Here is a 56834-nt window from a genome sequence, read left to right on the forward strand (position 1 = left end):
CCGATGTTACAATGTGGTTTTGTACGTTCAAATTTCTCTTTTGCCATAGTGTCCTCCGACTGAATGTGTAAATTAATTTGGAATTATACCAAAAAACAGCTGAAATAGCTTTCAAGCTTTCAAAAAAATTACAATATTATTACTGGAGCTCACGAGCGGATTTGAACCGCCGACCTCTTCCTTACCAAGGAAGTGCTCTACCCCTGAGCCACGTGAGCATAAAATAATGATAAAATGTATTTTGGAAGCTTAAAAACTATTTTACGTTTTAAGGTAATGATGAAGTAAATATTGCGAATTGTACTTCAGCTCCCAGTGGAGCGGGAAACGAGACTCGAACTCGCGACATTCAGCTTGGAAGGCTGACGCTCTAGCCAACTGAGCTATTCCCGCAGATGGTGGTGAGAGAAGGATTCGAACCTTCGAAGATAAAAATCAGCAGATTTACAGTCTGCCCTCGTTGGCCACTTGAGTATCTCACCACGGCCATAATCTGGTCTAACACTGATAAATGTAATGCGTTTCCGATTTCATTCAATGGTGCCGGCACGAGGATTTGAACCCCGGGCCTATTGATTACAAATCAATTGCTCTAGCCAACTGAGCTATGCCGGCATTGGTGAAATGGAGCCGAAATTATATACACTCTTTTCTAAAAAGTCAAGCCTATTTGAAAGAAAATCAAACAATCGAATAAACGACCTCTTTTTTCTTTTTCGTCTCTATGATTTCGCGTACAACTAAACCCTCGATATTCATTGCCAATAACCCGTTTATCGTCGATATTTGATGCTTTGCCGCTTCACGCAGTACGATTCCCCGATATGCCTTCGCCCAATGGCTTATGACTTTTCCCTCTTTGAGAAATTTGAGAGTGACACTCGGTTTACTCGGTGAATAGAACTTATCGTAAAACCCTGCGCGTAGATCAAGTATCTCCTGATCACCGATCATTTCATCCAATGCAGAGCTAAAATGCTCTTTATAATGTTTCTCGGGTATAAAAGCTCCAATCGAAGAGCCTTGTTTGAGTTTATAGTCGGGCAGTGCATCATCCGCACGGATTGGACCAAAAAGATTAGAAAAGAGTATTGTCATACTATCGATATAGCGCTGTGCATCTGTAGAGAGTGCTGAATAATTCAAATAATCATACGCTACTCCGTCATAACGCTCGATCGCTTTCATAGTCGGAACGGATGCGAATGAGCTTCTATAACGTTGATGTTCTTTGGGATCTTTGATTCCGAATAGCGCATAGAGCTGTTCGTCACTTCCGCTTTTCGTAAGATTTTCATACTGCTCAATCACTTCGAGCCGTTTTGAATAAAGATCCGGGAACATAAGGCTTTCTTGATTGAGCGGAGGGAGAACTCCCCCCTCCCGTTTTCCTTCACTCGGTGAAAAAAGGATAATCATCAGTAATAGGCGGCGATAATAGCGTAGCTGAGAAAGAACATCATATGTGATGCCCCTTCAAAATAGTTCGTCTCACCCTCATCGGTCGTTTTCCAAACTAATAAAATAGTTAGTAGTAATGCCCCGATTTGAAGCGGATTAAAATCAAGTGTGAGATTTATTCCGGAGAAGTATGCCAACATCATCAAAATCGGTACGGTAAGTATAATCGAAACTGTTGAGGCCCCCATAGCGATGTTAACAACGCGCTGAATCTGATCGTTCCGCGCCGCACGCACTGCCGTAAATATCTCTGGACTCACACTGATAATCGCGATAACCAATCCGGCAAGACCGGCTGATATCCCATATTCCCGTGCAAGAACAACCCCATTTCCAGCAAAAAGTTCCGCACCGAAGGCAATAACGGCAATAAAGCCAAATATGGCAATGAAGTTAATCGGGGTACTCAGATGCTCAAAAACATAATCACTTGAATCACTTTCATCAATTTCTGCGTCTTCCTCTTCTTGAAGTTTTCGTTTTAGACGAAAAAAGCGGCTTCGAGCCGTCGCTTTGAAAAAGTGAGTATGCGTACGGGTCTGGAAAATAAAAATGATGATATAAAAAAGGAGCAGTACCCCTGCGATTAAATGACTTACATGAGTTAGTGATTCAGTTCCGTGTTCGGTATGACTAAGAAGTCCCGGAACCAAAAGGGCACTGGAGGCAACAAACAAAACGGTGGTATAAGCACTCGATGTTTCTTTATTATGCTGTTGCTGGGTAAATGCTAGTCCCCCCAAAAAAACCGCAAGACCTAAAAGTACATTCAAGTCAACGATGACTGCAGAAATGATTCCCCCTTTGACCGTCTCTAACACATCAGGAGAGTGACGTACCTCCAATAAGATAACGTATAGGAGAATAATCTCAACAGCAACCGCACTGAAAGTTAGGACAAAACTGCCATAAGGTTCATGAAGACGCTCAGAGAGGATATCGGCCACTTCGGCAACCGTTAAAGAAAGTGCTGCAATCCCGATTGCGGCAAAGAGTGTTGAAAGTGAACCTTCGTGCTGTGCATTAAACATAAAAGCAAGTGCAATTGATGCAAAGCCGATAAAAATATCCCAATAATCTTCGATAAAGTAGCGTATCCGCCTGTCCAAAATTCAATCCTTTATAATTTAGCTATGAATAGCTTTTAATAAAATAGTACCACATTTTATCCGATTAATGGAGGGATGGTTAAATCCACCCTTTTCGTTTGAAAATATAAACCGGCAAAATCGATGAAGTAATCATCATTGCGATAGAGAGCAGATACCCGTATTCCCAATGCAACTCAGGCAATAGATCAAAGTTCATTCCATAAATACTTGCAATCAAGGTGGGAGGGAGAAATACGACATTTACGATTGTAAACATCTTGATTACTTTATTTTGTTCAATACTCAAAACACCGACGAAGATATTTTGAAGATAATCAAGCCGCTCAAAATTAAAATCGGTATAGTCAATCAACGACTTAATATCTTTAAGCATAACGGTAACATCATGTTTGAGAGAGTGCTTATATTTACTTGACTTTAAAAATGCACTCAGAATACGCTGTTTATCGTTGAGATTCTCCCGTATTTGCATATTCAAATCTTCTAACGACGAAATACGTTCCAATATCTCTTCGTCTTCATTCGTATAATCGGTCAAGACATGTTTGCGGACACGGGTAATGTCTTTTGATAGTTTTTCAATGATATCGGCATCGGCATCGATCCGAATATCCAAAATCTGGCAAAAAATATCATACCCTGTCTCAAACTGTTTCGGAGTCGCAAAAAACTTCCGATTAAATTCATCAAACGTATAGAGCGTTGTATAACGGATCGAAATTAAAAGATCCCGATAGAGGATAAACGATACGGTTTCATTGTGCGAATGGGGCGCGGAAGTCACCAAAAAGTAGCTGTTTATTTCAATACGATCGTTCTCTTCCCAATAACGCGAACTGATTTCAATCTCTTCCGTCTCTTGTTTGGTCGGAAATTTAATATTGAACGTATTCTCGATAAAAATAATCTCATCATACGTCGGCATCAGCATATCGATCCAGATGACTTTATCGATCACCTCTCCATCAAGCTCTGACATCGTATCGATAAACGCGATTGCGTTTTCATTGCGGACGTAACATTTAATCATTGGGGTGTCCTTTCCTAAATCGCTCTTTGTAACTGCATTTTTGACACAGCTCCTCGCTGCATTGCCCATTGGCAAAACCCTCTTTTATTGCAAGAGAGCGTTTCGATGTCAGAATTTTACCCAAATTTGTCGCATGAAGGTTACCGAGATCAATAATCCCTTCTCCATCCAAACAACACGGTACGACTCGACCGTCTGCTAAAATAGCAATTTGTTTGCTCAAACCGTGACAATACCCCTCACTATTGAGCATCGTGTTATTTAAACTTGGCCACTCAAAATAGTGATCAAAATGGAGCAATATTTTGGAAGCAAGTCGGATTGATTGACGGTCACCGCTGATATGAGACATAATCGTTCCTCCCTCAAGGGCGAAGTGGCCTTCCAAAAGAGCAAAAAGTTTTTTATTAAACTCTTTTTCACTCCCTTGTTCATCCAAATTCCAAAGTCGTAAATTGATAAAAAAATCGCTTTGTGTTGAGAGTTTTTCATCACACAACGCTAAAATCGGTTCCATATAAGATTCGAAGGCTCTGGAAACACTATTTTTATTAAAACTGTTCAATGAAATATTCACCTGTCGGATTGAGGGGTGAAAAAGTGCTTCACGCCGTAATGGGTCCAAATAAAATCCACTAGTGGTTATCATCACTTTAAAATTTAATTTTTGAGCAATGTCTAAATAATCTCTCAAATTTGACAATACCATCGGATCACCCATTACATGCAGTGCGATCTCATCAGTGTAAGGACGAAGTTCCTCTAAAACCGTTGCAAAAAAGGATAGTTCCATCGACACAGTCGGTTGATTTTTTGGTGGACAAAATGTACATGACAAGCCACATACATTCGTTACTTCAACATAGGCACGGAAAAACTTCACTATAATTCCTTTATGCAAACTCTAGAAACGATCAATCAAACATTACATTCTAACGATGCAGTAATGCTCTATTTTAGCGCGCCGACCTGCAATGTATGTCATGCACTCAAGCCCAAACTCACCGAAGCTATTATGGACGAATTCCCAACCTTTGTTATTGAGAGCATTGATATCTCTGAAACTCCTGAAATCGCATCCCATTTTACCGTTTTTACCATTCCGACGGTACTTATCTTTTTTCAGGGGAGAGAGTTTTTACGAAAAAGCCGACACATGAGCGTCGGTGAAGTGGTCGAAGATATCCGACGACCGTATAACCTTATGGTAGAAAACTAACAATCCCTGCCGTCACGGCGACATTGAGCGATTCCACTCCTCGATGCATTTCTATGGATACACTGTGAGTCGAAGCGCGCATCACGGCATCGCTTACCCCCTCAGATTCATTCCCCAGTACAAAAATAGCGCGAGACGGAATCTTCAGCGTATGAATATCTTCTTTTGCGTGCGAAGAAAGAGTGATGATCGCCGTATCTCTTAATCCTAATATATCAGACAAATCTTCACAATAATAGATGGGGATTTTAAACAGGGTTCCCGCAGACGCTTTCATCACCAAGGGTGAAAGTTTAGTGCTGTTGCGACGCGGCAAAATAATTCCGTCGATTTTACTCGCAGCGGCGGATCGGACAATCATCCCCAAATTTTGGGGGTTATTGATCCCATCAAGGGCTAAAAGACGAAAGGCACTCGGCAAATCGGTTTCAATATTGGAAGCACTGCGGTAATTACGTGATACTACATCGATCGCAACACCCTGATCCTGAGCACTATTTTTCGAAATGCGTGACAAAGATTCTTTGGTATGATATTTGATCTCCACACCGCGCATCTCTGCCAAGGCCATGATTTCTTCGATCGTATCATCGGTTCGGTTGCTTTTAGAGAGGTGAAGCTTATGAATCTGCACTTCATCATCCCGCAATACTTCAACCGCAACATTACGACCGTAAAGGGTAATCAGCGAATCAAAAAAGCGCTTTTTCTCTAAATATTCAGCAGAATCTTGCATTAAATTTTAGATGCGATTGCTTCCGCAGTGAATCCAAATTTTTCAAACAATTTATCCGCCGGAGCACTGGCACCAAATCCATCCATAGCAACAACCGTATCGGCAAATCGATACCATTCCAATCCTCGAGCTGCTTCAATTGCAAGACGCTTGGTTCCCGGTTTGATAATCGAATCGATATAACTTTGAGGCTGTTCCAACAACAAATCAAAACACGGAACACTCACAATATTGGCCGTAATGCCGCGCGATAAGAGAAGCTCAGCACTTTCAATTGCCAAGCCGACCTCCGAACCGGAAGCCATAATCGTTACGGTCGCATCAGAGTGCTCTATCAGTAAGTAACCGCCATTTTCAACATCACCGCGAACTGCAGCAGGCAGCAACGGAAGATTTTGACGAGAACATACAAAGGCTGAAGGAGAATGTTTCATCGCAAGAGCTTTTTGCCAACATTTGACATTTTCCGCTCCATCCGCCGGACGGTAAACATAGAAATTCGGCAATGCTCTGAATTGGCTTAAATGCTCGATCGGTTGATGGGTAGGTCCGTCTTCTCCGACACCGATACTGTCATGCGTCCAAATAAAGAAGTGTTGGATACCGCTCAACGCTGCAATACGTGCAGATGGTTTGAGGTAATCGCTGAAGACAAAGAACGTCGCACTAAATGGCATAATCGGTCCATATAATGCCATCGCATTAGTAATGGATGCCATTGCATGCTCACGAATACCAAAATGGATATTCTTCCCTTTAGGGAAATCGCCCATATTGACAAGTTCCGTTTTATTCGACGGACCTAGGTCGGCAGAGCCGCCCAAAAATCCTGGAATCGCTTTGGCAATTGCGTTCAAAATAATTCCGTTGGTGTTACGAGTCGCATCTGCCTTCTCGAATATCGGCCATATAATGCGGCTAAAATCTGGATTGAGAAGTTGCTCAAACGCTTCGTTTTGCTCAGAAAGAGGAAGTTCTTTAAGACGGTGATTCCATTCACGCTCTGCCAAGTCCCCTTTCTCAATTGCGCATCGGAAACGTTCCAATACATCCGCATCAACTGCAAAAGTTGCTTCAGGATCAAACCCCGCCGCAGTTTTTGACTCTTTAATGACATCATGTCCCAACGGTGCTCCGTGAGCATGGTGCGTTCCTTCCATTTTACCGCCCCCTTTGGCGATTACGGTATTCGCAATGATGAGTACAGGACGCTTGATGGTTTTAGCCTGAGTCAGTGCACTATCAATCTCTTCAAAATTATGGCCATCGATTTCCAACACCGCCCAGTTTTGAGATTCGAAGCGTTCGCGCATATTCTCGCTGAGACTCAGTTGCGTTGAACCCTCGATAGTGATGCAGTTTGAATCGTAAATCAGCACCAGATTATCCAGTCCCATATGTCCAGCGATCGAGCAGGCTTCATAACTGATTCCCTCTTCGAGATCCCCGTCACCGCACAGGCAGTAAACCTTATGATCGATCAATTCTGCCGTCTCAGAGTTCACCTTGTTTCCGACGTATGATGAAGCCATTGCAAAACCGACCGCATTGGCAATCCCTTGCCCCAAGGGTCCTGTCGTGATCTCAATCCCTGCCGTATGACCGTACTCAGGATGCCCCGGTGTTTTGGAATCGAGTTGACGAAAGTTTTTAAGATCATCTATTTCCAATCCGTATCCCCATAGATAATAGAGCGAATAGATCAGACCTGTTCCGTGTCCGCCTGAGAACACTAAACGGTCACGATTAAGCCACTTAGGATTTTTTGGATTGTGATTGAGATACTCAGAAAGAACTACTGCAATATCTGCCAATCCCATCGGTGCGCCTGGATGACCTGAGTTTGCCTGTTGAACCATATCTGCCGCTAAAAAGCGGATTGTGTCTGCCATTTTTTGGCGCATTGTATTGCTCATTGTTTAGTCCTTATGTCGGTTAATGTAATGGGTAAGTGTTGGTGACAATTCGCGTTGCAAGTTCTCATCAAAACTCTCCATCCCTTTGGTTATTTTATCGGCCAAAAGATCAGCTTCACTCATTGCCGTATCAAATCCAAGCAGAGTTACGAAACTATTTTTAGCTTCATCATTATGGGTTGTTTTACCCGCTTTTGCCTCATCGTGCGTAACATCAAGAATATCGTCTTGAATTTGGAACAATAATCCCAAATCAATCCCGAAATCATAAAGCTCGTTTGCAATATCATCGCGCCCGACGATAATGGCCCCCATCTGAAGCGATGCAGCAATCAATTTTCCTGTTTTATGAATATGAAGTATTTTTACTTGTTCTAGCTCTAAACGCTGATTTTCAAAATGACAATCAATCGCCTGACCCAAAACCATACCGTTTACCCCGCCGTTGTGTGCAAGTGAACGAACCAATTTAACAATCACACGATCCGATAACGGTGCGTTAGAAAGGACTTCAAACGCATAAGTGTTCAATGCATCACCGGCTAAAATGGCACTCACTTCGTCGTATGTTTTGTGAAGAGTTGGGATACCTCGACGCAAATCGGCATTATCCATTGCAGGTAGATCATCGTGAATTAAAGAGTAAGTGTGAAGTAATTCAACCGCTAATGCAACATGATAGGCGCTTTGAGTTAAAAGAGGATTATACGCTCGAACAACTCCGAGAAGAAGTGCCGGACGGAACCGTTTTCCACCACCGGTAAGCATTTGATGTAACGATAATTCATAATGGGGGTGAAAGCTCTCTACAGTTGGAAGGTGTGACCCCAAAAACGCTTCAAACTGTTCCATGAATATCCCACTATTTTTTAGTGAAATAGTACCACGACAGAGCTTATATCTTCTCGATTATTTCAGTAATACTGTTTTCATCATCAACCAAAACAACGGTCGGTTTATAATGTTCAAGTTCGGCATCATTATAGGTGGCATACGCAACAATAATGATTTTATCACCTTTATGCACTTTACGTGCTGCAGCTCCGTTAAGACAAATATCACGCTGACCACGCTCACCGAGAATAATATAGGTAGAGAACCGCTCACCGTTATTGATGTTGAGAATCTCCACTTTTTGGCCCACACGCATTTTAGAGGCTTCAAGAAGTTCTTCATCAATGGTGATGGAACCGACGTAATTGAGATTAGCGTCGGTGACCGTAGCACGGTGAATTTTACTGTAAAGCATTTCGATCAACATTGATCAGCGCCCCATCTGCTTCATCATGTCAGCAGGGCTGATCGGTGCATCCCATAAATCAGAAGGGATAACATATTCTTCCACCACTTCGCCGCCGATAATATGACGATCAATAATTTCATTGATTTTTTCTTTAGTAAGTCCCGCGTACATAACATGACCCGGTTCGACCAACATAATCGGTCCGACATTACAACGATTCATACATGAAGTGCGGATCGGTTGTACGGTTGCAATAAGACCTTTTTGCATTAATACTTGAGCCAAATGTTGGAACAAATCCTGAGTCTGCGGATTCACACAACTCGGTTTTGGCATGCCCGGGGGGGAACTTTGCTCACATTTGAAAATATAAAACGCTGGTTGAGGGATACCCATCTACTACTTCCTTGAAATCAGTGTGCTATGGACACCGCAAATTAATAACGGTATTATAGCCAAATCCTACTAGTGCATATTAAGCTCTAGTAAACAACTTATCGGTTTAAAGCTCTTTTAACAACTCTTTTGCCACAACGCGATCATCAAAGGGAAGATGCTGATCGTAAATAATCTGTGATGTCTCATCCCCTTTACCCAAAATCAATACCACTTCATCACCACTTCGTTCTTGAAGTGCCTGAGCAATTGCATTACGGCGATTGACATCTACAAATACATTGCTTTTATCTTCAATCCCTGCCAAAATATCTTCGATGATAAGATCAGGGTCTTCAAACCGTGGGTTATCGCTGGTAACATAAAGTTTTTTAGCATAGGTACTGGCAACTCGTCCCATCAACGGGCGTTTAGATCGATCACGATCACCACCAGCACCGAAAACGACAAGCACCTCTTTTTCTTTGAGGGCATTAAGTACCTGTTCCATTCCATCGGGGGTATGGGCAAAATCGACGATAACGAGAGGTGACTCGCTCACTACTTCCATACGACCGCTAACACCGCCAAAATTTTCAACCGCATCCGCAATTTTTTCCAAACTTTCATTCGTAACTAAATGAACAGCAGCCATTGCCGCAGTGATATTGTAGAGATTAAAAAAACCGTGAAGTGACGTGACAAACGGGACATGATCTTCGAAATGTTTCAACACACCGCTTACCCCGTTATTGAGCGAATACGCAATAATCTTGTAAGTAGCAGGATTTTCAACTCCATACGTATAAGCATTTTTAAAATTGAACTGAGCTTTAGGTTCATCTCTATTAACCAGTTTTTTTATCTCATCTTGGAAAAAGAGATTTTTAATTCGCGTATACTCTTCAATACTCTCATGATAATCAAGATGATCTTGAGTAATATTGGTCAAAATTTTTAATCCGAACGTAATCCCGGCAATCCGTTCCTGCTCAATCGCATGCGAACTCACTTCCATGATGAAATACTCACATCCCTGCGCTATCGCTTGAGCCATATGACGATATGTATTGAGTACGGTAGGTGTCGTCAGTGTTTTCCCCTCTACCGGTGCATCATTCATAAAAAATCCGCGCGTCCCCTGCATCGCCGTTTTATGCCCCAAATCAAGTAAAATGGAATATATAGCACTCGCCGTAGTCGTTTTACCGTTTGTACCGGTGATACCGATAACACAAATGCGATCAAGTCCAAAAAGTTTCCAGCACTCATCCGGAGTCACAATCGAATGAGCTCCGTGCGCATGGGCATCCTCTATGTATTTCTCATTTTGTTTCGTCAATAAAAAAGCACACTCAGCACTGCACTCACTGGAATTTTCACTGATATAACGGTACGGCTGAGCTTCAATCTCAATTTTCAATGCTTTTTCCTTTGGCTAAACGGCGTAACAAATTACGAAGCTGTCGATCATTCGGATAAACACCCAGTGCACTTTCCAAATAACTCAGAGCCATCTCATTGTAGCCATGATCAATCAAATTATCCAGAAAGTCAACGAAATCCTCTTTTTCAGTAATAATAACACGAGTTGAAAACATTATATTTTCAAAGATTCGGTTAAAATCATTTTCATCTTTGACCAACTCTTTAAATTCAGTATACATAATACCGTCTTCATAAGCCAAACGCTGTTTAATGGTTTCATCAAATAAACCTGATAGCTGGTCAAGGGTTCCGTCCATAGTCTCCAAAATTTCAGAGATAACAACATCTGCTTGCTCTACATCTTCATTGCGTAAGATTGTGTAGTAATCAAATAACGCCTCTCCGGCGCTTTCACCGCTCATTGCCATATCTGACAAAATGGCGCCGTTATAAGCCTCTTTCGAATCCGGATGATCCTTTAGCGCCAATGAATAATCACGCAATGCTTCATTGTATTGACCCGCCAAAAAATGTTCATTTGCTTGATTGAGGGTTTTTGATAAATTAATTGTTTTCATAGTTGTCCCTCCTATGTGTTTACCTAATATCGGCTCAATTTTCTTGAATTATAATGCATCGATTTGATGTTCCATGCCGTGAGGCACGTTTATAACAGTCAACTCCGGATGAATATCCATACGTAACTGGCGTTCAACGCCGTATTTCAATGTATTTCCGCTGCTTGAACATCCAATACATGCACCTTGTAGTTGTACATAAATCGTTCCATTCTTAACGGTTAGGAATACAATATCACCACCATCTAATGCTAAACTTGGGCGAATTTTATCAATGACGTTTCGAACCGGTTGCATCAGTTCTTCATCGCTAAATGGAATCATAGTTATTGTACCTTTTAAAGCTCAAATATCGTGTAATAATATAAAAAATGGGCTAAACATGCACTAATGCGAAAAGGATAGTTTTAGAGCGAAGCTCGATTTAAGGGGGTGATGGGTTATTGAACTCGTTAAACGAGTTCAATGTATGCCATCGGTGTAGCATCACCGCGGCGGATACGAGTTTTAACGATACGGGTATACCCGCCGTTACGCTCGTTGTATTTAGGGGCAACTTCGTTGATAAGTTGCTTAGTTGCTTCTTTATTTTGTAATACAGCAAACACTGAACGGTGTGCATTCGCATCACCGACACGTGCAGTTGTAATCAATTTTTCGGCAAATGAACGAAGTTCTTTTGCTTTAATCAACGTTGTTTCAATTTTACCGTGTTCAATCAACGCAATGCTAAGGTTAGTCAACAAAGCTTCACGATGTGCGCTCGTTCGACCTAGCTTGCGGTATCCGTGACGATGTCTCATGAGATACTTCCTATATTGTATTAAAGCTTATTCAGCTTCGATTTTCTTTTTGATTGCGCTGATGAGATCATCCGCGATATCTTGTCCAACAGAATAACCGTATTCAGTGATTTTTTCTAAAATCTCTTCAAACGATTTTTTTCCAAGGTTTTTAACTTCTTTCAAATCATTTTGGCTCATCATAACGATTTCACCAATGTATTTGATGTTTGAACGATCCAAACAATTGAAACTACGCGCACTTAGACCAAGGTCTTCGATGCGAGCACCCAAACGTTTGAGTTCTGGATGCTCGTCGCCGCGTTCAGTTGCTGCTGGAGCTTTGATACTCACTTCGCTGTTGAAAACAGCCATTTGAGCGTACATAACTTCCAAAGCGTTTTTAAACGCATCGACCGGTGAAATTTGTCCGTCAGTAAGAATGTTAATAACCACTTTTTCAAAATTAGGGTTATCTTCAACAAGGACGTTTTCGATAGCATACGTAGCACGGCGAACCGGCGTAAAATAAGCATCAAGAGCGATGTAACCATCACTTAATACGTCCCGTACATCTTCACTCGGTGCATAACCGATACCCTGATGAATTTTTACGGTGAAAGTTAACGTCGCATCTTCATTCAACGTTGCCAAAAATGAATTTGGCGTTACCACTTCAACATCGTCATTATCCAAATCACGTCCATGAATTTCACAAGGGCCTGCGAAACTGTAAGTGATCTCTTTCTCTTTGAGTCCGTTTTTCAATTTGAAACGAACCCCTTTGAGGTTAATGATAAAATCCGAAATGTCTTCAAGCATACCGCGCACAGAGTCAAATTCATGCTTAGCACCCTCAATTTTAATACCGATCGGTGCGTATCCAACCGAACTGCTTAACAAAAAGCGGCGAAGTGGATGAGCGAGTGAAACCGCAAATCCGGTTTCAAACGGATAAGCAATGATGTTTGCTTCATTCGCGCTGATTTGTTCGACGACAAACTCTTTCGGAAGAAGCGGTGATGTCTTAATTTTTTTCATGCTGAACGCCCTTTCTTTAATGATTATTTCGAGTAAAGCTCGACGATTAGACGTTCTTCAACAGGGATAACAACCTCTTCACGCTCTGGAAGACGTGTGAAAATACCGAACGCTTTTTCTTGATCGATGTCAACCCATGCCGCAAGACCGGTTTGGTTGGTCAACTCAATCGCACGAACGATTTGGTTGTTCTTTTTAGTTTTCTCGTGGATTTCCACTTTTTGACCCGGTTTTACGCGGTAAGATGGAATATCAACACGTTTGCCGTCAACCAATACGTGACCGTGGTTTACCAATTGGCGTGCAAAACGACGAGTCGTTGCAAATCCCATACGGTAAACAACGTTGTCAAGACGTTGCTCAAGAAGCATTACCAAGTTTGTACCGGTATTACCTGTACGACGTTTTGCTTCACCGAACAATGAACGCATTTGTTTTTCGCTCAAACCGTACATGAATTTCGCTTTTTGTTTTTCGCGAAGCTGTGTACCGTATTCAGAAATTTTTGTACGGCGTTGACCGTGTTGTCCTGGTCCGTAAGGACGTTTGTCAAGGGCACTTTTACCTGCAAGACGACGCTCACCTTTTAAACCAAGGCTAACACCGAATCTTCTTTCGATTTTTTCTACGGGTCCTCTATATCTTGCCATTGCTAAACTCCTTAGACTCGTCGGCGCTTAGGCGCACGACATCCATTGTGTGGTAGTGGAGTAACGTCTTTCATGAAAGAAACACGGAGACCTTCAATCGCACCAACACTTTTAACTGCTGTTTCACGGCCAGAACCTGGACCTTGAACTTTAATTCCCACTTCTTTAATTCCGTGGACCATTGCTTTTTCGAGCGCAGATTCTACTGCTTGTTGAGCAGCAAACGGAGTTGACTTTTTAGAACCTTTGAAACCAAGGGCACCAGCCGAACTCCATGCGATCATATTACCCATTTCATCTGTTACCGTTACAAGGGTATTATTGAATGATGCCAAGATATGAACGATACCTCGCGCAATATTCTTTTTTACAATTTTTTTACGGGTTGCTTTTCTTTTTGCCATACTCTAATCCCTTACTTTGTAACTGAGCCGACAGTTTTCTTCTTACCTTTGCGCGTACGTGCATTGGTTTTGGTTTTTTGACCACGGCATGGGAGACCTTTACGATGACGAAGACCACGGTAAGAACCAAGATCCATCAACGCTTTAATATCCATAGCGACTTGTTTACGAAGGTCACCCTCTACAGCGATACCGCTGCTTCGGATCTCTTTAGCAAGCGTTGCCGCTTCATCTTCGCTGAGTTCGAATACACGCTTGTTGTAATCGAGCCCTGTAGCATCCAAAATTTTGCGTGAAGTATGTAAACCGATACCATAGATATAAGTTAATGCATATTCCAAACGTTTTTTCTTAGGTAAGTCCACACCAGCAATACGTGCCATGCTTATCCTTGTCTTTGTTTATGTTTTGGGGTTTTGCAGATTACGCGAACGACCCCTTTGCGCTTGATGATTTTACAATCGTCGCACATTTTCTTCACTGAAGAACGTACTTTCATCGGTAGGCTCCGTTGATTTAAATCACTTGCTTCTCGTAGGTGGAAATTGATCACACCAATACTTGTAACTACGATTAAACGCAGTTATAAACATTCAATTCTATTTGTCCGAGAGGGCAAAGTGGACGCGTATAATACAGTATATAAGGTTAAATTTTTATTAAGGTATGAAATAGAAGTATGATTTGAATTGTGATTACACAATTCGAATCATAAAGGGTTGTTCGAGTACAGCATCCAAGGCTTCAAGATGTTCCATCAACTGATGAATCGCTCTCTCTGTCGCTTCATGGGTTGCAAAAAGCAGGTGGGCACACTCTGTTTCGGAGGGACGCTGAATCACCGCTTCGATTGAAATCGCCTCATTGGCAAAAAGTTGAGTAATCTGTGCCAAAATACCAGGCTTATCCGATACACGGAGACGAAGGTAATATTTTGAACGGATATCGTCTTGATTTTTTAGATGCAAACCTTCTTCGAGCGGATGGTTAAACCCGAGCATCGGTGAGCGTTTGCCGGAGCGAACAATATCGATAATATTTGCGACTACCGCACTGGCCGTTGCATTACCGCCAGCTCCCGGTCCGTAATAGAGTGTTTCGCCGACACGGTCACCGACGACACTGATCCCATTCATAACACCGTCAATTTTTGCAATCATTGCGTCTTCATCAACCAAAGCAGCATGAACACGCAATTCGACTTCATCCCCGTCACGTTTAGCAATCCCTAAGAGCTTAATGGTGTATCCGAACTCTTTGGCAAATGCTATATCATCCGGCGTAATACCCTCGATCCCCTCAATCAAAATCTCTTCAGGTTTGGCATCAATACCATATGCGATAGATGCTAAAATGAGAAGTTTGTGCGCTGCGTCAAATCCGCCGATATCAAATGTCGGATCTGCTTCGGCATATCCAAGAGCCTGTGCTTCTGTTAAAACACTCTCAAAAGAGGCACCTTCGTTCATCATTTTGGTCAGCATGAAATTACACGTACCGTTCATAATCCCCATAATCGAAAGAATATGATTCGCCGATAGTCCGTCACGCAAAGCATTGATAATCGGAATGCCCCCTGCAACACTTGCCTCAAATTCAAACGGAATATCTCCAGCAATCTCTTGAAGTTCATAACGGTGATACGCAAGGAGGGCTTTGTTTGCGGTTACTACCGCTTTACCGTTTTGAAGCGCTTTTTTAACGACGGCAAGCGGAAGCTCAATGCCACCCATTAATTCAACAACAATGTCGATTTCGGGGTCATCGACAATATCATACGGATTTTGTGAAAGGACGATTGAGAGATCGGATGCTTTTTCCAAATTACGAACAACACCGCTTTTAACAATAATATCATCTCCGGAACGTGCCGAGATGATATTTTTATTTTCTCTTAAAATCTCTACAACAGCACGTCCTACCGTTCCGACACCGATAACGCCGACACGTGTCACTCAACACCCTTACAATTCAACGTACTCAAAAACTGCTTGATATTTTTAGCCGCTTGACGGATACGCTTATCATTTTCGATCAATGCAATACGAACATACTCATCACCGTAATCCCCAAAACCGATCCCCGGAGCTACCGCGACATTGGCTTCGACCAACAATCGCTTAGAAAATTCAAGGCTCCCCATATGAATGGCACATTCCGGTATTTTAGCCCATACGAACATCGATGCCTGATTACGGCGCAAAGGCCATCCTGCACGGTTGAATGCATCAATCAACACATCTTGACGATGATCGTATTTATCGGTAATTTCCTGTACACAGGTTTGATCACCGTTGAGCGCAATAGTAGCCGCCACTTGGATCGGGGTGAACATCCCGTAATCCAGCCAGCTTTTGATTTTTTGCAGTGCGCCGATTAATTTAGCGTTTCCGACGAAGAAACCGACACGCCACCCCGCCATATTGTAGCTTTTGGAAAGAGTAAAGCTCTCAACCGCCACATCTTTCGCTCCCGGAACCGACATAATAGATGGAGTTTTGTAACCATCAAATGTCAAATCACCGTACGCAATATCACTGATAATATAGAATCGTTCCCGCTTTGCCATCTCGACGATACGGGTATAAAATTCAGGAGTTACCGTCGCAGTCGTAGGATTGTGGGGGAAATTAACGACTACGTATTTAGGTTTTGGAAACGATACGTGAAACGCTTCTTCCAATCGTTCGAAAAACAAATCTTCATCCACTTTATAATCTTCATCGAAAGGAAGTTTCATTTTTTGAACGTTTCCGCCGGCTAAAATAAAAGCATACGAGTGGATCGGATACGTCGGGTCAGGGACAACTGCCACATCTCCCGGGTTCGTAATAGCATACGCTAAATGGGCGTACCCTTCTTTTGACCCCATTGTCGCAACGGTTTCAGTATCCGGATCGAGATCAACATCGTAACGGCGTTTGTACCAATCACAAATCGCTTGACGAAGTTTTGGGATACCTTTGGAAACCGAATAGCCGTGGGTTTTGGTTTTTTGTGCTGATTCTACCAACTTTTTACGGATATGTTCCGGGGTATCGCCATCAGGGTTTCCCATACTAAAATCGATAACATCGGCTCCGGCACGTCTGCGTGCCATTTTAAGCTCATTTACTTCGGCAAATACATATTTCGGGAGGCGTTTAATCCGGTCAAATTGGATTTCATCAAACATGGCTACAACCTGTGATTAAAAAATTGCGCCATTTTAGCATAAGAGGCTTAGTTTTTATATAATACGCGCGAGTTATCGTCCTGGGCTCATAGACTCAATCCACATCCCCTCTTTAAGCACTTTCATCCCTTGCGCATTGGAGATTTTGAGATAATAGGCACTTGGAGGAAGTTCAGACTGAAACTCGTCTTTGGGTTCCAGTGAACGATATGAAGCTAAAAGATGCATTGAAGCATCCAAAACAGCAATTTCCGGATACCATTTACCAACATAAGGGGGTTGGATTCGGATAGATTGTCCTTCTTCAACACGAAACCACTGCGCGGAGGTCACCCGTTTAAGTTCAGAGCCTTCATCGCTTCCGAGCAAAGGGGCATTCCAGAAAGCATTTTGGGTATTAAGCACCATAATAAGCCCATTTTGATCGACATGGGCGCTGTCTATGCGAATACCCTGTTCTTTGAGATTTTCACCTAAAACAGCCGGTGTAAACGTTTTATTTCCACTTGCAGATCCTTGCAGTTCGCCTGCACCGTTCTCAATTGTAAATGACCTTACATCAAATCTATATCCTATAGCATTAAATGCTTGTGTAATCGTTCTTAGACTCACCGTTGGCTCGCCGGTAAATCCGATTTGCGTATTGATCGATACTCCAAAAAGGATACTCGGAGCCAATAAAAACGGTGTGAAGCGTTTCATGGAATATTCCTTACCAGTTTTTTCCGCCGTTTCGCTCGATAAATTCATCTTTAGTTATTGGTTTCAATGATCCGTTTTCATACACAAATCGAACGGTCTCTTTATCTTTCAACTCAGTTTTCCCCGATGAAGACTCGATTTCCAATCTTCCGTGTCCCATAAAAATCAGCCAATTTTTGGTCGTATCAATAACAATCGGATCGGCAGTAATATTTTGAATTCTTTGTCCGGTTGCCATATCGATCATCCCGTACCAAACTTTATAGGCCGGACGAATAATCAGCCCGTTTCCGGAGACAATAGAATGCGAAGCACTCGGTTTTGTTGTATTTTTCTCATTGTTTACCATTGAAACCGTTGTGTTGGTTTCATTCATGTCTGTCACATTAGTATCTATGGTCACATCATGAACTGCAATTGGCGGTACGGTCAGCTTCATAACCGCTTCATCCGGTTCATTCGACATTTTCCCCTGAGCAATATATCCAGCGATCATTAACATAACGATTAATGCAATTCCAACCATAATCCATTTGGGTTTGGAATTCGAAGAAGATTGCAAAATAACGGATGAGTTAGAGGAAGTTTCAACAATATGATCTTGATAATAGGTAGCGTATTCTTCTCTAATGGTATTCAAATCAATGCCGTATTCACGTTCTAAAATTGATATAAAACCCATAAATTGAACCCGTCCGATCTCACCGTAGGATTTGGTCAAAACCAATTCTACTTTATCTCGGGAGATATGGGTCCGTTCATGAATTTTCTCTGTCCCCAGAGCCTGCAAATCTTCGAACGTGCTACATTGTTTCATCTCATTCTCTCCATTAAAATTGCGCCGGCAACACCGACATTCAAAGAATCAAAATCGTGTGCCATCGGGATCGAAATGCCTACATCTAAGCTCTTTTGAACTCTGCCGCTAAGCCCCTCTCCCTCATTACCCAAAACCAAAGCCCGTTTAGAGGCAAAAGTGGTCTCACGTATATCCTCTCCGTCCATGACGGCTCCGTATATCTGAAATCCGGATTGTTTCAGCTCATGCATAACATCATGAATATTATGGATAATCACCAGTGGCATATCCAGTGCCGCTCCGCTGCTGGTACGGATCATCGGTTCCAGATTCGGTTCTTTAATACCGCTGATAACAATAGCATCAACCCCAAGGGCATAGGCACTTCGAATAAGTGAACCAATGTTTCCCATATCCGTAATTGCACTAAGTATCACGACGAAATCGCATTTTTTCAAAAATGGAGAAGCATATGGGACAATCTGAGAAATCTCTGCAATAAAGCCCTGATGATTTCCCCCCTTTACCATAGACTGTGCCGCTTTTTCAGGGATCCGTTTGATCTCAAAACCCATCTTCATAAGCGCCGAGTACTCTTTTTTATCGAGCTCTTTTGCCAAATAAAGGGTCTTAATACGATCCTTATGACGTTCTAATGCGTAGTAAACCGGTTGTTTTCCATAAATAAGCATACGTTATTTTACCTTTATGTGTTTAAGAGTCGCTGATAGCACTCTTTCGGATTTTCGCCAGTAAGTCGGGCGATCAGTTTTGAGGCGGCTTTTTTTGGGATATCGAGGGAAAGAATATCCTGTTCACTGAGCGATGAGCCTTTGGCTTCAGAAGCTTCAATGACTACAACCCACTCCCCCCGTATCTCTTTTTCCATCTGAGAAATTAACTCTGATGCAACACCTCGATAAAACCGCTGATACCGCTTGGTAAGTTCTTTAGCCAAAAAAACCTGCCGTTGCGGTGCAGCAATAATCAGCTCTGAAAGCAATTTATCGAGACGTTTGGGTGATTCATACAGTATTGTCGTGTATCCGTTAAACAACGCTTCTTGAAGTGCGGAAGATCGGTCATTTCCTTTATGGGGTAAAAACCCGAAAAAAAGCATTTTCGTCTCCACAAATCCACTAGCGACAAAAGCAGTAAGTGCTGCATTTGCACCCGGTAAAATATCGTATGCAATACCCTGATTCAAACAATAGTGTACCAACATCTGTCCTGGATCACTAATCCCCGGCATTCCTGCATCACTCACATAGACCACATTGGAATTAAAAAATTCAGGCGTAAGTTTGGAAATAAATTCAGCCTCATTATGTGAATGAAGACTCAAAAATTGCGGTTCCGTAGTCGTAAGATTATGGCGTTCTTTAAGGAGATGGATCAGCTTTTTGGTAACACGGGTGTCTTCACAAAGGATAATATCGGCAGTGGATAAAACATCGAGAGAACGAAGGGAAATGTCAGAAATATTTCCAATGGGAGTGGGGACGAGGCTTAGCATAAGAGTGCTCGGTTTCTGCCCCCAAAGAGGCAAAGGTTTAAATTACGAATTTAATGCGTAACGTTTTTTGAATTTATCAATACGACCTGCTGTATCTACTTGACGCTCAGAACCAGTATAGAACGGGTGACATGCGCTACAGATATCAACACGGATTGTGTCTTTTGTGCTGGTTGTTGTGAATGAGTTACCGCATGCGCAGCTTGCAGTACATTCTACAACGTTCGGGTGAAGATCTTTTTTCATAAGTTTGCCTTGTGATCGACGGCGTTGTACGTCGGTCTGTATAGTTTTATATCCGTACGGGGGCGGATAATTGGAAGCGAATTATAACGAAAAATTTCTTTTTTTACAATAACCGTGATGCTATCGCTATTGCGGCAGTTTCGGAACGTAAAATCATAGGTGAAGGAAAAAGGCGTACACGATGTGAGGCAAACTGCTTACGCTCACTCTCATCAAATCCACCCTCGCATCCGATTATAACGGTGTCAATGTTTTCATCGGATTTTAATATCTCTCCGCCGAAATCAAAAACAACAGAATCAGGATGTGCTTTTAAAAACGTACTTAAAGTCGGTGATTCGCTCAATTCAATGAATGACGTTCGTCCGCATTGCATAATCGAACTCTCCATAAGCCGCATCATACGATCATAATCAAGCCGAAAATTGTGTTGCGAACGGTGACAGTGGATAAACGTAATTTTTTCCACCCCCAGCTCGCTCAACATCGGCAATGTCTTCTCAATCGTCTTAGGATCGATCAGACACCATCCTATATGAAGTTTTCGTTCACTTACACAAGGGGCACTATGATGACTTTGAAGCGAAAAAAAAGCATTTTTCCCATCTGTCTGCTCCAAGTGATAGCGATATTCTTCACTCAGGTTGGCTTTATTACGAAAACAAACGGTATCTCCAACTTTATGCCGTCGAACTTTTATCAAATATTTGTATTCATCTCCAGAAATGCTCAGTTCCAAAGCACCGGCATCCGGATTTAACATAAATTTCACGCCAGCATCCACACACTAATCAAAACCAACATTGCCATTTCAATCCCCAAAAAGCGAAATGCTTTTTTCTTGTATTCGGCAAACGCACCTTCTTGTGTGATATCGGTTCGGCGCTTGAGTGTTTTGTACCGTTTTGCTTCCAATATAATCATCACAATACCTACAATAATCATAGCAATATTAGGCAGTGTAAAATGCAAATGTTTAGCCGCCATCATAATGGCACCGGTCAAAATCAACATAGCAATCAATGAGCCGGAAATTGGCATGACAACTCTCATTCGCTTAGAATAGCGAATAATATGTTTTGAAAGGGCAAGCATGACGATATTAAAACCGACAACCCCCATCAGCATGATAACACCCACATAGTGGATTTCTATTCCCATTTTATACATAGCTTCCATAAAGGGGATTTTACCTTAAATCGCCTATAATTGGAACCATAAAATATTAATAGGAAAAAGGATCCCCATGGCAATCAGTGCAGAAGAGGCATTTGACCACGTATACAGACTCTCATTGCCGTTGGGAATCGAAATCGCTCCGATTGAAAACAGTATACATCGTGTGTTGGCCGAAACGATCGTAGCCGAACATTCACTCCCTTCCTTTGACAATTCAGCCATGGATGGCTATGCAGTACGAACCGAAGATGCAGGAAAGACCCTCATTCAGTCCTGTGTCGTTTTTGCAGGCGATCAAGGTGAAATCCGTCTGGTAGAAGATCAATGCATCCGGATTATGACCGGAGCCAAAATACCGCAAGGATGTGAAGCGATCATCCCTATCGAAGATGTAGTTGTCGATGGGGACCATGTCACCTTCCCTTCTTTTATCAAAGCGTCTCAACATATCCGCCTCAAAGGTGAAGACATCCAAGCCGGCATGATACTTCTTGCAAAAGGGACTTATCTGTGTGCCCATCACATCTCACTTTTAGCATCACAGGGTATCACACATGTTCAGCTTTACCGCCGTCCACGTGTTGCCCTCTTCTCCTCCGGTAATGAGTTGAAAATGCACTATGAAACGCTCGGGTCTAACCAGCTTTACAACACCAATACTCCAACATTTGCCGCACGGGCCCGGGAACTCGGATGTGAAGTTATTTTTACCGGTACGGCCGAAGATACTCTCGAATCGATCCAAGAACATATTAAAAGTGCCCTGAATGCTGATTTGATTATCACCTCCGGCGGAGTAAGCGTCGGGGATGCCGACTTTACGAAAAAAGCATTTCATTCACTTGGATTCGAAAGTGCTTTTGAATCGGTTGACATCAAACCCGGGAAGCCGACAACTTTCGGGCGGATCGGTAATACCATTATCCTTAATCTCCCCGGGAATCCTCTTGCAGCGGCACTTTGTTTTGAACTTTTCGGGCAAAGCTCCATCCTCTCGCTCAGTGGTAGAAGCGATAAATATCTCTCCTCTATCACGACTAAAATCTCAGAACCGTTTAAAATGAAAAAAGGGCGCCGTTCTCTGATTCCGGGATGGTTTGACGGCTCATCATTTACTCCCAGTCCAAAATTTGGCCCCGGGATGGTTCTACCTCTGTCGCAGGCAAACGCTTATATGATGGTTGATGCATCTGTTGAGGGATTTGAGAAGGGGAACGAGATCAAAGTTGTCACCACACGTTGGTGCATGAGTTCAGAGGTCCAGCACTCGCTTGTGACCTTCTAAACCGTGTGCGGATTTACAAATACTTCACCGAAAAGCATTTTGTCCCATAACCGCGAATCGCTCCACCCTTTGCGCACTTCGTCGCTAAAATGAATTGTATTTAAATCGATCAAGCCCATTAACTCGGAATAGGCGTCTTCTTCAAAAGCTTGAGCATATCCTGTCTCCGTCTCATGAACGATAATGCTGTTGAGTTTTACTCCCCGCTCCCCATTAACCATCTGGGTCATAGATAGTAATCTGTCCAACATCAAAAATAAAACACGACTAAACTGCTCACATGAGGGGGAGACAGGAAGGAGTACCCAGCGGTTAGAATGTTCTTTCATTGATGCAATATAGGATTTATCGTCTCCATCCCAAATAGCAACGCCGTGATCGAAACTGTCAATTAGTTCTTTCATCCCCTGCTTCATTAGACCGAAGTCATAGACCATTTGTCCGTCGTCAAGATATTGAGATTCAAACAGAACTTCGACCTTATATGAATGACCGTGGATCGATGCGCGGCACCGCTGAGTCGAACAGCCGCGAACGACGTGGGCATTTTCAAATTTAAATAATTTACGGATAATCATCAGTTACACTCCATGATTTTGATCCCAGATACGGATATGAAGCCGATCTGAGTAGATAAATCCGCGCCGTTTACAAAACTCGATAACCGCTTCGCAATTGGCTTCGATATGGGCTTTGTCCCCGCCAAGCGGCATACAATAAACCGGTGTATACGGATGTGGAGAAATTATATCGTCTATTTCAGATTCAATATGACTCACTAAAGAGGGTTCATCGACCGTAAATTTAAAGAAGCTCTCTTTGGCATACGCGATAATTGTACCGTACACTTCAGGTTTTACCCTCTTTTCCAACGGTTCGCCGCTGTTAGAGAGTTTGACGGACAATGCATAGGTCGCTTGTGCATAAAAAGGGTACCGCTTAAAATCGGGTGCGATCGTAGCATTGGTCTCAAACGTCACACGATGTCCCTGTGAAATCAGATGCTCGATAAACTCCACAAAAATCGGCTCATTGGCATAGATCAGAGGCTCCCCTCCGGTAAGTACTATGTCAACGTGAGGGGGTAAACGATATCCGTTCATAATCCAAATCAATGTTTGAAGCTCTTCAATCTCCTGCCACAACTCACCGAATGCTTTACGATCGACAGCGTAAACGGTATCACATCCTAAAATTTCAGTACCATCCGGTGCACTTTCACGACACCCAAACCCCTCACATTTTAGATTACATCCGCCGAATCTAAAAAACAAAGACGGTACTCCCGTATATTTCCCCTCACCTTGAACCGAATAGAAGTGTTCTACTAAATAGAGCATTTCATCCTCCTGTTTCGTAGAACGCACGGGTAGAGACTTCGGCATCTCCTTCGCTCCAACGATTTTTTTCGGGTTTGGTACGAATTACCTCTTTAAGCACTAATGCCGCTTCTTTGATATCTCCGCGACGCACCGCATCACGAATCGACATCGCTTCATCGAAATAGAGGCATGGAATCAGATTCCCCTCGGCAGTAAGACGGATACGATTGCATTTGGTACAAAAATCGTCTTTGTGCGGTTCAATAATTCCGAACTCATACCCGTCAGGGAGTTTATAATAGTGGGAAGGGGAATGACCGTCAAACCCCTCATCACTATAGCTATAGCGGCTTCCGATAATACTCAGAAGTTCGGAACTTTGCATCCCTTTGATATCAACTTCGGCATGAACATTTTCCATGTATTCAATAAAACGAACCACCATTCCCCGCGCTTTGCAGTATTCCAGTACATCCAATACTTCCGCATCGTTCAGTCCCTTCATCGGAACCATGTTCACTTTTACTTTGAGTCCTACTCTGAGTGCTTCTTCAACCCCTTCAAGGACTTGGCGTAAAACATCTTTTTTAGCAATCGTTTCGGCAATCTCAGGCTTAAGAGAATCAATCGATACGTTCAAACGGCGCAATCCCGCATCGTAAAGTTTTTGAGCGGCTCCTTTTAGCAAAAAGGCATTGGTTGTCATCGCTAAATCGATGTCATTCTTGTAATCATAAATCATTTTGATAAATTTATCGAGGTCTTCACGCAACAGCGGCTCACCGCCGGTAATACGAATTTTGTTAATCCCTTCATCAATGGATACTTTGATAAACTCGAATAACTCTTCAAAACTAAGGAGGTTTTCTTTAGGCACCCAGGAAAAGGGCTTTTCGGGCATGCAGTATTGACATCTGAAATTACACCGTTCCGTTACCGATACACGTAAATAATCAACGGTTCTGCCATAGCTATCTATTAACACAATTGTCCTTGCAAGAGGAAAGTGTTCGGATGGTATCTAAAAGTTGTTTTGAGTTTTATTTATTGAGGAAATTAGAGGAGAAACCCCACAAAGGGGGTGACTTTTTTACCAGCCGCGAACGACTGCGTGACATGCAGTACATGCATTCACGATTTCAGAATAAGACTGGTGAGCTTTTGAATACTCTTTTTTATCCAATGCTTTAATCAAATCATTAGATGCGCTATCAATACGTTTAGCCGCATTGAATGCGATGTTACTCATATGTTGTTTATCTTTAGGAAGATATTTTTTTGTTGCGTCCATATCGTGAAAAAGTGCATTCGCTTTATGAATATCCGCTACACCGCTTTTAATCAAAGCAGGAGCATTGTAAAGAAAACCTTTCTGAACATTACTCAAACCGTTTTCCATTTGACTCATGTTAAGAGCCAACGTATCATCTGCCATTGCACCCGAACTTATAAGTGCAGAGAGAGCTAAAATTTTTATCATTTTCATCTGTTTCTCCTCAGAAAGGCACACCTTAGTGTACCTCCTCCCAAATTTTACGTTTCCACAAATAAGCTAAAAGTGCAAATACAGCAGAGTATAACATAACCCATATTCCAAGGCTTTCACGCTCTGCTTTCTTCGAATCACCCACTTCTTCCATATAAGCGATCACTTCTTCTTGTGCTTTTTCAGTCAAACCTACGCGTGGCATAGATGTCCCTTTGAGCAAGATCTGTGGATCATTGATGAAACTATGAAGGTAGTGTTCACCACGGCTTTTAATGTACTGGGACAGATCCGGTGGTGTCGCTCCCATATACGTTTTAAGATTATCAACCGGAGTGGTTGCTTCAATACCTGCGTATTGCATATTGTGACATCGTCCGCATGCTGCTTCAAATGTAATTTTATGCCCTGCTTTATCATCCGCTACTTTTGGAGCAATAGATTGCAAATAAGCGACAACGTCCATAATATCCTGAGGGCTCATCCAGTTATAAGACGGCATCGGAAATGCTTTTCCGTTCTCAGGATTATATTTACTCTGCAAATGCATCGCCGTTACCGGGTCAAAAATGAAATTTGCCAAGTAGTTTTTGTCGTAAATGCGCCCTGCATGGCTCAAATCCGGTGGAACAACACCATACGATGCTGCTGAATCCGCATTCGGCATAACAGCAGGATGACCTGCTTTTTCGATTGCATGACACGCGATACAGTTAGCTTCAACAAGTACTTTACCGTTTGCTTCATTACCCACGAGTGAGGTATCCACATTTTTAACGTCTTGGAACGTAAAGTCAGCCGGAGCAACTGCCGGATGCATAACGCTGTGGGCATACGGCTCAATCCCATAATATGTGATGCCGACAAGAGCAATAATGACGGCTAAAATTTTAAATTCTTTCATTATTTACCCTTCACTTTTTTAGCTTCTGCTTTAGTAATAAACGGCAATGCAATAAACAATACCAAAAATACCAATGATGCACCGAAACCTACCCATGCATTTGGGCCGGTCGGAGGTAATTTACCAAATTCGGTCAATACCATCAAGTCAGCAATCATCAACCAAAACCAATATTTAAAATAAGGGCGTTGATTTGCCGGTTTTACCATTGGAGAACGATCTAACCATGGCAATACAAGGAAAATAATGTTAGCAAATCCAAATGCCATCAATCCAAGATCTTTACCTGAAATACCGGCAATCTCAAAGAACCAACCGCGCAATACTTCATAGCTCCACAAGAAATACCACTCAGGGTAAATGTGTGCAGGAGTTTTAAGACCGTTTGCTTTGTCAAAGTTGATCGGATCCATCGCAAAACCGTAATGGAAGAACACCAAATAGAAAAAGAAAATTAAAAACACACCCAAAACAAAAATATCTTTTGACAAGAATACCGGCCAGAAAGGGATAACTTTAGAATGTTTTTTATCGCCTGCTAGATATTTTTCTGATTCTTTATCGAAATCAAAAAATTCACCTTGTTCATTATTAACATGTGGAAAACGCAATGCGTAAAAGTGAAACACGATTGCACCGATGATCGCAAGAGGAATCAACAATACGTGCAACATAAAGAAACGGGTCAATGTTGCATCCGCAACATAGAAGTTACCGCGAATCCATACAACAAGCTCATCACCGATAAAAGGGATACCGCCAAAAATTTCGGTAATAACGTATGCCGCCCAGTAGCTCATTTGTCCCCATGGAAGCATATATCCACTGAAACCTTCTGCTGAGAAAAGCATGAATAAAAGCATCCCTGAAATCCAGATCATCTCACGCCCTTTTTTATAAGAGCCATAATAGATACCGGTAAACATATGAATATAAATAATCAAGAAAACAACCGATGCGCCGACCGCATGAATATGACGGAACAACCAACCATACGCAACTTCTTGCATAATCGTGTAGTTAACACTGTCAAATGCCATATTAGCATCTGGTTTGTAATACATCAAAAGGAAAATCCCAGAAACAACCAAGAAAGTAAACAATACGGTTAACAAAACACCCATTGCCCACAAGAAATTGATGTTTTTAGGAATCCAATACTCACTCATCATTACTTTTGCAAAGTTAATGACACCTAAACGTTGATCAAACCACTCGAGCATCGAGTCTGCTTTTTTAAATTCTGCCATTCTCTGCCCCCTACGCTTTCGCCGTCATTTTTTTGTACTCAGGGCCTTCATCGCCCAATACAAGCGTTACACCGTCAAGTTTAAACGGAGGAACATCCAGCGGACGAGGTGGTGGTCCGAATGTGTTGACACCATCAGCAGAATATTCACCGCCGTGACAAGCACATTTGAACAGTTTTTTATCCCCTTCATATCCAGGAATACAGCCAAGATGGGTACAAAGACCGATCATAACTGAGAAATAGCTATCACCGATTTTGACACTGCGGCCATCGGTTGGTTTCATATCTGCGCTGTATTTAAGAATAAACACCGGTTTACCCCGCCATACAACGATTTCTAATTTGTTGGCTTCTAAGCCCGATACGTCTACCGTTGTAAAACCGGCTGACATAACGCTCGGAAGCGGATCCCATGTTTTCTTCATCGCGATGAGGGAGGCAATTCCCCCGACAGCGGCAACGGCACCAAAGGCTTTTCCGACAAACCCTCTTCTGCTTTCATCCATCATTGTCATCTCACTTAGTTTGGAAATTTAACTCTACATCATAAGTTAAAAAGGTTTAAGCTTTTATAAATCGAAAGTTTTTCTTATATATACGATTACTTTAGTGTTACTTTTTTCGACTGTGTGATAACTATTTGATGAAGCTTTATTTATCGCTTGCATAAGCTGTGCTTGGGATAATTCTTTAATAATAGGAATTGAAAATGATTCAAATAACGGAATAAAATCATTTGTATAGTCAGCGCGTTGTAAATAAATCGGTTTGCCGCCGCTTATTAAATTTTGAAGCACCGCTTGTGGTGAAGCACTCACTAAAATCTCACTTTTACGAATTACCTCATCGTATTCTTCACATTCATGTATCGCAGTAAAACTCTCTTTGAGGCTGTTTTCATACCCGAGAAAATGGTAGAAGCCCATCAACAGTTCCATATTAAACGGTTTAAAAACGCTTTGGTTTTTCTCTAAATCTTTTTCATAATCATCGTCGCCGAAAAAAAGTGCCAAAGGTATGGTTTTGGGTTGTTGCTCATAATAGCGCTCACCAATAACGATTCCTTTGCAAATCCCCTCACCTTCCAAATACGGTGATAGCAAAAACTCTTTTTCATGTTTCATATCCGAGGGATTATCGCTGATGCGGATAAAAGTTGAGAAAAACTGTGTCATATCGGCTAAAAGAGTCGGATTGATCTCCGCCGAATCAAAAATTATCTTATCCCCGTGATGAGCGATTTGGGGAATATTTCGTACCAAATCTACTCCAACTGCGCGTTTAATACCATACTCTTTTGCTTCTGCAGCAATCCGAAAATCAGAACAAAGCAATGTAATATCAATCTCTTTTTGAAGTTCATTGACAATGGCAACAGCTCGGTGGAAACGATCCAGGCCGATACGATGCCCCGTGTGGACGTAATAGAAATAGCGCATAATAAAAGTTCCTTTAGTTTTTGCGTTGAGCCATCTTGATATAAATATGTAAAATATCCAACGCAGCAGGTGTCATACCCGATATCTGTGAAGCTGCTTGCAGAGTCGGCGGATTAAATTTAGCGAGTTTATCCACGATTTCATTGGAAAGTCCCGAAACTGATTTAAAATCAAAATTCTCAGGAATAGCAATATGGAGCATTTTAGACATCCGCTCGATATCGTCGCTTTGTTTCTCTACGTAACGGGCGTATTTCGCTTCGATCAAAATCTGTTCTTGAATATACGGGTCAAGCTCTCCAAAACTCGGTATCAACTTAACCAATTTATCAAGCTCAAAACTCTTCCTAGAGACAAGTTGGGTAGCCGTGAGTTTGTCAGTGATATGCTCTTCATCGATAGAAGCCAAAAATGCTAAAAACTCTTTGTTCGGAGTATAAATCGTCTCTTCGAGACGTTTCAACCCTTCCGTGATTTGGGTCCGTTTCATCTCTATCCGCTCCATCTGAGCATCATCGATCAATCCCAAAGCATGCCCGTAACGTCCCAAGCGCAAGTCTGCCGTCTCTTCACGAAGAAGGAGGCGATACTCAGCACGAGAGGTAAACATACGGTACGGTTCTTTCGTCCCTTTGGTCACCAAATCATCGATCAATACACCGATGTAGGCTTCATCACGGCGCAAAATTAACGGTTCTTTCCCTTGCAGTGAGAGTGCGGCGTTGATCCCCGCCATCATCCCCTGAGCAGCAGCTTCTTCATATCCTGTCGTCCCGTTGAGTTGTCCCGCACAATAGAGATTTTTAACCTTTTTCGTCTCCAACGTATGTTTCAATTCGGTCGGATCGACATAATCATACTCGATTGCATAGCCGTAACGGACGATTTTTGCATTCTCCATTCCATGAACGGAGTGGATCATAGCACGCTGAACATCAGGCGGGAGAGAAGTAGACATACCGTTGATGTAGCACTCGGTATTCTCCGCGCTTTGGGGTTCTATGAAAAGGTGATGACGCTCTTTGTCGCGGAAACGGTTGATCTTATCTTCGATGCTCGGGCAATAGCGTGGTCCTACTCCCTCAATCTGTCCGGTAAAAAGCGGTGCACGATGGAAATTTCCCTCGATGAGAGTATGGGTATCTTCATTGGTATAGGCAATGTAACACGGGAGCTGTTTTTTCGTCCGTGCAAATTCCTCTCGATCAGTGCGGAAACTAAACGGATTCGGAAGTTCATCTCCATCTTGGATCTCCATCACACTAAAATCGATCGAAGAACTGTCAACACGGGGACAGGTTCCTGTTTTTAGCCGACCGACATTGAGCCCTGCATTGCGGAGGGAATCGGTGAGTCCTTTCGCCGGAAATTCACCAAAACGTCCTGATTCCTGCGTGATCTCGCCGATATGAACTACGCCGTTAAGGAATGTTCCCGTTGTAAGAATCACACGTTTAGCGTGATATTCGTTGAGGAGATGAGTACGTACTCCGACAACCGTATTATCTTCAATAATCAGGGAATTAACTGTTTCTTGGATCAGTGACATATTAGGGGTTGTCAAGATTTTGTTACGGGCGATAACACGGTAGCGATCCATATCGATCTGCGCACGGCTTCCGCGAACGGCGGGACCTTTTGTGATATTGAGAATACGGAACTGAATACCTGCTTCATCGGTCAATAATCCCATCTCTCCGCCAAGGGCATCAAGTTCACGTACCAAATGCCCTTTAGCCAGTCCGCCGACGGCAGGGTTACAACTCGTCGCCCCCACCTGCTCCGCTAAAATAGAGACCATTAGCGTATTGTGTCCCATACGCGCAGAGACGAGTGCGGCTTCGATTCCGGCGTGTCCTCCGCCGACGACGATAACGTCATAATTCATTATTACTTCTTTTTACGTAAATTATTACTGCAATTATAGCTTCTCATGTTGAAACCTATAAAAAGAGAAAGGAAAAATAGCCTACAATTAAGAAAATATTTTGATGACAGGTGACACAAATGGATGCCGCAAACACCAAAACATTAGAAGAGATGCTGAAAAACTACAATCCTGAGCCTCTCGAGTATGATCCGGAAGTGGATGGAGGAGATGAGTTTTTAATCCGTGAACAACTCCTCAAAAAAAAAGAGGAACTCAAAGACGTTGTGAGCAAGCTTAAAGAAAAACAGCGCAGTGATCGTAAAGTACGTCGCTAAAGTGCCCTTTGTTATAATCTCCCAAAAATCTAGTAGGAATCTATAATGCTCCAAAGTGCCTTTGACGCTTTTAATGCCCACCGTTACGAAGAGGCTCTTGAACTTTTTGAAACCTTAGCGCTTCAAAACAATCCTACCGCCCTCTCCTCCTTGGGGTACATGCACCAAAAAGGGTTGGGAGTCGAAACGTCTCTTGAACGTTCCTTCCATCTCTATTCTCAAGCTGCTGAACTGAATGAACCTGCTGCCATTTATAATCTCGCACTTATGTACGCAGACGGTGTTGTCGTAGCCCACGATCAATTTAAAGCGTTCGAGTTTTTACTGCGTGCCGCAGTGTTAGAATTTCCGCAAGCGCAATATGAAGCAGCCCTCTCGCTGGAGCGGGGGCTTGGGTGTGTCCAAAATTTCTCCGAAGCAGCATTTTGGTACGAAGAAGCAGCTAAGCGAGGCAATGCGAATGCATTTAACAACCTCGGCGTCCTCTATAAAGAGGGGCATGGTGTCCTCCAAAACTATCCGAAAGCCTTTATCTGTTTTTCCCGCGCCGCAACGATGAATCTCGCAGAGGGGCAATACAATCTGGGGTTGATGTACGACCAGGGATTTGGTTGTGAAATGAATAACGATACAGCATTAGAGTGGTGTCGAAAAGCGGCCTATAACGGTCACGAAAAAGCGAAAAGTATTATCCGTTCTTTGCAAGAAGAGGGTAAAATAGTATTTTAACAAAGGGGTGATATGTTTACAGGTTTGATTCGAGAAATGGCGCAAGTGAAAAGTTTCGGCGGAAATCGTCTCTCACTTAAAGCTGTACACAAACCTAAACTCGGCGATTCGATCGCTATTAACGGCACCTGCCTCTCTGTCATCAGCATCGAATCGGATGGATTCAGCGTCGAACTATCACCCGAAACCCTAAAACACATCGCGACCGAAAAACTAAGCGGTTCCGTCCATATCGAACCTGCCATGATGATGGGAGATCGATTCGAGGGACACATCGTCCAAGGACACATCGATACCATCGGAACGATCCGCTCCATCACCGATAACGGTAACAGCTATGATGTGATTGTCGATGTAGAACACGAATTTATCCCGCTTATCCCGCCCAAAGGCTCTATCACCATCGATGGAATCAGTCTCACAGTCAACGAAATAATGGGAGATGCGTTCCGCCTAACGATCATCCCGATCACGATGCGTGAAACCCTCTTCGGAAGTTATAAAAAAGGGACACGTGTCAATATCGAAACCGACGTCTTTGCCCGCTATATCCGTCATATTTTATCGGCATCACAAAACAAATCAATGAGCTGGAATGATATTGAACACATCCAGTCACTTTATTGAGAACGCCAAAGGAGAAGTATTGAAAACCGTTGAACTCATAATGATGCTCGCATTTGCCAGCGGACTTGTCCTGGCACTTTATAAAGTGTATCTCTTTCTCCCGCAAAAGCCCTTAGCCGATGATGATACGACACCCGAATCGATCGAGACGTTGGAGCGGATTATGGTGGAATGTAACAATGCCAACAAGCATCTGGATGAAGAGTCTCTGTTTCAGATGATGACCAAACATCACGACTTTGACCCTAAACATTTTTGGCGCTTCAATGAAAACCGTCTGCGCCACCTCATCACGCACTATCGCCTCAAAGAGCCAAATTTTCGTCGCTAAGACTTTGAGCATCAGGATTACAGGCGATCTTATGCTCCATATCAACTTTCTCATATCCCTCTAACTCACGACGTGATGCAAGCGTCGCATTGCGATACCCCTCTCCCGCATTAAGATAGATATTAAACCCGTTTTCATAAAGTGCTAACCGTGTAGCCAAAGCAGTCGAATAGGTTGTAACAACCCCCTCCTCTCCCATCAGCCGTGCGACATCGGCAAAATATTCCCGTGTCCACAACATCGGATTGGTCGAAGGGCTAAAGGCATCCTGATAGCAAACATCCCATTCTCCCTCTAACTCCCGCATCGCAACCCGCGCATCCATAATATCGACGGTGATCTGAGTCCTCTCATCCTCGTAACCGCCTAATGTAGCGATGTCAGTGATGATGTTTCGGTAGGGTTCGAAGATTTCAGGATAAGGAAAACTCTCCAGAGAGGCAACCAAATCACCGTCAAGTTCGGGGGAGTAGATTTCAAGTGTCGTGCCGGGGAAATAGGTATCACGGTAATAAAGGCTCAAAAGGGTATTAAATCCCAGACCGAAACAGATGTCGATGAGTCGGAGGTGATCTTTCTCACAGTGCAATTTGAAAGCAGGTTCAATATGTTTTTTGAGCGATTCGTTGAGAGCACCGTCTTTGGTCGAGTGATAGTGTTCGTCGTATTCGCTGCTGTACGCCGTGTAACTGCCATCCTCACTTTGTACCCATTTTTTCATAATCCATTACCCCACATATGCATCTTTTTTGCCACAATAACCTCATACCCCTCTATCAAATCGGTCATTGCATTGATCGCCCGAAATTCGGCTTGATCGAGCAGTTCTTCCACCTCAGTAATCGGCATAGAACCATTTTTTTGGAGAATAATAATCTCGGAAGCATTCAAAAGTATGCGGTAAAGCAACTCTAAAAATTTGTGTGGAGATTCATGCAGATGCAATACATCCTGTACAATCACACTGGCGTAATCGCGGGGAACTCCTCCAGCAGGAGATTTATAATCTTTGATCGTAAAAGTTTTATGCAAAATGTTTAGACTCTGATGATCCCCCGGAAAAAGTGAACCATCAATCAACCCCTCATAGGGAGCGAGGAAATCACCCAACTCCTCCGTCATAGAATCCAAATGGCTTGTCACCACCATAATTTTCGTATGGGGTGTCGGATGGAGAAGTGAAGTGATCATAATGATAAATCGTGCAGCTCGCGGAAAAGATACGCTTCGACGATATCATCGATGGTGCGCTGTGTGTGGGCGACCAAGACCATCATCTGATTGTCGATGAACTCCATCACCGGTTCATAGTTGTTGGTGACGATCACGGCATCGAGCCATCCGTCGATTTCAGAACGGTCAGTGTAAAAACTGATCTCAACGACACGCCCCTCTTCAACTTCGACCGTTGCCCAAAACTTTGCCGATAAAATTCCCGTGAGTTCAGACTCCTGCGTATCATCGCCGTCCATCGGTAGCAAAAGCAACATTATTTCTCTACCTTCGAGAGGTCAAGTTTCAACGCTTCGTTATCCATAATATCGATGTCTTTTCGGAGCACTTCGGTCGCAATCGCTTTGGCATCTTCGAGAGAGTGCATCGCACACGTTCCGCATTGGTAGATATTGAGTTCGGGGATATCGCTTTGCTTTTCCACCGCGAGAATATCTTTCATCGACGCTTCCCACGCATCAGCAACGACCTCTTCACTCGGCGTCCCGATAACGCTCATGTAAAATCCGGTACGGCATCCCATCGGAGAGATATCGATGATCTCCGTTTGAGCAGAATTGAGGTGATCGCGCATAAATCCGGCGAACAAATGCTCCAAAGTATGAATCCCCTCTTGCGACAAAATCGCCTCATTCGGACGGCAAAAACGGAGGTCGAATACGGTGATATCATCCCCTTTTGGTGTTTTCATCCCTTTAGCACGACGAACGGCAGGGGCAGGCATAATGGTGTGGTCAACGGTAAAGCTATCAAGTAACGGCATGATAATCCTTAAAAATTCATCTTTAATGGTGGCAATAGTAACATATTTCATCCTTGCATCGCTATAATTTGCCCACTAATAAAAGGAACTCAAATTATGACAAGCCTCTTTGACGATACAATCGCCGAGCAATACCAAAATGACCCGCTTGCTATGAGAGTCTATACCTCGCAACTCTTGGGTCAGAGCAAAGAGTTAGTTCTCCACGGTGGCGGAAACACCTCGGTGAAAATCGATAATATCCTCTACGTCAAGGGATCTGGCTGGAATCTCGATACGATCGAAAAGGGGGGATTTTCTCCTGTAAACCTCGATGTACTTCTCGAAATGGCGACCCGCGAAACTCTCAGTGATACCCAAATGGTCGCCGAACAACGTGCTGCGATGGCAGATCAAAGTTACCCGAACCCCTCCATCGAAGCGATTCTCCACGCTATCATCCCGTATGATTACGTCGACCATACCCATGCCGATGCCGTCGTCACCCTCACCAATACTCCTAACGCTAAAGTGTTAGTGCAAAAGCTATACGGGGAGAGTATGCTCATCATCGATTACGTGATGCCCGGGTTTGAGCTGGCAAAACATATCTATGAGGTCACCCGTAACATCGACTGGGACACCATCTCAGGGATGATTCTGATGCATCACGGCGTCTTTACGTTTGATAACGATGCACGTCGTGCCTATGAGAAAATGATCGACATTGTCACCGTTGCCGAGGAGTATTTGAGTGAGCGCGTTACATTGGCATGCGGAGATTGTGAGGGGAAAAGCGACCCTTCTCTTCCAAAAGCTGTTGCTTTAGAAGTCGAAAAACTTTGCGGATACGAAGTGTTCCCCCTTATCATCGATTCACCGCGTGCACAACTCTTTAGCATTCTCCCTAACCTCGAAACTCTGGTCAAAAAAGGGGGATTAACCCCTGAACACGTTATCCGTATCAAACCCTTCCCCGCTATCATCGATAACAATATCGCAGAGGGGATCGCTCATTTTGCAAAAGAGTACAAAGCCTATTTCGACGCCAATGCCTCTTCAGATCATATCTGCCTCGATCTTGCCCCACGTTATGTGGTTATAAAAGGAGTCGGGATAGTTGTACTGGGTAAAGATGAAAAAGAGTCCCGTATCATCGGTGAAATTGTTAAACATACCATTACCGCTATCCTCTCAGCCGAACAGCTCGGAGGATGGGGATCTCTCACATTGGCTCAGATGTTCGAAATGGAATACTGGGAATTAGAACAAGCAAAACTCAAAAAATAAGGAATATATAGATGAAAATTACGAAAAAAGTGACCTTTATCGCCAAAGAAGAGCACATCGCAACGGTGAAAAAATTATTGGAAGATATGGTTGCCCCATCGCTGAAAGAACCGGGATGTCTGTTTTATTACATCTTCCAATCCCAAAACAATCCGCGTAAATTCTTCGCGGTCGAATCGTGGGCAGATGAGGAGTCACTAGAGGGGCATAAATACACGGAACACTATGCCTACTACAAATCGCACTATGAGCCGTTTGTGGACGATAAATACACTGAAGAACTCGATTTGCTTGATCCTAAAGCGTATCAGTTCTAAATCCCGGGAGCCTTCCACATCGGCTCCAATGTCCCCTCACGTACCAACTCCATCTGTTTGCAGTAGACTTTGAGCCATTTTTCTTTTATCTCACCATACTGTGTATGATTTGCTAAGTTCGGCTCAAAAGTGCGTTCAATTTTGACAATATTTTTTCCCGCTTCCTCAAAGCTTTTATAGACCCCTGCACCGATACCGCATGCCATCGCTACACCCAGTGCCGTTGCCTCTTTGACTACTGGAACACGCACTTCTAACCCCGTCACATCGGCCAATATCTGTGACCATAATGCCCCGTTGGATGCTCCGCTCGCAAAGGTGATAGAACTAGGTGAGATGCCGCTAAAGGCTTTTATGTTTTCCAGATTGATCGCACTGACGATACATGCATTTTCTTCTAATGCGCGAAACATCGATGCGACGTTGTATTTATTTTCATCCAATCCCAGACCCACAAACGACGGAGAAGCGTGTATCCATTCACCGTAATTCATCCGATCGCTAAAGATCGGGGTGATGCCATACGATCCAAGCGGAACCGACGACGCCAGTTTTTCAAGTTCCGCATAACTTTTTCCACATCCGAAACTGTTACGAAACCAGCGCATCACCAACCCCGTAAAAAAGGTGATTCCCTCTGCCTGTGACATCCCTTGAACCACATGAGGATTGACCCGTAACAGCATATCGTGTGAGAGTACGGTATTGCTGGGGATATTGACCACCTGCTGCCAAAAGCTCCCTCCTAATACGACCGCATCGCCGAGCGACGAAGCGCCTAAACCTGCGGTGCCGATTTGAACATCACCGCCACCCATGACAACGAGAGTATCACGGCTGAGTCCGCATTCCAACGAAGCTTTCTCACTGATATGCCCTAAGACCTCTCCGCTCTCTTTGATCGGAACAAACAACTCTTTGAGTCCGCATTTTTGAAACTCGCTTTTTTCCCAATCGCGATTTTGTAGACTAAAAGCTCCCGCCGTTCCCGCATTGGAAGGCTCAGACGCTAACTCACTGCTGAGTTTAAAGAGTATCCAATCGCTTATCATCGTAAAGTAGTGTGCTTTTTCATAGAGAGAGGGACGATTGTTTTTCAGCCACAGCAATCGCGGTGCGGCAGAGAGGGCAAAGGTTTGCCCGCTAGAGGTATAACATTCTAATTCAAGTGTAGGATTATTTCGTTTTAGCTGAACGACTTCTTTACCTGCGCGACTGTCGACATTGGCAACACCCCAGATTTCTTGGTTATCGCTGTCATAAACCACAATCCCTTCTCGCATACTCGACGCTGACACCGCCACAATTTCGGAAGCACTGATATTTGCTTTAGCTATGGATTCTCGGATACACCGTTTTGCAAGTTCCCAACCGTGCACAAAATCAAATCCCATCGATCCCGCAACATTTTCTTCGGAAATATGCTCCCACTCGTATTGTGCAATGGAAATTTGATTCCCTAAATCATCAAAAATGATTGCACGGATACTTCCCGTCCCTGCATCTATAACCAGAAAATATCGACTCAACGAAGCTCTTTCATATTCACGAACACATCCAGTGGCAAGTGCTGATCCATATCATCTTTTACTTTTTCGATGTGAATATTACAAATCGAGCCTTTTAGCTCTTCGGCAAGCTGTTTCAGTTCATGGAGACTTTCACGCTTTGCAATTCCGCGGGCGGAACATCCGGTGACACCGGTGTGGTTATAGGTCATACGATACATAGATGATCCAATAATGATTTTATTGGTTAGGTTAAAGCAAAGAGAGTTCCAAGGTTGAGAAAAAAGAATAAGGCAAAGAGGGGGAGGAAGTGTTTTTTAAACACTTGCCTCTTCACGACGTTGGAGATAGTCCCATTTGGCATCGACACGTGCTTGCCATTCATCGATAAGGTACTCATTCTGCTTGGTGAAAAGATGTTTAAAACGTCCTTGTGCACCGAGGTAATCACGTACCGGAATAATATTTTTCGGACGATACGTAATGTTTAGTTGTGTTCCATCGATAATTTCATATAACGGGAAAACCAATGAATCGGTTGCCAAATCGGAGATAGAGATCGTATCTTCCGGAGCAAATTTCCACTCAGTTGTACAGGCTGACATCGCATTGATAAACACAGGGCCCTCTGCTGCAAATCCTTTTTGGATTTTAGCTACCATGTCTTTCCATTTGTTCGGAGCGACTTGAGCCACGTACGGCGCACCGTGTGCTGCCATAATCGCCATCATATCTTTTTTATTACGTTTTTCACCGTAACTGATACGTCCTGCAGGAGTAGTCGTCGCTGATGCACCGATCGGAGTCGAACTTGAGCGTTGTCCTCCTGTGTTAGCATAGACTTCATTATCCAAACAAACGTACATCATATTATGTCCGCGCTCAAAACATCCAGAAATCCATTGGAAACCGATATCATAAGTTGCACCGTCTCCGCCGAATGCAACGAATTTAGGAGTACGATCAGGTTGCTTCAAACGCCCTTTTGTTTTCAGTGCTTTGTACATCGCTTCAGCACCTGCTACTGCAGAAGAACCATTTTCAAATCCGATGTGAATCCATGAAGCATCCCATGACGTATACGGATAAACCGCCGTACATACTTCTAAACATCCGGTAGATGCCGCAAGAATCAAATCATCATTCGTAGCATTTAAAACTTCACGAACAATAATCGAATGGGCACAGCCCGGGCAAAGAAGGTTAGCCCCCTCAAAGCGATCTGCCGAAGTAGAAAACTCTTTGAGGTTTTTAATTTTTTTAATTTCTGACATAATTGCCCCTTAGAAAAAAGAGAGTTTCGGTCCGCGAAGACCGATATATTGTTGCAACGGAGTTGTCGGTTTGAGTGCATCCGCATTTGCTTTGAGTTCCGTAAAGATACCTACTAAGTGTGCTTTGGTTAAGTCACGTCCGCCCAACCCGTAAATGTAGTTCGTTAATACCGCTTTAGTCTCAGTGTTGAACAATGAACCTGAGAGTTCATTAAACAATGCACCCATAGCGCCGTGTGGACTTGAACGATCCAATGCACCGATTGCTTTAACATCTTTCAATGCTGCAGCGATTTGTTCAAGCGGCCACGGACGGAATACACGGATACCGATGACACCGGCTTTAATACCGTGTTGTGTACGCATCTCTTCAGCTACTTCACGAGCTGTTTCAACCGATGTTCCCATACAAACAACCGCTACTTCCGCATCGTCCATATTGTACGATTCCACAATATTGTATTTACGCCCTGACAATTTTTCAAAATCATCAAATGCTGCTTGGATTTTTGGTAATACGGCTGTCATCAAAGCATGTTGTTGACGTGCTTTGTGCTCAAAATGCCAATCTTCTTCCGTTTGAACCCCATGAGTTACCGGATGATCCAAATCAAGCATATCGTTCATCGGTTTATAGTCGCCGACAAAGTTGTATGCCACTTCATCGCTCAGAGTATGAACACCTTGAGCCGTGTGTGACGTCATAAATCCGTCTTGGTTAACGATTGCCGGTAAACGGACATCGTGATCTTCGGATACTTTGAAAGCAATAAAATTCAAATCGTATGCTTCTTGCGGAGAATAAGCACCGAATTGAATCCAGCCGCTATCACGCCCCATGTACATATCAGAGTGATCACCGTTAACATTAAGAGGTGCCCCGATAGCACGGTTTACAAGATTGAGAACAATCGGTAAACGCATTCCAGATGCGGAATAAAGCGTTTCCAACATCAATGCAAAGCCTTGTGATGATGTTGCCGTTGCAACACGTCCGCCTGCTGCTGCAGCACCGATACAACATGACATTGCACCGTGCTCGGATTCGGTCATGACAAATTCGCCGTCAACATAACCATTTGCTTTGAAACCTGCATATCCTTCTACGATAGGAGTCGAAGGGGTAATCGGATAAGCCGCTACAACGTCAACTTGTACTTGACGAAGTGCTTGGCTTGCTGCCATATTCCCATCCCAGACTTCAATATCGCGTAGTTCGATTGTATCTGCCATTAGTCTTCCTTCACTTCAGTATCAGCTTTTTTCTCTTTTTTAGGCCATTCGGCAAGTGCGCTCTCTTCGTCTTTTTGTTCCGGGAACATCAAAAGCGATTTTGGGTTCGTCGGACATACTTCGACACAAATCCCGCACCCTTTACAATGATCAAAATCGATTCCGATCATTTTTTTATCACGAGAAATAATCGACATATCCGGACAATATACCCAGCAAAATTGGCAATCAATACAGTAGTCTTTGTTAAACAAAGGCTTTTCAATACGCCAGTCTGCTACGCTCGCAGTAAATGAGCTTGATTGTGAATAAGGGCGATTTTCAGGAAGCGTTGTTGCAATATCACGAACCGCTCCATCAAATGTTCGGAGCATGGCACCGATTTCGAACCCATCCCATCCTTTTTTTTCCATCATGTGCTCCTTACTTCACTTCATCATACGCGCGTTGAATCGCGATCATGTTAGCATCGATAATTTTTTGTGGTAATTTTTTCAATACCCGTATCATGTTCTCTTTGAAAAAGTCCATCTCATACATTCCTGATACTTTCATCAAAGCACCTAACATCGGTGTATTAGGAATCGCTTTCCCGATAGTCTCTTGTGAGATTTTAATACAGTCTACAGTATAAACTTTTTTACCCGAAAGTTTAGGTTGTGAGGCAATTAGCTCTTCAGTACTCATATGTGTTGTAATGATATAGACGGTATTCTCTTTTTCATTTGCTGTAATATCGGCCACGTAAACAAGTGCAGGGTCAATTACCAAAACATAATCTGGAGCCATGAATTTTTCATGGTTCATAATGACTTTATCATCAACACGGTTATAGGCGGTCATCGCAGCTCCACGTTTAGCGGAACCGTAAAATGCAAATGCTTGAACATGCTTACCGGTGGTAGATACTACGTCAGCTAGACCTTTTGCACCTGTTACAGCACCTTGCCCAGCTCGACTATGCCATCGAATTTCTAGCATGAATTCTCCCTCTGACTTAAGTTTTTAAGTTGAATTTTATCAATAGGTGTATTCTATGAAAGTTGCTCTTAAATGTAGCTTTTCACCTGGTACGAGCTTAAGAATCAAAGACAAAGTGTTACTTTCATCCCCTCTGAGCGATGTATCGGACTGCTTCAAAAGCATTGGGTTGTATAATATCTGTTAATGTGACCAATTGTTCTATCTTATCATATCCACTGGTTACTGCGACGCATTTGATTCCTGCACGGTTGGATGCTTCGATATCCAAAAGGGTATCTCCTATCATCCAAACATGCTCTGAAGGGTTGCCCATTTGTTCCAATGCTTTAAAAATCGGTTCAGGATGCGGTTTTGGATTTTCCACATGTTCGCGCCCTATCAACGTCTCAAAATAGTGCATTAACTCAAAATGTTCCATCAATTCACGTGAATAAAGCCCTGTTTTTGTGGTAACAATTCCTAAACGGGCAAACGTTGATGCTTCACGAACGGCTTCCGCCGCACCGGGGAGCAGCACGGTCTTTTGCCGCGCTATTTCACGATAATAAAGCTTATAGGTCGCCACATGAATATCGATGAGTTCAGACTTTACCCCAACCTCTGTGAACATCGTCTCTAGTGTATGTCCGATCTGCGACGTAATCATCTCGTCATTTACCGATGTTTGCATTCCGTGGGTTTTAAGGGTATGATGAAAACTCTCTAAAATTGCTTCGGTAGAGTCGATCAATGTTCCGTCTAAATCAAATAAAATAATTGGCTGCATTATTTTTTCTCCCAATCTATGTAATCTTCCCAAATACCATTAATCGTCGGTTTAATCCCGGAAATATGTCGACTGTAGACATTTATCTCATTAGGAATCACCAAAAACAGATACGGGTTATCCCCGGAAATCTGTGCAAAAATTTGACGTTGCAACACGGCAATCGTCTCCGGGTCGGTTGAACTCTCCATTTTCTCAATCAGTTTATCTGCTTGATGCGAATGATATCCTACCAAATTAAACCCGCCTGGTACATCGCTATCACTATGCCACAATGCATAAGGATCAGGTGTTAAAGAGAGTGACCAGCCAAGAAGAACCGTATCAAATTTACGCGGGGCAACGACCGTATTTAAAAATGCCTGCCACTCCATCACCCGCAATGTCACTTTAACTCCGACATCAAGTAACTGCCGCTGTAAAATCTCCGCTGCATACGGACGGATAGCATTGGAGTTTGATGTAGCGATCTCAAACTCTAACGGGTGTACCGAATCGTATCCTGCCGCTTTTAGAAGTGCTTTTGCTTGAATCAGGTTTTGTTTTGGTGCTTTTATAGAATCATTAAATCCTTTACTTCCGGGCAAAAAAGGACCCGTACACACATGCCCGTGTTTCAAAAATAAAATATCTATTAATTTTTGTCGATCGATGGCAAGCGATAATGCTTGACGAACACGCGCATCTTGGAATTTTTTAAGCCGCAGGTTAAAGCCTAGATACGTGTAACTGTGCGATGGTAATTCCAGCGTTGCAAAATGTTTATGAAAAGCGGTATCAATTTGCCGTTCATATTGCATACTCTCCAAACTGTCAACATCAATCTCCCCCGATTTTAGCATCAGAAAGCGGGTCATTGGGTCACTGATGACATGAAAAACGATTTTATCAATTTTAGGGCGGTGTTCAAAATAAATTGGATTCGCTTCCAAAACAATTTGTTTTGAAAATTCCAGTTTTGTAAGAATATATGGTCCCGTCCCGATCGGGTGAGTATTAAATGCAGATCCCATAATATCACTCTCATGACTGAGAATATGGCGGGGGACAATCCCCATCATCCACACTTCCAGTGCTTTGAAATAGGGTTTTTCATATACTACACGTACCGTATAATCATCTATGACACTGACGTTTTTAATCACCCTGAAATCGGATGCGTAAGGGGTGATCGTTTTAGGTGATTTAATCAGCTCGTACGTAAAAAGGACATCTGCAGCAGTAAAGGGTTTCCCGTCATGCCATTTAACCCCGTGACGAAGTTTAAACTCGATTATCGTCGGAGTGACAAATCTATACGATTCTGCCAAATCACCGATAATTTTTTGACCGGTTTCATCGTATTTAACCAATGCGTTAAACATAAAACCTGCGATAGAGGCACTGGCTGAATCAGTTGCAATCAGTGGGTTAAGGCGTGCAGGATTGGAAGAGGCGCTAAGATGAAGTGTTGAAGCGACCAGCCAGACACTTTGCAAAAGAAGGAGTAAAAACTTCACGTTAAACGTCTCGCTTTCCACCGATCCATTGCATAAACGATTATGGAAATAATCAGCCACGCCATAATCATCGTAATGACTGTATGACTAAGAAAATGATCTCCGATCAGCATTTTATATGACCCCATACTCCAGCCGATTACCATGGCCGATGACATCGCCGCTACTTTTGCTCTGCGAGTATGAAACAGATAAACGAGCGACATCAAAGCAAACCCGCCGCTGGCATGCCCTGCCGGCCAGCATTTTTGTTTCTCTTTTTGACAAAAAGCACTCGGGTATTTTTCCCAGACACAGGTATGGGGGTAAGCTCCGTCAAATATCGCAAGATTTTTAGGGCAAGGTATATTGGTCACCGCTTTCAACGAACCAACAAGGAGAGGAACGGCTATCGAGGATAAAATAACAATGATTAATCCTCTTCTGTACGACTTCATCCATGAGCGATTCCATCCCACGATTAATCCGACTAACAATAAAACGGCGACAATAATAAGCAAACGTTTGATACCGTCGTAAAAAATAAATTTGAGAACCGTGTTATTGGTATCAACAATCCATTGATGGCTCAGGGGATTATAAAAATGTTTTTGTACCCAGACATCGGTTCCGCTCAGACCAAAAAAGAGAATTGCTACGACCAATACAAGGGCGGTCACCCAAATATTTTTAGCGGCCGACATGCAGCAAATCGAGTTCAGGTTTGTAAATAGAAGTATTCACATCCGCAAAACCCAAGAGCGTATGAAACAATGAATCTTGACTCTGCGGTTCTTTAGCAGAGGCTGCTATTTTAATTTTGTCAACATTCAACTGTTTACCGAACCACATCACCGCAGGTACATGTTTTTGTGCTTCAGGCGCAATGCTGTAAGGGAACCCGTGAAGATAAAGGCCTTTCTCACCTAATGATTCGCCATGATCACTAAGATAAAACATTCCCGTTGCAAAACGCTCATCATTTCCTTTGAGCAATCCGATCACTTTGGACAAAAATGTATCCGTATAAAGGATGGTATTGTCATAGGCATTGGTTATCTCATCTTTTGAGCATTGTTCAAGCTGATTAGTCTTACAGACAGGGGTATATTTCTCATACTCTTTAGGATAGCGTTTGTAATACGCCGGCCCATGGTTTCCCATCTGATGCAAGACGATAACGATATCCCCTTTCGGATGGGAGTCAATGTACTCTTGCAATCCGACCAACATCCCCTCGTCACGGCACTCTCCATCAGTGCAGATCGTATTTTTCTCAGACGTTTGATAGTCTTCAAACACCACCCGTTTAGCAACCCCTTTGGAATCGGAGTTGTTTTCACGCCAAAGAATATTGACTCCGGCACGTTTGAGTACGTCCAAAACATTTTCAGTATGCAATGCCTGCTCTTTTTCATAATGTTCTCGCCCAAACGGAGAAAACATACACGGCACCGATACCGCTGTCTCTGTACCGCACGAGGTAAACTGCGTAAAGTTGATAATATCCTCTTTCTTCAGCAACGGCGTCGTATCGCGCGAATACCCGTTAAGACCAAAATGATCCCATCGCACGGCTTCGCCGACAACAAGTATCATCAGTTTTCGAGGCTCTAATGAGGGGGCTATGCGGGCATCTTGGCCGATAGGAGCAATACCGGAATAAGGATGTGAAAATGTCTCGGCGGTATAATGGCCGATCGAATAGAGGTAATAAGCCGGATTAGCATAATAACGCAACGGTTTATGTTCACGGAAAAATGAGGTGTAATATTTGCTAAAGCTAAAAATCACCGCAACCGTAATGACAAGCGCAATCCCGATAACTTTTGCCTTATCCACAAGCGTTGTTTTGAATGTAACGGGGATAATTTTCAGTCGATAGACTGCCAGCGAAGGGATAACTCCCAATACGACAAAATAGAGTACCTGTTTCAAACTCAATAAATCAGCCGATTCTTTGATATTAGTCTCTAAAAGATTTTGGATCATATGATTATCGATAACAACATCATAAGCATCCATAAAATAGGCAACCAAAGAAGATACCAGCAAAATGGTGATCAGTACAGGTTTAAGGGTATACCGCCAACTGAGCAGAGTCAAAACAATTACCGTTGCACACAGAAGTACAATACCCAGTGACAAAACAAAAAGAAAATTTCCGCCTGTTAGCGGATAGACTTCAGCAACATGTTTAAAAAAAGCTCCATTAGCAAAAATAACAAATAATAATGCGACGGCGATCACTGCCGTTCGTGCTCTGATAGGCTTTGAAAAAGAAAATAACACCGAAACTCCGCTTGAATAAAATACGGTATTATAGTCATTAAATACTAATAGGATTGCAATTGATAGTTATAGTGAGGGATGAAAAAGAAATTTAAAGAGGAAAAAGAAAATTCTCCCCGAAAGAGGAGAAACAACGATTAACGTTTTGAGAATTGAGGAGAACGACGTGCTTTACGTTTACCCGGTTTTTTACGCTCAACGATACGAGCATCACGAGTAAGCATTCCGTACGGTTTCAATACAGCACGGAAAGCCGGATCAAACGTACAAAGAGCACGTGAGATACCGTGGCGAAGTGCATCAGATTGTCCTGAGAAACCACCGCCTGTAGTAGATGCAGTGATATCAACCGATGTATCTTGTTTAGTCAACGAAAGCGGTTGAGTAACACGCAATTTCTTTGCTTCAAGACCACCGAGCCATGCATCGAGTGAAAGACCGTTTACAGTGATTTTACCTGTACCCGGAGCAAGCCATACTTTAGCGATCGAAGATTTTCTTCTGCCGGTTGCATACGTTTTTGCCATGGTTTATCCTTACTTAGCGATCTGTGCAGAGTGAGGGTGTTCAGCACCTGCATAGATTTTTAGTTTTTTCAACATCGCACGACCTAATTTTGTTTTAGGAAGCATACCGCGAGCTGCGAGTTTAAAGAGTTTTTCTGGATTAGTAGCCAAAAGCTCTGTCATTTTTACACTTTTAACGCTACCGAAGTAACCGCTGTGAGTGTGGTATTCTTTTGTTGCCAATTTTCCGCCACCGTTAATTACGATTTTAGATGCATTGATAATGATAACAAAGTCACCACAGTCAATATTTGGGGTAAAATAAGGTTTGTCTTTTCCGCGAAGGCGAGCTGCTACATCCGTCATCAAACGACCGAATGTTTTCCCTTCTGCATCGATCAAAACCCATTTACGGTCGATTTGCTCAGGTGAAGCAATTTTAGTAAATTTCATCTTGAGTCTCCTTTTAAAGTCTCTATAAATAGTGGCGAAATTGTACCCTTTTAAACTTATAGTCTGCTGAAATTAAGTTTTTTATAAGCACTTTACCCATTCGACTCTATCTTCCAACAAATAACACAAATACCCCTCTGTTTCCTCACCGGTAGATGAATGGATCGCCTCGCAATAGCGATTGACCTGTTCTCGATGTTTTTGTTCTTCTTCGCGACCGCTTTTGTAATCGATAATGACCCATCCCTTTTCACGTTGTATCAACAAATCAATCACCCCAAGATTTCCTTTGTGGCGTATCATCTGTTCTTTACGCCATATCCCTTGCACAAGGGCTTGGAAGGTCTCATCATGAATCAAAAACTCTGCTCTTTTTGCAATCTCTTCCATTGCTCCTGAATACAACACAGCTCCGTAGCGATTGCGGGTTGATTCCAAAGCCATAGGCAGTGATACCGATGTAAAATCTCCCATCATCTCTAGCGTGTAATGAAGGGCTATACCAAATTGAACCGCCGCATAATCATGTGTTGCTTCTTTGTGAGATCGGAGCGTCTCTTCCTGCGCACCGAATTGTAGTGCTTTAAAATTCAATCTTTTTAAAGGAAGGGCAAGCTCTGTTTTTTGTCTTTTGATTGTTAATATTCCGCGTTCTGAGGCAGTAAGTTCCAAGGGATCAAACCATGAGTTTTTCATTTTTGCAATTACCATCAGCGATTCAACCGCTCTGGTGAGGGCAACATAGAGAGCATTAAGCTGATCTTCATCGGAAGCTCTCTTTTCCGCTTCCAGCGCTTTGGCATAGGCCGGATCGAGGGCTTCGCGCCCTTTGATCCGATAGTGCATCCCCTGTAACTGTGCCCCTTCATAGTCATAAACAATTGCATCATTATGACTTCTGGCGATTCCAAGTCTGTCACAGACTATGACATGTTCGAACTCCAGTCCTTTGGATTTATGAACCGTCATAATCCGAATCCCTTTGAGATCACTTTGGGGCGAGGTGCTCTCTAGTCGGTCAATCTCAAATACCACCTCTTCAATATCGCGGTAACCGCGAAGTGCTTCGATAAACATCAAGGCACTTTTATCGGCAATCCTAAATCTCGTGATAAATGCAATCACCGCTGTAGAGACTTCATCAACACCGGCTTGTTCAATCATCTCACTCTGGATACCAAGTAGTGCAGCACAGTTAGAGCGGTAAATCCCTTCCCCGAAATAGCAATAGCGCAGATATTCGATGATAGCACGAACACTCCGTTGTGCGATAAGACGGGCGGTTGTCTCGGTCACCACGTCATATCCGCGCTCACTCAACACTTCCTCTACCGCACTTCCATCTTTGTTGGTAGCAGTCAAAATAGCAATCTCTTCCGGTACAACCCCTTTACCGATCAGTACTGCAACCCGCTCACATAATGTTTCGAGTAGATCGTCACTGTTTAGAACCTCAACATATCCCCCCGCCGAGCTTTGCGGACTCTGTTGCGGAATATACCCTTTAATCTTCCCCTCGAAAGAACGATTAACGAAATCGACGATCTCGCTTCGGGAACGGTAGTTCACTTTTAGCGGTTCTAAGCGTACATCAAACAACTCTGCCACTTGGTGAAAAAGGGCGCTCACGCCTCCGCGAAAACGGTAGATTGACTGTTTTACATCCCCAACAAAAAAGAAGCTTCCCCCCTCGTTCACCCCAACACCTGATCGGATCTCTTCGATCAGTGGTCGAAGAATATCAAACTGGATCACACTGGTATCTTGAAACTCATCCAGGAGGAGATGTTTGAGACGAGAATCGAGCCTGAAGTAGAGAAATTCACTCTCTAATTTCTCACGTAGCAGCGTATGGACATTAAGAGTGATATCATCGAAACTTAGTTCATTACTCTGTACCGCCATTGATTGACGGCTTTTGATGTAAAGCTTTAATATGGCAAATAACTCTTTAAAATAGAGTACTTCGCGACGGCGCATCTGGGAAGCCACTGCACTTTGAATTTCATGAAGCAATTCATCCATTCGAGGCTCATAGATTTTTTTAAAATCCCAATACTCCATGCTTGGCTTGAGGAGCCATGTTTTCCCCAGAAGTTCCTCGTAGCTCTCAAACTGCATCGTTTTTCGGGCACGATCACTGAGCGGTTTAGAGAGAGCGAGAGTTGAAAGCTCCCCGGCAAGAGACATTGCCAGTCCTATCGTCTCTTCGGGTGCATTGATCCCCTCATAGCTTTGCATATCCAGCTCTTTGTATTTGGAATAAAGGGCGCTAAGGAGTCCAAACAAATCGCTAAGCCGCTTATCGCTCAAAAGAGAAAGATGCACCAGTGCTTCTGAAGCACGGGACACTTCCACTTCATTCAAAAACCGTTCTAAAAGTGCACTCTCATGATGGTTTTGAATCGTTTTAAAGGTCGGCATTATCCCCGCATTGAGGGCAAATTTACGTAAAATCCGCCCGAAAAATTTATCAAGAGTGGAGATTTGAATATCAGAACGGAGAAAGCGTGATAGTACCTTGGGACGCTCCTCTAAAATAGTGGCTTCATCGATCCCGCTGAGCCGTGCGATTTGAGGCAGTTCGCTCCGCGTAGGAAGTTCTTCGAGAGTGAGGATAATCCGCTCCAGCATCTCATTCGCCGCTTTATTGGTAAACGTTAACGCAACAATCGAAGAGGCACTCTCCCCCATAAATAAAAGACTCAAATATCGGACGACGAGGTTAAAGGTTTTGCCGCTCCCCGCACTCGCTTCATAGGCTAAAAACGGTTCAAATTCCACGCATCACCTCCCGATGACAGAGGTAGGTATAGGGACAGTTACGGCATCGGGCCATATCATCACACATCTCCCAGTTCCAGATTTTTTGCGAAGCCATAGTTGCCAAAATCTCTCGCAGTTTGGCGATTTTTGCCTCCAAAAACTGCTCAAACTTGAGTTCCCCTTTCCCCAAATCATAATAACCGCATCGTGCCACTTTCCCCAGCTCCCCTGCGAGAAGAGCATAAACACTCAGCTGATAATCAACATCGCTCTCTTTAGGCTCTTTATCGGTATCGGGATATTTGCCGCTTTTGTAGTCGATTACTTCAAGAAAACCGCCATTTTCATCGATCCGGTCAATCCGGCCATTTAGTTTTATCCCCTCTACTTCGACGCTCACCTCTTTTTCGGTGTAGAGAACCTTTGAGCCTAAAGCGAATCGTGATGCTTCACAAGTATAAAATGGATCTAACTTATCGATCCATAGCCGTTTCATATACCGTTCCAGCGAATCATTCGATTTTTCTTCTTCCCATAAGGTGCAAAGAGTTTCTTTGATCTGTGTTGCAGATGAATATCGCTCTTGTAGTTTATACACCTTCTCCAATGCACTGTGGAGCTCATTACCGATGTCTCTCTCCTGAGACAGATCACGAGGCAGTTCATGATCACGTATACGTTCTAAATAGCGATAATAAAAGGCTCTTTTGCAGCTCAAAAAAGTTTTAATCCCGCTCGCTGAGAGCGGCTGAGCCGTAAAATCGTATTCACTCTCATACGTTTGAACCTGCCGTTCGTTAAAACTAGGTAGAGGAAACAAAATCTCTTCATAGCGGTATGCGGCCGGTATACTCTTAATTCCTAGCTGCAGTAAAAACCGTGACGGTACCGACTCGGCATTTTGGACGCACCCGATAGCCACCTTTTTGGCTCGATTAAAAAGCATTGAGTAATAGTGCTTCTGGAGCGATTCACGATCATGTGCACTAGGCAATCCCGCATATTCGCGTGTTTTAGTATTTAGAAAAAGGTCTTTTTCGCTCTTATGCGGGACATATCCTTCATTAAAATCAATAATCACAACACCATCAAATGCTACCCCCCGTGTTTCTAGCAATCCCATAACAGTGATCTTGCCTCCTCGTGTATCATCAATACTTTGCTGGCGTAAACGGTTCATAAAAATTCGAAATACCGCTCGAAAATCCATCTGTTCCAACGCATGTGACAGATGACTAAATCGATGCAATTCATCGCGTATCATTTCAATCGACGTTTCATCCGCATCTTCCATTAATGCAATCAATTCTTCTAGTTGTGAAAACTGAAATTTTTGAGGATAACGGGATTTAAACCAGTCAATTGTGGAAGCTTTGACGTTTCGGATACGTTCACGGTTGAGAACACTCGCTTCATCTAAAAAGAGAGTAATACTCTCTAACTCCCGGTAGAGTACGCTATTGCTAAAAGACGTCCCCATCGCAAAGTTGAAATTTCCCTCAGTATCGAATTCTTTGAGCATCAATGCCGCATCTTCATCAGGTAGGACTACCGCAATTCTCTCCGGTGCTATCCCCTCTTCCACGAACGCTTCGACTGAAGCTTTGATAAATCCGATTTGGGAGAGACGGGTATGAAACACTTCACACGTTACCAAGCGGTTAATTCGAAGTGGCATATCAGCAATGATTCGTATATCACGCAGCGATAATCGATACGCATTCCCCTCACTCAGCTCAAAACCAATCTCTTCTAAGCGTGCCGTCATTTTACGGTTGTATACCGTCGTATTGTAGTGCAAAATAACCTCTAAGTGCTTTGCACACTCCCTAAGAAGTGCAATCTCATAACGGCTCAAATACCCCTCTACAATAATTGTTATCGTTTCATAGTTTCGCAAAAAATCGTGCTGGATAGTTGTATGTTCAGAGTTGAATATCCTATCCGACCACCCCTTGCTGACACATATCTCTCCATAGCGCTCACGAAGTCGCATAAGGATCGCTATATGCTCCTCATACTCGCCGTAGACATCAACTGCTTGGAGGGTTGCGATGGGTACTTGTTCAGAAGAAAGCTCTTCAAAAAAACGGAATAGATACTCTGAATTTTGGATGAAACTGAAAAAGTTTCGCTCGATGTTGAGTGCGGCAAACCCCGAAAAATCAGACGCCTCGTGCATTGCCAAAAGACGTAAATCCTCATCAGGAACGATTTTTCCTATGGCTACGTACGCACGTGATAGAAACTCACCCATTGTTATCATATGAGGAAGAAAGCTCTCTATCGATTCTGCCACAGTTTCACGAATACAACGAGAAGTTGGATAAACAATACACTCTTTATTCATCCAGCATTCCTATTGTTTTTTTAATCGTAACAGATTGTGTCTTGAATCTAAAAATATATGTCATTATGGAGGATATTGTAGTCAATTTCCCCTAAAGGGGAAGAAGTTAATTCGGGAAAAAAAGAAAATTAAAATTCGAGGGTATCCGGATTACGAGTATCGGCTTTGAGGTTGAAGAAGCGTTTGTCACTACCAACAGTGACTTTTGTCAGAATATCCCAACGCCCTACTTTTGGAAGATCTACCGGATTAAAGGTGTACTTCCCCTCACTTATAGACGGGTTAGTGAGATTAACATCAAATTTATTGAGATCAGGACGAGTAAGAACTGCTTCAATTTTTGCATTATTGACCGCATTACCCGATTTATCGGTTATCTTATATTCAATAACCGTCCCTTTCTCCAAAATCTGCGGAGTCAAGAATACAATTGAGTATTTTTTATCAAATGCGATTTTAGCTTCAATAATATCATTCACGCCATGATCATAATCATGATAACTAAGCATTTCATAATTTGACATCTCGACCGGATGGCTGGAAGCAATTTTAATAGTAACCACTGACATTCCAATTACGCCTGCAATCGACAATGCAATAATAATAGGCCATTTTGTACCGGGATTTTTAAACATTATCACCTTTCTTGCGACGAAAAAAACGTCCATATACATATCGTGAAAGACCGTATAGAATGATACCGTAAAAAACAATCCGTAAAATATCGATAAAGTTTTTACTTCCGTTTCCGGCAGATGAGCTTAATGTTACCCCCTGCGCTGCCGCAATCTGATCCGCAGTATCACTATACCCGTTATACATTGCAACCGAATATTTTTGTACTGTTTCACCACCTTTGGTTTTTTCGGCCAAAATAGGCAAAATTGTCCCGCCACGGTTAACAATAAGCTCTTTGGCTTCATCATAACTGCGTGCAAACATGATTGCACTCACCACCGAACCGATAAAAGTTGCATTGGGACTGAGAATTTGTGCTTTGTTAAAATGTTCGTATAAAGAGACGGGACGAGCTAAAATATCAACCTGCTGTTTCAGCTCTATAAATGTCATAATAACGGCTGGTTCTCCAACCTCAGAGACTAATTGCTTCTCAAAATCAGCAATGCTTTGATTCTCTTCAACGTCCCGCGCCATAACCAAATAGAGTGAAACACCCGTTTTAGCTTTTAGCTCAGTGCCGATCGCATTGATTTGTTCCGCAAATTTAGGATTATTGACAACATCGTCTTTATATAAATATTCCGCATTCAGTGAGAAAGAAAAAAGGGTTAAGAAGGTGAGGGCCGCCAGCCCTCGCGAGAGTAACAAACGCTACCCTTACCCGATGAAAAGATGGTTAGGTGTAACAACTGCCCACAATGTGACAGCTGCTGAAATCACCAACGCAATAGTGATGAGTTTATCCATGATACTTGCCATACTAAACTCCTTATTTTACATCGATCTTATGAGTAGCGTTTTCAGTGCTAATCATTTTGATCTCTTTTTCGTTTTGAATTTGGTAAAAGTTAGCTGCACTGCCTTGTTGTACACCCAATCCCCACACGGTCAAACCGACAAGGATAGAGAGGAGCAACACGGTTGCGATTAACATACCAGTGATACCGTCCAATGTAAAAATACCACGATTTTCCATTATGACTCTCCTTATTTGCTAAGGCCGGTGACATAGGCACCAAGCGCTTTAACTTGAACTTCAGTCAAGTTGTTGAATGCCGGCATTTGACCGATTGAACCTTTTTTACCGTGTTTCAATACATTCGCTACAAGCGTAGGATTGAATTCAGCGATATTAGGAGCAACCATATCCATACCTTTACCGTCAGGTCCGTGACATGCAGCACATGTACCAGCGAATACATCAGCACCTGCAGTGCCTTTCATTCCGCCAGCCACATATTTAGCTACCGCATCGATTTCTGCATCAGTAACTAATGCACCGGTATTAGCATTCATCAAACCATTACGATCCGGCATCGGCATTTCCATACCGAGAAGTTGGTTGTTAGAGCCGTTTTGAACCACGTGCTTGATTGACGCCTCAGCAATACGGTGATTCAAATCTGCCGCTTTGCCGTCCATACCATCAGCCTGAAGACCGTGACACGGTGCACATTGTACGATAAAGATTGACCCGCCCATCTCTTTAAGAGTAGCATCGTCCATATTCGCGTATTGTGCTTCGAATTTTGCATCGTGAGCTGCAACTTCTTCATTGTACTCACCAATTTGTGAATACGCATTAACCGGATATCCTGCAAGAAAATACCAAATCGCCCAAATAGTCATACCAAGAAAAATAACCGCCCATCCAAAAGGAAGTTCGTTTTTATATTCTCCAATTCCGTCCCAATTCTCATCTGCAAGTTTACCGCTTGCACGGTCAAATTGCATTTGTCTAACGTATTTGGTAACGACAAACGCCGTTACGATTACGAGGACAACTGCACCGACAACAGCGAGTTTATTAACCCAGTCACCTTCTCCGCCCATACCGCCGGCTGAACCGACAGCGACATAGGTGAAGCCAAGCATTGCAATTACAACTATGATAGCAGCAAGTACTGTCTTATTCATTTATGCCTCCTACTTTTTATCATCATTCTGAGAGACGTGTTCGATCGGTTGATCGGTTATCTCGTCATGTAGCGCGATATCACCGTACTTTTCATAATCGCGCTTCCCTTTCCACTGTGAGCTGTACAAATGATAGATGTACGCATACAGTACTACCACCATAAAGGCGGTAAAGAAAAAGTAAGCATAAGCTTGAAAGGTACTAATATCCACGCACTCTTCCTTATTTCAAGCTGTTAAGGTACGCAATAAGCGCAACGATTTCAGGGATTTTGCCCGCTGCTACCGCATCTTTAACATCTTGATCTTTCATGTCTGCTACAATCACTTTTGCCTCTTCGAGAGCATCCGTATGTGCTTCATCCAATGTTGCTGCCATTTTAACTGTGGCTTTTGAGCCGTCAGCCATAGGAAGTTCAGTGTTATAAGGTGTTTTGAACACTTTATTAACAGTTAGCATCTCTGCATATGCAGTATCGATATCCGCTGTATTTTTAAACATCCATGTATACGCCGGCATAATTGAACCTGGAACAACTGCTGCAGGATCTTTCATGTGGTTTTCATGCCAGTCGGTTGTACGATAGTTTCCTACACGCATCAAATCCGGACCAGTACGTTTTGAACCCCAAAGGAACGGACGATCATACGCATATTCACCACTCAAGCTGTAGTGACCGTAACGGTCAGTTTCAGATTTGAACGGACGAACCAATTGTGAGTGACACGCATTACAGCTATTTTTGATGTATACGTGACGACCAGCCAATTCAAGTGTGCTGTAAGGTTTCGTACCGATGACCGGACGAGACGCTTCCGCAAAGTTTGGCAAAATTTCAATAAGACCTGCAAACGCGATTGTTAAGAACACCGCTACCGCGAAAAAGAACGGGTGTTTTTCTAACCAGTGAAACATTTTTCCCCTCCTTATTATGCGCCCATAGGCGATGCGTTTTGAAGTTCACTCTCTTCAACACGGCGAGAGCTTGTCATTGTTTTATACATATTGAATGCAAACAAGAACATACCTACTAGATATAATGTACCACCAACTGCACGGATTGTGAAATATGGGTGTAATACGGCAACTGTATCGATGAATGAGTAAGCAAGGTTACCGAATTCATCGTGCGCACGCCACATCATACCTTGTGTAATACCTGCAATCCACATAGAAGTGAAATACAATACAACACCAAGAGTTTGGATCCAGAATTGTGTGTTCATCAATGATTTAGAATAAATCTCACGTTTGAATACACGAGGAGCCATGTGGAAAAGTGCTGCCATAATCATGAACGCAACCCAACCAAGAACACCATCATGTACGTGACCGACGATCCAGTCTGTAAAGTGAGCCAAAGCATTAACTGATTTGATCGCTTGGATCGGACCTTCAAGTGTAGAGAACATATAGAATGTAGACGCAAGGATCATAAATTTGATCAATGGGCTAGATGCTACTTGTTGCCATTCACCCTTCATTGTAAGGAGCATATTGATCGCAGAACCCCATGATGGGAGAATCAATACAACTGAGAAAACAGAACCCATTGTTTGCATCCAGTCAGGAACAGTCGAGAACAACAAGTGGTGTCCGCCGGCCCAAAGGTAAACAAACATCAATCCCCAGAACGCAAGAAGAGACAATTTATATGAATAAACCGCTTGACCAGACTCTTTTGGAAGGAAGTAATAGATCATCGCAACGATAGGTACTGTGAATCCGAACGCAACCGCGTTGTGTCCATACCACCATTGTACCAACGCATCATTTGTACCTGAGTACATTGAAACAGAGTGATACCATGAACCAATTCCGCCTGATGCGAAATACGTTGGAATTTCCATATTGTTGAAAAGATACAACAT

70 protein-coding genes and 4 tRNA genes (1 of these 74 running past the window's edge) are annotated in these 56834 nt (G+C 43.0%); 8 read left to right on the plus strand and 66 right to left on the minus strand.

The genetic code is table 11. From position 1 onward, the window contains the following. Window positions 1-143 precede the first annotated feature (143 nt). From PHI47_RS06735 to PHI47_RS06770, 8 genes are all read right to left on the minus strand, one after another. Window positions 144-218: transfer RNA gene (locus tag PHI47_RS06735), tRNA-Thr, on the minus strand. Window positions 219-316: 98 nt separating this feature from the next. Beyond that, a tRNA-Gly gene (locus tag PHI47_RS06740) sits at window positions 317-393 on the minus strand. 3 nt (window positions 394-396) lie between these two features. Then, window positions 397-482: transfer RNA gene (locus PHI47_RS06745), tRNA-Tyr, on the minus strand. A gap of 56 nt (window positions 483-538) precedes the next feature. Next, window positions 539-615, minus strand: a tRNA-Thr gene (locus tag PHI47_RS06750). A 66-nt stretch (window positions 616-681) separates the two neighbouring features. Beyond that, a complete protein-coding gene (gene yaaA / locus PHI47_RS06755) occupies window positions 682-1419 on the minus strand; it encodes a peroxide stress protein YaaA (protein ID WP_299935366.1) in 738 nt (245 codons plus the stop codon). Continuing rightward, window positions 1419-2570, minus strand: a complete 1152-nt coding sequence (locus tag PHI47_RS06760) for a sodium:proton exchanger (RefSeq protein WP_299935369.1) — start codon at window positions 2568-2570, stop codon at window positions 1419-1421. Before PHI47_RS06760 ends, yaaA begins: the two co-directional genes overlap by 1 nt. A 79-nt stretch (window positions 2571-2649) precedes the next feature. Then, window positions 2650-3603, minus strand: coding sequence for a magnesium/cobalt transporter CorA (gene corA / locus PHI47_RS06765; protein ID WP_299935372.1), 954 nt, complete (start codon window positions 3601-3603; stop codon window positions 2650-2652). After that, window positions 3596-4486, minus strand: a complete 891-nt coding sequence (locus tag PHI47_RS06770; protein WP_299935375.1) for a radical SAM protein — start codon at window positions 4484-4486, stop codon at window positions 3596-3598. Before PHI47_RS06770 ends, corA begins: the two co-directional genes overlap by 8 nt. Window positions 4487-4498: 12 nt before the next feature. On the opposite strand from PHI47_RS06770, the gene PHI47_RS06775 reads away from it, so the two are divergent. Then, window positions 4499-4822: a thioredoxin family protein gene (locus PHI47_RS06775; protein ID WP_299935377.1), complete on the plus strand. Its 324-nt coding sequence runs from the start codon at window positions 4499-4501 to the stop codon at window positions 4820-4822. Here the strand turns inward: PHI47_RS06775 and PHI47_RS06780 are convergent. The 23 genes from PHI47_RS06780 to PHI47_RS06890 all read right to left on the minus strand — a co-directional run bounded on the left by PHI47_RS06780 (window position 4806) and on the right by PHI47_RS06890 (window position 21592). Further along, window positions 4806-5558, minus strand: coding sequence for an RNA methyltransferase (locus tag PHI47_RS06780; protein WP_299935379.1), 753 nt, complete (start codon window positions 5556-5558; stop codon window positions 4806-4808). The genes PHI47_RS06775 and PHI47_RS06780 overlap by 17 nt on opposite strands. After that, window positions 5558-7474, minus strand: a complete 1917-nt coding sequence (gene tkt, locus PHI47_RS06785; protein WP_299935381.1) for a transketolase — start codon at window positions 7472-7474, stop codon at window positions 5558-5560. Before tkt ends, PHI47_RS06780 begins: the two co-directional genes overlap by 1 nt. A gap of 3 nt (window positions 7475-7477) precedes the next feature. Next, entirely contained in the window at window positions 7478-8326 is an 849-nt protein-coding gene (locus PHI47_RS06790; protein WP_299935383.1) for a polyprenyl synthetase family protein, read from the minus strand. A gap of 43 nt (window positions 8327-8369) precedes the next feature. Next, window positions 8370-8735: an aspartate 1-decarboxylase gene (panD, locus tag PHI47_RS06795; RefSeq protein ID WP_299935385.1), complete on the minus strand. Its 366-nt coding sequence runs from the start codon at window positions 8733-8735 to the stop codon at window positions 8370-8372. Between the two features lie 3 nt (window positions 8736-8738). Next, on the minus strand, window positions 8739-9113 hold the full coding sequence (locus tag PHI47_RS06800; protein ID WP_299935386.1) for a (2Fe-2S) ferredoxin domain-containing protein: 375 nt from the start codon (window positions 9111-9113) through the stop codon (window positions 8739-8741). Between the two features lie 106 nt (window positions 9114-9219). Continuing rightward, complete coding sequence (locus tag PHI47_RS06805; protein ID WP_299935387.1) at window positions 9220-10515, minus strand: UDP-N-acetylmuramoyl-L-alanyl-D-glutamate--2,6-diaminopimelate ligase; 1296 nt, start codon at window positions 10513-10515, stop codon at window positions 9220-9222. Further along, window positions 10505-11098 carry a hypothetical protein gene (locus tag PHI47_RS06810; RefSeq protein ID WP_299935388.1) on the minus strand — a complete coding sequence of 198 codons (594 nt, stop codon included), beginning with the start codon at window positions 11096-11098 and terminating at the stop codon, window positions 10505-10507. Before PHI47_RS06810 ends, PHI47_RS06805 begins: the two co-directional genes overlap by 11 nt. 48 nt (window positions 11099-11146) lie before the next feature. Continuing rightward, window positions 11147-11422 carry a NifU family protein gene (locus tag PHI47_RS06815; protein ID WP_299935390.1) on the minus strand — a complete coding sequence of 92 codons (276 nt, stop codon included), beginning with the start codon at window positions 11420-11422 and terminating at the stop codon, window positions 11147-11149. Between the two features lie 128 nt (window positions 11423-11550). Continuing rightward, window positions 11551-11901, minus strand: coding sequence for a 50S ribosomal protein L17 (gene rplQ, locus PHI47_RS06820; RefSeq protein ID WP_299935391.1), 351 nt, complete (start codon window positions 11899-11901; stop codon window positions 11551-11553). A 27-nt stretch (window positions 11902-11928) separates the two neighbouring features. Continuing rightward, a complete protein-coding gene (locus PHI47_RS06825; RefSeq protein WP_299935392.1) occupies window positions 11929-12921 on the minus strand; it encodes a DNA-directed RNA polymerase subunit alpha in 993 nt (330 codons plus the stop codon). A gap of 23 nt (window positions 12922-12944) precedes the next feature. Beyond that, a complete protein-coding gene (gene rpsD / locus PHI47_RS06830) occupies window positions 12945-13571 on the minus strand; it encodes a 30S ribosomal protein S4 (protein WP_299935393.1) in 627 nt (208 codons plus the stop codon). 11 nt (window positions 13572-13582) lie between these two features. Further along, entirely contained in the window at window positions 13583-13975 is a 393-nt protein-coding gene (gene rpsK, locus PHI47_RS06835) for a 30S ribosomal protein S11 (RefSeq protein WP_015654589.1), read from the minus strand. A gap of 11 nt (window positions 13976-13986) precedes the next feature. Next, complete coding sequence (gene rpsM, locus PHI47_RS06840; protein ID WP_299935394.1) at window positions 13987-14358, minus strand: 30S ribosomal protein S13; 372 nt, start codon at window positions 14356-14358, stop codon at window positions 13987-13989. Between the two features lie 2 nt (window positions 14359-14360). Beyond that, a complete protein-coding gene (rpmJ, locus tag PHI47_RS06845; RefSeq protein WP_015654591.1) occupies window positions 14361-14474 on the minus strand; it encodes a 50S ribosomal protein L36 in 114 nt (37 codons plus the stop codon). Between the two features lie 196 nt (window positions 14475-14670). Beyond that, window positions 14671-15930: a homoserine dehydrogenase gene (locus tag PHI47_RS06850; protein WP_299935396.1), complete on the minus strand. Its 1260-nt coding sequence runs from the start codon at window positions 15928-15930 to the stop codon at window positions 14671-14673. After that, window positions 15927-17150, minus strand: a complete 1224-nt coding sequence (locus PHI47_RS06855) for an LL-diaminopimelate aminotransferase (protein WP_299935398.1) — start codon at window positions 17148-17150, stop codon at window positions 15927-15929. The genes PHI47_RS06850 and PHI47_RS06855 overlap by 4 nt, the downstream gene beginning before the upstream one ends. 72 nt (window positions 17151-17222) lie before the next feature. Beyond that, window positions 17223-17852 (minus strand): hypothetical protein, encoded by a 630-nt coding sequence (locus PHI47_RS06860; protein ID WP_299935400.1) that lies wholly within the window; start codon window positions 17850-17852, stop codon window positions 17223-17225. Window positions 17853-17862: 10 nt separating this feature from the next. Continuing rightward, entirely contained in the window at window positions 17863-18669 is an 807-nt protein-coding gene (locus PHI47_RS06865; RefSeq protein WP_299935401.1) for a hypothetical protein, read from the minus strand. Then, complete coding sequence (rlmB, locus tag PHI47_RS06870; protein WP_299935403.1) at window positions 18666-19343, minus strand: 23S rRNA (guanosine(2251)-2'-O)-methyltransferase RlmB; 678 nt, start codon at window positions 19341-19343, stop codon at window positions 18666-18668. The genes PHI47_RS06865 and rlmB overlap by 4 nt, the downstream gene beginning before the upstream one ends. Window positions 19344-19357: 14 nt before the next feature. Continuing rightward, window positions 19358-20167 carry a 16S rRNA (cytidine(1402)-2'-O)-methyltransferase gene (gene rsmI, locus PHI47_RS06875; RefSeq protein WP_299935405.1) on the minus strand — a complete coding sequence of 270 codons (810 nt, stop codon included), beginning with the start codon at window positions 20165-20167 and terminating at the stop codon, window positions 19358-19360. A 42-nt stretch (window positions 20168-20209) separates the two neighbouring features. Continuing rightward, complete coding sequence (gene rpmE, locus PHI47_RS06880) at window positions 20210-20413, minus strand: 50S ribosomal protein L31 (protein ID WP_299935407.1); 204 nt, start codon at window positions 20411-20413, stop codon at window positions 20210-20212. A 103-nt stretch (window positions 20414-20516) separates the two neighbouring features. Further along, complete coding sequence (locus PHI47_RS06885; protein ID WP_299935767.1) at window positions 20517-21176, minus strand: RsmE family RNA methyltransferase; 660 nt, start codon at window positions 21174-21176, stop codon at window positions 20517-20519. Window positions 21177-21181: 5 nt separating this feature from the next. Beyond that, on the minus strand, window positions 21182-21592 hold the full coding sequence (locus PHI47_RS06890) for a hypothetical protein (RefSeq protein ID WP_299935409.1): 411 nt from the start codon (window positions 21590-21592) through the stop codon (window positions 21182-21184). A gap of 67 nt (window positions 21593-21659) precedes the next feature. Here PHI47_RS06890 and glp point away from each other — a divergent pair, with 67 nt between their 5' ends. Continuing rightward, window positions 21660-22877: a gephyrin-like molybdotransferase Glp gene (glp, locus tag PHI47_RS06895; protein WP_299935411.1), complete on the plus strand. Its 1218-nt coding sequence runs from the start codon at window positions 21660-21662 to the stop codon at window positions 22875-22877. Here glp and PHI47_RS06900 read toward each other — a convergent pair. From PHI47_RS06900 to mnmG, 9 genes are all read right to left on the minus strand, one after another. Continuing rightward, a complete protein-coding gene (locus PHI47_RS06900) occupies window positions 22874-23455 on the minus strand; it encodes a 6-carboxytetrahydropterin synthase (RefSeq protein ID WP_299935413.1) in 582 nt (193 codons plus the stop codon). The genes glp and PHI47_RS06900 overlap by 4 nt on opposite strands. Window positions 23456-23458: 3 nt before the next feature. After that, a complete protein-coding gene (locus PHI47_RS06905; protein ID WP_299935415.1) occupies window positions 23459-24217 on the minus strand; it encodes a 7-carboxy-7-deazaguanine synthase QueE in 759 nt (252 codons plus the stop codon). Window position 24218: 1 nt separating this feature from the next. After that, on the minus strand, window positions 24219-25184 hold the full coding sequence (gene moaA, locus PHI47_RS06910; RefSeq protein ID WP_299935416.1) for a GTP 3',8-cyclase MoaA: 966 nt from the start codon (window positions 25182-25184) through the stop codon (window positions 24219-24221). Between the two features lie 105 nt (window positions 25185-25289). Continuing rightward, entirely contained in the window at window positions 25290-25685 is a 396-nt protein-coding gene (locus PHI47_RS06915; protein WP_299935418.1) for a hypothetical protein, read from the minus strand. 25 nt (window positions 25686-25710) lie between these two features. Continuing rightward, window positions 25711-26589 carry a c-type cytochrome gene (locus tag PHI47_RS06920; protein ID WP_299935421.1) on the minus strand — a complete coding sequence of 293 codons (879 nt, stop codon included), beginning with the start codon at window positions 26587-26589 and terminating at the stop codon, window positions 25711-25713. Beyond that, a complete protein-coding gene (locus PHI47_RS06925) occupies window positions 26589-27839 on the minus strand; it encodes a cytochrome bc complex cytochrome b subunit (protein ID WP_299935424.1) in 1251 nt (416 codons plus the stop codon). The genes PHI47_RS06920 and PHI47_RS06925 overlap by 1 nt, the downstream gene beginning before the upstream one ends. 10 nt (window positions 27840-27849) lie before the next feature. Continuing rightward, window positions 27850-28350: a ubiquinol-cytochrome c reductase iron-sulfur subunit gene (gene petA / locus PHI47_RS06930; RefSeq protein ID WP_299935426.1), complete on the minus strand. Its 501-nt coding sequence runs from the start codon at window positions 28348-28350 to the stop codon at window positions 27850-27852. A gap of 60 nt (window positions 28351-28410) precedes the next feature. Further along, the gene (locus PHI47_RS06935; RefSeq protein WP_299935429.1) at window positions 28411-29280 is read right to left on the minus strand and encodes a hypothetical protein; all 870 of its coding nucleotides are present in this window, start codon (window positions 29278-29280) and stop codon (window positions 28411-28413) included. Window positions 29281-29293: 13 nt separating this feature from the next. After that, window positions 29294-31168, minus strand: a complete 1875-nt coding sequence (gene mnmG, locus PHI47_RS06940) for a tRNA uridine-5-carboxymethylaminomethyl(34) synthesis enzyme MnmG (RefSeq protein WP_299935431.1) — start codon at window positions 31166-31168, stop codon at window positions 29294-29296. 119 nt (window positions 31169-31287) lie between these two features. On the opposite strand from mnmG, the gene PHI47_RS06945 reads away from it, so the two are divergent. The 4 genes from PHI47_RS06945 to PHI47_RS06960 are packed head-to-tail and all read left to right on the plus strand — an operon-like array spanning window position 31288 to window position 33172. Further along, a complete protein-coding gene (locus tag PHI47_RS06945) occupies window positions 31288-31485 on the plus strand; it encodes a hypothetical protein (protein ID WP_299935433.1) in 198 nt (65 codons plus the stop codon). 45 nt (window positions 31486-31530) lie between these two features. Next, window positions 31531-32214 carry a tetratricopeptide repeat protein gene (locus PHI47_RS06950; protein WP_299935436.1) on the plus strand — a complete coding sequence of 228 codons (684 nt, stop codon included), beginning with the start codon at window positions 31531-31533 and terminating at the stop codon, window positions 32212-32214. 12 nt (window positions 32215-32226) lie between these two features. Then, entirely contained in the window at window positions 32227-32841 is a 615-nt protein-coding gene (locus PHI47_RS06955) for a riboflavin synthase (protein WP_299935439.1), read from the plus strand. 19 nt (window positions 32842-32860) lie between these two features. Next, entirely contained in the window at window positions 32861-33172 is a 312-nt protein-coding gene (locus tag PHI47_RS06960) for a hypothetical protein (protein WP_299935444.1), read from the plus strand. On the opposite strand, the gene PHI47_RS06965 is transcribed toward PHI47_RS06960, so the two are convergent. Genes PHI47_RS06965 through luxS form a run of 4 tightly spaced genes read right to left on the minus strand, consistent with a single transcriptional unit; the run spans window position 33147 to window position 35168 of the window. Further along, the gene (locus PHI47_RS06965) at window positions 33147-33893 is read right to left on the minus strand and encodes an MnmC family methyltransferase (protein ID WP_299935446.1); all 747 of its coding nucleotides are present in this window, start codon (window positions 33891-33893) and stop codon (window positions 33147-33149) included. The two genes, PHI47_RS06960 and PHI47_RS06965, sit on opposite strands and share 26 nt — an antisense overlap. After that, complete coding sequence (locus tag PHI47_RS06970) at window positions 33890-34363, minus strand: hypothetical protein (RefSeq protein ID WP_299935449.1); 474 nt, start codon at window positions 34361-34363, stop codon at window positions 33890-33892. Before PHI47_RS06970 ends, PHI47_RS06965 begins: the two co-directional genes overlap by 4 nt. Continuing rightward, entirely contained in the window at window positions 34360-34662 is a 303-nt protein-coding gene (locus PHI47_RS06975) for a hypothetical protein (protein ID WP_299935451.1), read from the minus strand. Before PHI47_RS06975 ends, PHI47_RS06970 begins: the two co-directional genes overlap by 4 nt. Next, window positions 34662-35168 carry an S-ribosylhomocysteine lyase gene (luxS, locus tag PHI47_RS06980; protein ID WP_299935769.1) on the minus strand — a complete coding sequence of 169 codons (507 nt, stop codon included), beginning with the start codon at window positions 35166-35168 and terminating at the stop codon, window positions 34662-34664. Before luxS ends, PHI47_RS06975 begins: the two co-directional genes overlap by 1 nt. 96 nt (window positions 35169-35264) lie before the next feature. Here luxS and PHI47_RS06985 point away from each other — a divergent pair, with 96 nt between their 5' ends. Beyond that, window positions 35265-36437: a class II aldolase/adducin family protein gene (locus PHI47_RS06985; protein ID WP_299935454.1), complete on the plus strand. Its 1173-nt coding sequence runs from the start codon at window positions 35265-35267 to the stop codon at window positions 36435-36437. Window positions 36438-36448: 11 nt separating this feature from the next. Beyond that, a complete protein-coding gene (locus PHI47_RS06990) occupies window positions 36449-36754 on the plus strand; it encodes a putative quinol monooxygenase (RefSeq protein WP_299935457.1) in 306 nt (101 codons plus the stop codon). Here the strand turns inward: PHI47_RS06990 and lsrK are convergent. From lsrK to ccoN, 22 genes are all read right to left on the minus strand, one after another. Further along, a complete protein-coding gene (gene lsrK, locus PHI47_RS06995) occupies window positions 36751-38283 on the minus strand; it encodes an autoinducer-2 kinase (protein ID WP_299935459.1) in 1533 nt (510 codons plus the stop codon). The two genes, PHI47_RS06990 and lsrK, sit on opposite strands and share 4 nt — an antisense overlap. Beyond that, window positions 38280-38474, minus strand: a complete 195-nt coding sequence (locus tag PHI47_RS07000; RefSeq protein ID WP_299935462.1) for a hypothetical protein — start codon at window positions 38472-38474, stop codon at window positions 38280-38282. Before PHI47_RS07000 ends, lsrK begins: the two co-directional genes overlap by 4 nt. A 105-nt stretch (window positions 38475-38579) precedes the next feature. After that, window positions 38580-39536 carry a thiamine pyrophosphate-dependent enzyme gene (locus PHI47_RS07005; RefSeq protein ID WP_299935464.1) on the minus strand — a complete coding sequence of 319 codons (957 nt, stop codon included), beginning with the start codon at window positions 39534-39536 and terminating at the stop codon, window positions 38580-38582. A 9-nt stretch (window positions 39537-39545) separates the two neighbouring features. Continuing rightward, entirely contained in the window at window positions 39546-40769 is a 1224-nt protein-coding gene (locus PHI47_RS07010; RefSeq protein WP_299935466.1) for a 2-oxoacid:ferredoxin oxidoreductase subunit alpha, read from the minus strand. After that, a complete protein-coding gene (locus tag PHI47_RS07015; RefSeq protein ID WP_299935771.1) occupies window positions 40769-41182 on the minus strand; it encodes a 4Fe-4S dicluster-binding protein in 414 nt (137 codons plus the stop codon). The genes PHI47_RS07010 and PHI47_RS07015 overlap by 1 nt, the downstream gene beginning before the upstream one ends. Window positions 41183-41192: 10 nt before the next feature. After that, complete coding sequence (locus tag PHI47_RS07020) at window positions 41193-41750, minus strand: pyruvate flavodoxin oxidoreductase subunit gamma (RefSeq protein ID WP_299935468.1); 558 nt, start codon at window positions 41748-41750, stop codon at window positions 41193-41195. Window positions 41751-41874: 124 nt separating this feature from the next. Continuing rightward, entirely contained in the window at window positions 41875-42519 is a 645-nt protein-coding gene (locus PHI47_RS07025; protein WP_299935471.1) for an HAD family hydrolase, read from the minus strand. Beyond that, complete coding sequence (locus PHI47_RS07030) at window positions 42519-44018, minus strand: peptide-binding protein (protein ID WP_299935473.1); 1500 nt, start codon at window positions 44016-44018, stop codon at window positions 42519-42521. Before PHI47_RS07030 ends, PHI47_RS07025 begins: the two co-directional genes overlap by 1 nt. Then, the gene (locus PHI47_RS07035) at window positions 44015-44701 is read right to left on the minus strand and encodes a phosphatase PAP2 family protein (RefSeq protein WP_299935474.1); all 687 of its coding nucleotides are present in this window, start codon (window positions 44699-44701) and stop codon (window positions 44015-44017) included. The genes PHI47_RS07030 and PHI47_RS07035 overlap by 4 nt, the downstream gene beginning before the upstream one ends. Beyond that, window positions 44688-46289, minus strand: coding sequence for a phosphoethanolamine--lipid A transferase (locus PHI47_RS07040; RefSeq protein WP_299935477.1), 1602 nt, complete (start codon window positions 46287-46289; stop codon window positions 44688-44690). The genes PHI47_RS07035 and PHI47_RS07040 overlap by 14 nt, the downstream gene beginning before the upstream one ends. A 137-nt stretch (window positions 46290-46426) precedes the next feature. Further along, a complete protein-coding gene (rpsI, locus tag PHI47_RS07045; protein ID WP_299935479.1) occupies window positions 46427-46816 on the minus strand; it encodes a 30S ribosomal protein S9 in 390 nt (129 codons plus the stop codon). 9 nt (window positions 46817-46825) lie between these two features. Beyond that, complete coding sequence (gene rplM, locus PHI47_RS07050) at window positions 46826-47248, minus strand: 50S ribosomal protein L13 (RefSeq protein ID WP_299935481.1); 423 nt, start codon at window positions 47246-47248, stop codon at window positions 46826-46828. Between the two features lie 81 nt (window positions 47249-47329). Further along, window positions 47330-50032 carry a RecB-like helicase gene (locus PHI47_RS07055; protein WP_299935483.1) on the minus strand — a complete coding sequence of 901 codons (2703 nt, stop codon included), beginning with the start codon at window positions 50030-50032 and terminating at the stop codon, window positions 47330-47332. After that, window positions 50022-52364 carry a PD-(D/E)XK nuclease family protein gene (locus tag PHI47_RS07060; RefSeq protein WP_299935485.1) on the minus strand — a complete coding sequence of 781 codons (2343 nt, stop codon included), beginning with the start codon at window positions 52362-52364 and terminating at the stop codon, window positions 50022-50024. Before PHI47_RS07060 ends, PHI47_RS07055 begins: the two co-directional genes overlap by 11 nt. Before the next feature lie 128 nt (window positions 52365-52492). Next, a complete protein-coding gene (locus PHI47_RS07065) occupies window positions 52493-52999 on the minus strand; it encodes a FixH family protein (RefSeq protein ID WP_299935487.1) in 507 nt (168 codons plus the stop codon). After that, on the minus strand, window positions 52992-53693 hold the full coding sequence (locus PHI47_RS07070) for a 3-dehydroquinate dehydratase (RefSeq protein ID WP_299935489.1): 702 nt from the start codon (window positions 53691-53693) through the stop codon (window positions 52992-52994). Before PHI47_RS07070 ends, PHI47_RS07065 begins: the two co-directional genes overlap by 8 nt. A gap of 9 nt (window positions 53694-53702) precedes the next feature. Further along, entirely contained in the window at window positions 53703-53804 is a 102-nt protein-coding gene (locus PHI47_RS07075; protein ID WP_299935490.1) for a hypothetical protein, read from the minus strand. Between the two features lie 10 nt (window positions 53805-53814). Beyond that, a complete protein-coding gene (locus PHI47_RS07080) occupies window positions 53815-54021 on the minus strand; it encodes a DUF4006 family protein (RefSeq protein WP_299935491.1) in 207 nt (68 codons plus the stop codon). A gap of 11 nt (window positions 54022-54032) precedes the next feature. Next, window positions 54033-54962, minus strand: a complete 930-nt coding sequence (locus PHI47_RS07085; RefSeq protein ID WP_299935494.1) for a c-type cytochrome — start codon at window positions 54960-54962, stop codon at window positions 54033-54035. Window positions 54963-54971: 9 nt separating this feature from the next. Then, window positions 54972-55175, minus strand: a complete 204-nt coding sequence (locus PHI47_RS07090; RefSeq protein WP_299935496.1) for a cytochrome c oxidase, cbb3-type, CcoQ subunit — start codon at window positions 55173-55175, stop codon at window positions 54972-54974. Between the two features lie 10 nt (window positions 55176-55185). Beyond that, window positions 55186-55878 (minus strand): cytochrome-c oxidase, cbb3-type subunit II, encoded by a 693-nt coding sequence (gene ccoO / locus PHI47_RS07095; RefSeq protein ID WP_299935498.1) that lies wholly within the window; start codon window positions 55876-55878, stop codon window positions 55186-55188. Between the two features lie 14 nt (window positions 55879-55892). Further along, a protein-coding gene (ccoN, locus tag PHI47_RS07100) for a cytochrome-c oxidase, cbb3-type subunit I (protein WP_299935501.1) crosses the window boundary here: on the minus strand, window positions 55893-56834 show its 3' portion. Its footprint extends 540 nt past the window's final position; the window shows 942 of its 1482 coding nt (coding positions 541-1482); its start codon lies beyond the right edge, outside the window — the gene reads right to left on this strand; its stop codon occupies window positions 55893-55895.

Origin of the sequence: Sulfuricurvum sp. (genome assembly GCF_028713855.1) — a bacterium.
In the GTDB taxonomy this organism is placed as follows: Bacteria; Campylobacterota; Campylobacteria; order Campylobacterales; family Sulfurimonadaceae; genus Sulfuricurvum.

Bases quoted from the DNA above. Each gene is read 5' to 3' on its own strand.
- yaaA (WP_299935366.1), bottom strand. From the start codon at position 1,419: ATGATTATCCTTTTTTCACCGAGTGAAGGAAAACGGGAGGGGGGAGTT.
- corA (WP_299935372.1), bottom strand. From the start codon at position 3,603: ATGATTAAATGTTACGTCCGCAATGAAAACGCAATCGCGTTTATCGAT.
- PHI47_RS06775 (WP_299935377.1), top strand. From the start codon at position 4,499: ATGCAAACTCTAGAAACGATCAATCAAACATTACATTCTAACGATGCA.
- PHI47_RS06780 (WP_299935379.1), bottom strand. From the start codon at position 5,558: ATGCAAGATTCTGCTGAATATTTAGAGAAAAAGCGCTTTTTTGATTCG.
- tkt (WP_299935381.1), bottom strand. From the start codon at position 7,474: ATGAGCAATACAATGCGCCAAAAAATGGCAGACACAATCCGCTTTTTA.
- PHI47_RS06790 (WP_299935383.1), bottom strand. From the start codon at position 8,326: ATGGAACAGTTTGAAGCGTTTTTGGGGTCACACCTTCCAACTGTAGAG.
- panD (WP_299935385.1), bottom strand. From the start codon at position 8,735: ATGTTGATCGAAATGCTTTACAGTAAAATTCACCGTGCTACGGTCACC.
- PHI47_RS06800 (WP_299935386.1), bottom strand. From the start codon at position 9,113: ATGGGTATCCCTCAACCAGCGTTTTATATTTTCAAATGTGAGCAAAGT.
- PHI47_RS06810 (WP_299935388.1), bottom strand. From the start codon at position 11,098: ATGAAAACAATTAATTTATCAAAAACCCTCAATCAAGCAAATGAACAT.
- PHI47_RS06815 (WP_299935390.1), bottom strand. From the start codon at position 11,422: ATGATTCCATTTAGCGATGAAGAACTGATGCAACCGGTTCGAAACGTC.
- rplQ (WP_299935391.1), bottom strand. From the start codon at position 11,901: ATGAGACATCGTCACGGATACCGCAAGCTAGGTCGAACGAGCGCACAT.
- PHI47_RS06825 (WP_299935392.1), bottom strand. From the start codon at position 12,921: ATGAAAAAAATTAAGACATCACCGCTTCTTCCGAAAGAGTTTGTCGTC.
- rpsD (WP_299935393.1), bottom strand. From the start codon at position 13,571: ATGGCAAGATATAGAGGACCCGTAGAAAAAATCGAAAGAAGATTCGGT.
- rpsK (WP_015654589.1), bottom strand. From the start codon at position 13,975: ATGGCAAAAAGAAAAGCAACCCGTAAAAAAATTGTAAAAAAGAATATT.
- rpsM (WP_299935394.1), bottom strand. From the start codon at position 14,358: ATGGCACGTATTGCTGGTGTGGACTTACCTAAGAAAAAACGTTTGGAA.
- rpmJ (WP_015654591.1), bottom strand. From the start codon at position 14,474: ATGAAAGTACGTTCTTCAGTGAAGAAAATGTGCGACGATTGTAAAATC.
- PHI47_RS06855 (WP_299935398.1), bottom strand. From the start codon at position 17,150: ATGTTTGATGAAATCCAATTTGACCGGATTAAACGCCTCCCGAAATAT.
- PHI47_RS06860 (WP_299935400.1), bottom strand. From the start codon at position 17,852: ATGAAACGCTTCACACCGTTTTTATTGGCTCCGAGTATCCTTTTTGGA.
- PHI47_RS06865 (WP_299935401.1), bottom strand. From the start codon at position 18,669: ATGAAACAATGTAGCACGTTCGAAGATTTGCAGGCTCTGGGGACAGAG.
- rlmB (WP_299935403.1), bottom strand. From the start codon at position 19,343: ATGCTTATTTATGGAAAACAACCGGTTTACTACGCATTAGAACGTCAT.
- rsmI (WP_299935405.1), bottom strand. From the start codon at position 20,167: ATGCTAAGCCTCGTCCCCACTCCCATTGGAAATATTTCTGACATTTCC.
- rpmE (WP_299935407.1), bottom strand. From the start codon at position 20,413: ATGAAAAAAGATCTTCACCCGAACGTTGTAGAATGTACTGCAAGCTGC.
- PHI47_RS06885 (WP_299935767.1), bottom strand. From the start codon at position 21,176: ATGTTAAATCCGGATGCCGGTGCTTTGGAACTGAGCATTTCTGGAGAT.
- PHI47_RS06890 (WP_299935409.1), bottom strand. From the start codon at position 21,592: ATGGAAGCTATGTATAAAATGGGAATAGAAATCCACTATGTGGGTGTT.
- glp (WP_299935411.1), top strand. From the start codon at position 21,660: ATGGCAATCAGTGCAGAAGAGGCATTTGACCACGTATACAGACTCTCA.
- PHI47_RS06900 (WP_299935413.1), bottom strand. From the start codon at position 23,455: ATGATTATCCGTAAATTATTTAAATTTGAAAATGCCCACGTCGTTCGC.
- PHI47_RS06905 (WP_299935415.1), bottom strand. From the start codon at position 24,217: ATGCTCTATTTAGTAGAACACTTCTATTCGGTTCAAGGTGAGGGGAAA.
- PHI47_RS06915 (WP_299935418.1), bottom strand. From the start codon at position 25,685: ATGAAAATGATAAAAATTTTAGCTCTCTCTGCACTTATAAGTTCGGGT.
- PHI47_RS06920 (WP_299935421.1), bottom strand. From the start codon at position 26,589: ATGAAAGAATTTAAAATTTTAGCCGTCATTATTGCTCTTGTCGGCATC.
- PHI47_RS06925 (WP_299935424.1), bottom strand. From the start codon at position 27,839: ATGGCAGAATTTAAAAAAGCAGACTCGATGCTCGAGTGGTTTGATCAA.
- petA (WP_299935426.1), bottom strand. From the start codon at position 28,350: ATGATGGATGAAAGCAGAAGAGGGTTTGTCGGAAAAGCCTTTGGTGCC.
- PHI47_RS06935 (WP_299935429.1), bottom strand. From the start codon at position 29,280: ATGCGCTATTTCTATTACGTCCACACGGGGCATCGTATCGGCCTGGAT.
- mnmG (WP_299935431.1), bottom strand. From the start codon at position 31,168: ATGAATTATGACGTTATCGTCGTCGGCGGAGGACACGCCGGAATCGAA.
- PHI47_RS06945 (WP_299935433.1), top strand. From the start codon at position 31,288: ATGGATGCCGCAAACACCAAAACATTAGAAGAGATGCTGAAAAACTAC.
- PHI47_RS06950 (WP_299935436.1), top strand. From the start codon at position 31,531: ATGCTCCAAAGTGCCTTTGACGCTTTTAATGCCCACCGTTACGAAGAG.
- PHI47_RS06955 (WP_299935439.1), top strand. From the start codon at position 32,227: ATGTTTACAGGTTTGATTCGAGAAATGGCGCAAGTGAAAAGTTTCGGC.
- PHI47_RS06965 (WP_299935446.1), bottom strand. From the start codon at position 33,893: ATGAAAAAATGGGTACAAAGTGAGGATGGCAGTTACACGGCGTACAGC.
- PHI47_RS06970 (WP_299935449.1), bottom strand. From the start codon at position 34,363: ATGATCACTTCACTTCTCCATCCGACACCCCATACGAAAATTATGGTG.
- PHI47_RS06975 (WP_299935451.1), bottom strand. From the start codon at position 34,662: ATGTTGCTTTTGCTACCGATGGACGGCGATGATACGCAGGAGTCTGAA.
- luxS (WP_299935769.1), bottom strand. From the start codon at position 35,168: ATGCCGTTACTTGATAGCTTTACCGTTGACCACACCATTATGCCTGCC.
- PHI47_RS06985 (WP_299935454.1), top strand. From the start codon at position 35,265: ATGACAAGCCTCTTTGACGATACAATCGCCGAGCAATACCAAAATGAC.
- PHI47_RS06990 (WP_299935457.1), top strand. From the start codon at position 36,449: ATGAAAATTACGAAAAAAGTGACCTTTATCGCCAAAGAAGAGCACATC.
- PHI47_RS07000 (WP_299935462.1), bottom strand. From the start codon at position 38,474: ATGACCTATAACCACACCGGTGTCACCGGATGTTCCGCCCGCGGAATT.
- PHI47_RS07005 (WP_299935464.1), bottom strand. From the start codon at position 39,536: ATGTCAGAAATTAAAAAAATTAAAAACCTCAAAGAGTTTTCTACTTCG.
- PHI47_RS07010 (WP_299935466.1), bottom strand. From the start codon at position 40,769: ATGGCAGATACAATCGAACTACGCGATATTGAAGTCTGGGATGGGAAT.
- PHI47_RS07015 (WP_299935771.1), bottom strand. From the start codon at position 41,182: ATGGAAAAAAAAGGATGGGATGGGTTCGAAATCGGTGCCATGCTCCGA.
- PHI47_RS07020 (WP_299935468.1), bottom strand. From the start codon at position 41,750: ATGCTAGAAATTCGATGGCATAGTCGAGCTGGGCAAGGTGCTGTAACA.
- PHI47_RS07025 (WP_299935471.1), bottom strand. From the start codon at position 42,519: ATGCAGCCAATTATTTTATTTGATTTAGACGGAACATTGATCGACTCT.
- PHI47_RS07035 (WP_299935474.1), bottom strand. From the start codon at position 44,701: ATGTCGGCCGCTAAAAATATTTGGGTGACCGCCCTTGTATTGGTCGTA.
- rpsI (WP_299935479.1), bottom strand. From the start codon at position 46,816: ATGGCAAAAACGTATGCAACCGGCAGAAGAAAATCTTCGATCGCTAAA.
- rplM (WP_299935481.1), bottom strand. From the start codon at position 47,248: ATGAAATTTACTAAAATTGCTTCACCTGAGCAAATCGACCGTAAATGG.
- PHI47_RS07060 (WP_299935485.1), bottom strand. From the start codon at position 52,364: ATGAATAAAGAGTGTATTGTTTATCCAACTTCTCGTTGTATTCGTGAA.
- PHI47_RS07065 (WP_299935487.1), bottom strand. From the start codon at position 52,999: ATGTTTAAAAATCCCGGTACAAAATGGCCTATTATTATTGCATTGTCG.
- PHI47_RS07075 (WP_299935490.1), bottom strand. From the start codon at position 53,804: ATGGCAAGTATCATGGATAAACTCATCACTATTGCGTTGGTGATTTCA.
- PHI47_RS07080 (WP_299935491.1), bottom strand. From the start codon at position 54,021: ATGGAAAATCGTGGTATTTTTACATTGGACGGTATCACTGGTATGTTA.
- PHI47_RS07085 (WP_299935494.1), bottom strand. From the start codon at position 54,962: ATGAATAAGACAGTACTTGCTGCTATCATAGTTGTAATTGCAATGCTT.
- ccoO (WP_299935498.1), bottom strand. From the start codon at position 55,878: ATGTTTCACTGGTTAGAAAAACACCCGTTCTTTTTCGCGGTAGCGGTG.